The organism is Psychrobacter sp. FME5, assembly GCF_014861375.1.
In the GTDB taxonomy this organism is placed as follows: domain Bacteria; phylum Pseudomonadota; class Gammaproteobacteria; order Pseudomonadales; family Moraxellaceae; genus Psychrobacter.
Map to the genome: position 1 here is coordinate 1 of NZ_RRYX01000010.1, position 52,012 is coordinate 52,012.

The window sequence follows — 52,012 nt, forward strand, 5'->3', positions numbered from 1 at the left end:
CTATAAATTTAATACTATGTTTTGCCCCTTTAAGGGCATAAATCTGGTATCGTTCCCCTAGGCTTAGATGTGTATAGTTCATGGTTGCAATCTCACTTTGGTCGGTGGATAAAAACTTTGATGCTAGCGCATCTAGGTCTTTTTTTCACCTCACATTTGGTATTGCACTTCATGTGTTAATCTAAGATAATATTTGTAGTCAATATAAAGATATTCATCGTCACTAGATACCGGCTCACCTTCTAGTGTTTTTGGATCAGGCTCGATAGGGGTTGCTTGAAATGAGGCAATCTCTTTACGTCCTGGCCATCCTGTGACAAACACTATAACCCAACCGTTAGGAGCAAAAGCCAGTTCAATGGCGTAATAGTTGCTATCAAATCCCACATCATTAAGGCGTTCACTTTCCATATTCTTGTCAGTATTAGTCATCAGCGCATATATCTTATCGGTAGGCAGATTATGCTCGCCTTGATAGTACTGGTTGGCTACATTGTCTAAATAAGTAACACGTACTTTATCAGGTAGTGGCTGTTCAAACCTATTACCGCCCAGTGGAGTACTACCGTAGCCCCAAGAACCAGAGCCGCCAACAAGCGAGCGCAGCCAAGTATCGTCTGCTAAATAAAAGCTGGTACTGTAACTGGGTATTTTATCCGATGCTTGTAAACTAATTTCCGTACCAAAGTTGTCCGATTTATATAGGGTATAGTTGGCTCCTGCTGTACGAGCACTCCATTCGACGACTTTATTCTCTCTCATAACCTTTTCCTCATGTTTTTCATAGGTATTTATAGCAATAAACAAACTTACAATGAATAAACACAAGCCAAGCAGTATCTTTATGTTGAGTGAGCTAAGTTTTGACATAGGGGTTTACTCTATTTGTCTTTGGTAAAATGAGGCTAAGAAGCGTTGTTATTTTAGGATGTAATCAGATTTCATTTTTCAGCCCTACATACTAGGGCGTGTCCTCAATTCATCTGCAACTTGACTGTCGTGAACCTCACCCCAGTGATTTTAAAATCGAGCGGATATCCATCGGCATCACAGGATAGGTGTATCTTTATAGTTGCTCCATTACGGCTTTGTCCAACTGCCCGACAAAACGCAACAGGATAGAAGGTGTTTATCACTAGGGTATTGGTATGAGCGGTAATTTTATGTAAACGATTGGTCTGACCGTCCTAGCTCTAAGAGTGGGGCGGTTTATTTTTTTGGTATTTATCATCAACAGAATAAAAAATATAGTGTAACAGAACAACTGTCCGAAAATTGTGTGTAGGATGCAATATATTTATAGGTATCGGCGCTGCTAAAACAAGGTCAATCAAATATGAGTTTGGCCAGTTCGACCGTGCTGTAGCAGGTGAAGATATAGACCTAAAGGATAACTAATAATGAGCGGATATATTGTAGACATGGAAGGACGGTTTCGACTGACCAAGAAGCCACCATTTTTGACCCCTGGTTATCAGGCAGTTGGGCAAAAGCTTGCAGACGTTAGAGGCATCCATAAAAGAGTGCCGTTGGAAAAAGATAAAACCTATGATGTGCCATTGCACCCTCAACAAACGGTGGTACAGTTTAATTCAACTTATCTTGAGACCACTGGTCGCAATGAAAGAAGACGTGGCGATGCGGTAGGATGGGGATTGCTTATAGGGTTTGTTGGACTTTCTATGACTAGTCTTTATGGGTTTCTTCTAGCCGATTTAATCAATAATTTTGATATTTTTATCTTATCTATAGTGGTTTTTTTCGTTGTCATAATACCAATATTCTTTGGTTTATTAATAAATGTGCTCTCAACCGAGTTATTTACCACATGGCATTCTCCTATCCGCTTTAATCGTAAAACTCGTAAAGTCTATGTCCGTCAATATAACCGTAAAGTAGAAGTATATAACTGGGACGACTTAACCTTTTTTATTGCCTATATCAATGAGGATAGAGACATCAGAGCCGTGACCTTTGATCAGGATGGCGAAACCGTCACAGGTATGTTTGCGCTGGCTTTTCAATGTAATGTCTTTGATACCCACTTAATCAGCTATTTTGAGTTTATCCGTCGTTATATGGAAGGCGACGATCAGCAACTAAAAGAAGTCAAAGAAGCCATACGCTACATCTATCCCATTCATAAGAAACGTGAAACCCCGCTGATGTCATTTAAGCGTTTGATATTGAACGTAGTACACTACTCTCATGAAAATATGGAATACCCTGAACGAACCTTTAGATTTTATCCAGTGACACTAGTTATTCTGCCTTTATTAGCGCTGCGTTATGTTGGCCGTGTGATCTCCATGCTGAGCAGCTACCGTCATCGTTTTAGCAAAGCTATCGAAGCGGAATGTCAGATTGACCCCAATGATCCTTATGATTTGAACAAACATCTACCAGAGGGCAACCTTGAACAGCGTAACCAGCCTATTTGGAAGACGGTGATTTACAGCCTAGGTATTATTATTGCTACTATTGCCATGATATTTGTGGGTGCCTTTATTATAGATATGATGGGCGCGGCGAGACCACATGGTGATTATCCGAGCATGGTCGATAAGCTTTGGCGCTTGTTTAGTTTGGGGTGGTTGTAAATACATTAGCAATCTATTGAGCATGGCTTTTTTATACCAGTTAGATAAGATTTGCATGGCTATGCCAAGCTATTTTGCGGTGGTTGAAATATTACCGCTGTTGTCTGCTATCTTTTTAACGGCTTCGGCTTTAAATTCGTCACTGTAGGTTCTCATTTTCTTGGTCATGGTAAACTCCTGTTATTACGCTTAGTTTACTTGCACGGTTTCTTCAGCATAGCTCAGGAGAGTTTTTTGAAGTTTTTAATATTATTTTCGTCGCTTTTATTATTTAGCTGTTCCAGCCAATCAAACGATAATCAGTTTCTATCTTTGAATGAAGAGTGCGAGTTGTCAGGAAGTGAAGATAGCAAGCAATGTAAAATAATCGCGATGGACGACTTGACTCAAAATGAGAAAGAACACCTAATGGGGTATATCTACTTTTTTGCTGATGAAACTCCTATGGAGGACTGCGAAAAAGCTAGATATTGGTTTGAAAAAGCAGCAGATCAAGAAAACGCACAGGCTATTAATCTTTTGGGCGTTGTACATTTTACAGGATGTGGTGTAGATAAAGACTATAAGAAAGCCGAAGAATATTTTCTTTTAGCTAATGACAAGGGCAGTTTAGAAGCAAAAGTCAATTTAGGCGAGCTTTACCGCGAAGGTGGGTTTGGAGTAGAGCAAAATTATGACAAAGCGCTTTATTGGTATCAATTGGGTATAGCTGATGAACCTGCTCGTGCTTATAATGGGCTATCTTTAGTTTATATTGATCAAGGAAAGTATGAACAAGCTTATGAGTACGTAGTTCAAGCAGCGGATCTAGAATATACTGAAGCTCAATATAACTTAGGATACTACTATGACAGTGGAACATTCGTTGAACAAGACAACGAAAAAGCAAAATACTGGTATGAAAAGGCAGCTGAGAAAGGCTGGGCTGCTGCAAAACGCAATTTAGCTCTCTTGTTTGAAGAAATGAAAGAACAGACTGATTAGAGCTGAATTTATAAATAATTTTTGGTAAAAATCTATGAAGTTGAAAAGCTTAGTCATAGAGAGCTTCTGGAGTATACTGAAGAATGAGTTGGTGTATAACCGAGACTATAAAACAAGACTCGTTTAGTCTACAGTGCGTAGCACTTGCATTCATTTTGCCTGCTACTCTAATTTTTGTGAATGGTATAATAGTAAAACTGGCTGGTTAATAGCAGATTGTTTTAGGGAAGTCTAAATAGAAAGGTTGGTTAAATAAGAGAAGTTATAGAATAAGAAAAAGGCTTCCAATTGCTTGGAAGCCTTTTAATGTATTGGTACCGGTGGTCGGACTTGAACCGACACGCTTTTAAAGGCAACGGATTTTGAATCCGTCATGTCTACCAATTCCATCACACCGGCGTGTTAGGTGATAAGGTTTATACTACTAAACATTATCGAATTGGGCTACAGGGTTATCTCTGTATAGGCTGCGTATTATAGCAGCCTATTTTTGAGCGTCAAGCTTTTTCTAAAGGTTAACCATAATTTATTATATTTTAAATAAAATTTGATTTTTAACCAACGTTGATGTTTAACCTACAAAGGCACGTTCAACGGCATAATCTGCCTGTACACCCATACGCGGCGAGACGGTCAGGCCAAAATCATCCAAAATGGCAGAAATATCCGCATTGAATGGCATACTACCGCAAATAAGCACACGATCATCCTCTTTATTCATCGGTGGCAGACCGATGTCTTCAAAGAACTTACCAGATCTCATCAGGTCGGTAATACGTCCCGTGTTTCTAAAATCTTCACGAGTAACTGTCGGATAGTAGATAAACTTTTCACGGAAGTCTTCACCAAAGATTTCATCGTTTGGCAACTCGTCTTCAAACATTTCACGATACGCTAGGTCTTTTACGTGACGCACACCGTGTACCAAAACAATTTTGTCAAACCGCTCATAGACTTCAGGGTCACGCGCCAAGGCTAAAAATGGTGCAAGTCCAGTACCCGTAGACAGCATATAAAGGTTTTTGCCAGGGAGTAGATCATCTAGTACCAAAGTACCCGTTGGCTTTTTACTCACCAATAGCTCATCACCCACTTTGATATGTTGCAGCCGTGAGGTGAGTGGACCGTCTTGCACTTTGATGGAGAAAAACTCCAGATGTTCTTCATAGTTCGGACTGGCAATCGAGTAAGCGCGTAATAGCGGCCTACCATCGACAACGATACCAATCATCGCAAACTCGCCATTGCGAAAGCGTAAGCCATCGTCGCGAGTGGTTTTGATGCTAAACAGTGAGTCATTCCAATGATGAACCTCTGTAACCGTTTCGGTGCGGAGTTTTGACATAAAGCCCTCGTTAGTAATTAGTAATCTGTATCGGTTAACTTAAATGAGTGTTGAATAAGCATTTTCAATGATAGGCATAAAATGTTTCAAGTTTTTATTAAACTAAAAGGTCTATATAGACGATGATCGCGCTATTTTAACATTATTATTCGGTTTTATAAGGTGCTCGTGCTGTTTATAAACACCCATTTTTAAGTCGTTGTTTTAGGAATGCGAGCTATTCTCAATAAATTTCTTGATCATAATATCAAACTTTAAAATAAAAATCCGCCTAGCAGTGATGGTGAGGCATGATAAAATGGAATATCGTTAGTGAGTAATTTTGTATCATTGGACAAGGTTGTTTAATAAGGTTGTTTAATAAAGCCAGCATAGCTGTAACAAAAATGGTTTGGAGAAATTTTATGTCTGATGGCGATATGACCTTAAATAGTCATCATCACGGCCCAGTTATTCATTATGCACCAGTTATCGGCTATCATCGGGCACCACTTTCCCAAAAATTTGGCGCACCAAGACAGCCGAATCTGGTTGCATTAACTAGCGTGATTGAGATGCTAGCGCCTTATGATACGCCAGCGGCCTTTGTTGGCCTTGGCGAGTTTAGCCATATTTGGATTAGTTGGCAATTTCATCATAACTATTTACATAAAGACAAGCAGGCTACTACCGCCAATAATAATTTTCGCCCGCAAGTTCGACCACCACGCTTAGGCGGTAATCAAAAGATAGGCGTGTTTGCCAGTCGTAGTATGTATCGACCGTCAGCGTTAGGACTGTCTGTGGTCAAGCTTGAACGTGTTGACGTTGTCGAAGGTCGGGTGTTACTTCTCATTAGCGGTGCTGATATGATAGATGGCACGCCAATTATCGATATCAAACCCTATGTGGCTTATAGTGACGCGTTACCTGAGGCACAAAGTGGCTTTGCGCCATCTGCGCCAAGGTTATTAACCGTCACTATCAATGAATCTGCGTATGAGCAGTTTTTGCAAATCGTAGATAACCAACATGCTCATAATATAAAATACGAACATGGTAAAAACCAAAAAAACAGTAAGAAAGATAAGCGCAGCGTAACAGCGGTCATTGATGAAATAAAAAAACAATTACTCCTGTCTGATTTAGATGTTATTAAAGCATTAATCGCCCAAGATCCACGCCCTGCTTATCGTCGTACAGAGCTAAACGCAGCATTTGTTATGCGCTATAAGTCTGTTGATGTGAGCTTTCAGATGTTAGCATTAGATGAGTTGCAAATAACGGCGGTAGTAGAAATATAGTCAATCTACTATAAAAGTATTACCTATACACTCGGTTGCCTTGTACTACTTTTAAATTAAACCGACTATAAAAAACAGCACATGATTTTATAACCGATGAAACCATTTAAACCATAAAAGAAGAAAGATATGTCAGCTCAACAGTACTCGATAGTGATTGATTTGCGTTGGTGCCTAGACGAACTGTTGGCAGATAAAGTCATCGATCAACGTGGCTACAATCTGGTGATTACTAGTCGCCGTGATAAAGCGCAGAACCCGCTACTGACGATTAGTGAGTTTGGTTTGCCAAATGGCCATGCACTGCATAATAGCCCTGACAATAAATTGACGCTGACATGGCTCAATCAATAGCTAGCTGCCAAAGCAGGTATGACACTGGTGCGTATTGATCCGTTAAAAATAGATGTGCCTGCGGTGACGCAGCTGATGTCTTTTGAATACGCGCGCTCACAGCATATTCTGCCGATTGAAGTCACACTCGATGAAGTGATTATTGGCACCGATCAACCGTTTTATACCGATTGGCACGCCAACATTGAAAAACTTATCAAATCCAAAAGCTATCGTACGGTCTACCTCAACCCTGAACAGATTCAGCGCTACCGGCAAGAGTTTTATCAAGTCACGCAAGCAATTGCTGGCGCTAACTCTCTACACAAACGCGCGGCGGCTGACGTCACCAATGTGGAAGCACTATTGCAGCTAGGCGACAATACTAATCCTGATGCCAATGATCAGCATATTGTCAAAGTCGTTGATTGGCTGTTGCAATATGCCTTTGAACAGCGTGCTAGTGACATTCATCTAGAACCACGCCGTGAAACTGGCAAGGTGCGCTTTCGTATCGATGGCGTGCTGCATACCGTTTATGAGATGCCGCTGGCGATTATCGTCGCAGTTACAGCGCGGATTAAAATTTTAGGACGGCTCAATGTGGCAGAAAAACGTAAGCCGCAGGACGGACGCTTAAAAACGCGCACCCCAAAAGGATTGGAAACAGAGTTACGTCTCTCTACTATGCCGACCGCCTTTGGCGAAAAACTGGTGATGCGGGTTTTTGACCCTGAAGTACTGGTGCGCTCGTTTGCTCAGCTGGGCTTATCGGGTAAGCAGTTAGAAACATGGCATGAGCTGACGGCGCATCCAAATGGTATTATTCTGGTGACAGGTCCGACGGGTTCGGGTAAAACCACCACTTTGTATAGTACGCTCAAACAGCTCGCCACCGAGCAAGTCAACGTCTGTACCATTGAAGACCCGATTGAGATGATTGAGCCGGCCTTTAACCAAATGCAGGTCAATCCTGGCGTTGATTTGCACTTCGCTGATGGTATTCGCTCTTTGATGCGTCAAGACCCTGATATCATTATGGTGGGGGAGATTCGTGATGCTGAAACCGCGAATATGGCAGTGCAAGCGTCCTTAACGGGACATTTGGTACTCTCAACGCTGCATACTAATGATGCACCAAGCTCAATCACCCGTCTACATGATTTGGGCATTCAGCCGTTTTTGACGTCAGCGACGATATTGGGCGTGATGGCACAGCGGTTGTTACGGACATTATGCCCGCATTGCAAAAAAGCCGTCGATGTTACGGCAGATAGTGAAATTGCTATTCAGTGGCAGGAATTGGTTCAGCCTTGGCGTGCTGCCGCGCCAGCACAGATTTATACAGCGCAAGGTTGTGAGCACTGTCGCCATACTGGTTATCAGGGTCGCGTTGGACTATATGAAATCATGCCGTTATCCAATGAGCTAAAAAAACTGGTTGCCGCTGACACCAATTTAGATGTGCTGAAACAGCAAGCGTATCGTGAAGGCGTACAACCACTACGTTTATCGGGGGCGAAGCGTATTAGTGAAGGGCTGACGACCATAGAAGAGGTGATGCGAGTGGTGCCTCTTTATTAAAGCGCGCCGTTGCATTGATTTCAAATCGCCAAACTTGTTTTAACAAAGCATCGCTTATAGCTTGAGCCTTTAACGCTCCCAGCGTACATTTTGGCGCATGATTTTGGCTGGCGTGCCCGCAACCATACAGTTTGGTGTTGTAATGGGTTTATTGACAAATGCGCCTGCCGCGATGATACAACCACTAGCAATAGAGACGTTTTTAGAAATGGTCACATTGGCGGCAATCCAAATATGGTCGCCTAAAATAACGTCAGTATGGGCTTTATTTAATCGCACATTAGAGTCTGTGTCGTAAACCTTGTGAACGTCAGTGGCGCGTATTTCAATACCGCGTGATATCATGCAGGCCTTGCCAATAGTGACGCTTTTGTCACGGGCCAAAATATAGCAGTCAATGGCAGTGGTACGCGCGCCGATATGAATGTGTAAATGATTACCGACTATTAATAACTGACCTGAGAATTTGACCTGTTCTGCAATGGTGATTTGATTGTGATTGCCATTGATATCGATTTTTAACTTGTTGAATTTGCCGTGCTCAGCGATAGTAATTTGATTGTCATGGCCTTTACGAATAGTAATCGCCGAATTGCCAATGATATGTACGTCTTTGGCAATCTCGATGTGGTTATTGTGTCCTTTGTCTTGTAATAAAAACCGTTGCTTATATAGCAGTTTTGGCATCCAGTTTTTTATGATAGGGGGAAGGGTTATGGTTTTTTTGTTATTCATGGTAAAAGGCTTATGAAAAGTAAATAAATAGTTGATGAGAATCCTGATAGTGTATCGTTAAATATCACTTGAAAATAGCTTATACCAAACCCAAAAGTACGATTAGCTGTGTCAAACTCGTTTAGTCTACCGTGCGTAGTACTTGCACTCGTTTTCCTTGCTACTCTAGTTTTTGTGAATGGTATAGTTAAAATGCTTTAAAAACGCTACGATACTGCGGGTATGGTTTTTTTGCAGCCTCTGTCTGCGTAGGCACAGCAAGCAAGAAAAAACGGTATCTGCAGTAAGTGATGTAGCGATATTACTTCTCACTGACTATATTACTTTAGAGCAATAAATATAGTTACCCATTTAGAGTATGTCATCAATTAGCACATTTAATCATTTTAAGCCTCACAATCTAAATGATGACGCGACCTACATCTTTAATGCCAAATTTTTTTACTGAACTGATAAAGTTCTACTAACGAGATTATTTATGTTTACTGATAGCCACTGCCACCTTAACCGATTAGATTTAACCAAGTATGATGGTCAATTGTCTGGGGCGATTGCCGCGATGAAAGCAGCCAATGTCACTCGAGCGATGGCCATTATGTGTGATTTTGCTGAATATGATGAGATTGCCAATATTGTCAGTACTTATGGTGATGAGGCGCTCAATCTTGGCATGAGCGTCGGTATCCATCCTTGTGAAGATATCGATATATTGCAGTCAGCAACGGTTGAGCGTTTGGTAGAAACGGCCAATGCCGATCATGTATGGGCGATTGGGGAGACGGGGCTAGATTATTACTGGTCAACGGAGAATAAAAAAGAGCAGCAAGCCAGCCTTGCACGTCATATTCATGCCAGCCAACGTCTAAAAAAACCATTGGTGATACATATGCGTGACGCCAAAGAAGATACAATTGATATTCTAAAAGCGGAAGGTGCTGAGCACGGCATTATTCATTGCTTTACCGAAGACTGGGAAACCGCCAAACGCGCCTTAGACTTAGGGTTTTATATTTCCTTTTCAGGTATTGTCAGCTTTAAGAGTGCGCAAAACATCAAAGATGCGGCAAAAAACATGCCTAGAGAACGCATACTCATTGAGACTGATAGTCCTTATTTAGCGCCTGTTCCCAAGCGTGGTAGATCGAACGAGCCTGCGTATGTACCCTACGTGGCAAGTTGTATTGCCGAGATGTATGGTTGTAGTGCGGAGGAGGTAGGCTCGCTGACAGCAAAAAACTTTGAAAATTTACTGGCACAGTATCACTAAAATGGTTATGCTATGACCACTCAGTCATTTATTAGATAGCCTTAAAGTTTATGCGCTAAGCAATCGAAATACTACGCGTAACGATATGATTATCCATGACTATTTAGCAAATACAAGCATATTTTCTATTGTGGTTCTCGATCAGTCTTTGTACAGCCACCGACTTTTTGCCGAAGCATCGATATAAACGATGGTCATATGCTTCATCTTGTCAGATTTTAGGAGAGATTATGAGTCGTCAGCATCAGTTCAAGGCACGAGAAGAGAATATCTTAGCGATGGCAGAACAACTGCTACTTGAGTCAGGCGATGGTGATATCACTTTAGACAGTTTAGCCGATCAGCTTGATTTGGCTAAAGGCACGCTATACAAGCATTTCTCCAGTAAAGATGAGCTTTATCTGCGTATTATTATTCGTTACGAAGAGCAGCTGTTTGAGATCAATCGTATTGATGACTGTCCATCGGCAGGTGTGGCGCGTATGATTTTTCAGCAGCTGTTTAATCCGCAAAAAGCCATGCTACTTAACCAAATCGAAGAACGCTTGGCGGCATCAGTGACCGGTCTTAACCGCCTGTTTGGTGAGTTGTATGATATTCGCCGTCAGCGTATGAAGCGCTTGATTGTCATTATTAGTGCCTATTTAAAAGATGAGCGCAGTAGTTTGAGTACGCGCGATTATTTGTCTTCTATTTGGGCAATGGGTCAGGGCGGGGCGGGGCTATTAAACTCAAGCTTTTATCAGCGTTATCTGGGTCGCCGTGATACCTTACGTTATGCTTTTGTTCAGCAAATGCTCGAGTTGCCTAGCCACTATCCGGCTGATGATGAGGTGATGGATGAGGATATGCAAGAATTGGTAGAACAAATTGAGACCGAATCAGAAGAGCATCGTAATACCAATTATTAGTGTCTTTATTAGGCTGTTAGTCGTTGAAATAAGTTTTGGTAGGATAGCGTGTTGCCATATATTATATTGCAGCACGGTAAAGGATATTCGCTAGCAGCCTTTAAAAACTCACTGATTTTGTCAGCCAATTATAGCATCACTCTTCATACCACACCCTAATCATAGGCTTATAGGTGCAATATGCCGGTCACTGCCAAGACTCAGTCCAGATCAGCCGCCATTTGCCATTTAGACTTAAGTGTTTTAAATGTAAGCAGCCAAAGTCCATCATATGATCAAGCAGATACCGCGCCAGTATCTTATACGCATTGTCATTCACATTATCATTATTCCTCATTAAAAAATCCTCACGCTTCCTCTTCTAAGTTATCAATAAGTACTAACCGGCAAGCGGGCTTTACCCTTGTCGAAATAATGGTGGTGGTGGTTATTCTATCTATATTTGCTGGCATGATGAGCTTATCGGTTGGCGGTAGTGAATCACGCAAAAACCGTGCTTTTTATGAGCATTTAACGGATTCCCTTAGCTATGTGCGGCTTTTATCTGCCGAACGTATGCAACCGATGGGGTTAAGTTTGCAAGCGGATAAACAAGGTCAAGTTACCCCTGTTATCGTTACCCTGTCCAACCCCTATGTCGCTTATCAAACGGTTCCTGTTACGTCGGCTACTAGGGATAGTACCCCTAAAAATGCCATGGAATTATCTGCAGATTTAACCAATATGTCTGGTGCTGTTGGAGATAAACCACCCACGCCAAGTTGGGACGTTGAGCCAGAAGTGAGTTTGCCCGAACTGCCTACTGGCGTGAGTTTAAGCGTGCAAAGTCTAGATGCGGGTAATGTATCAAATACTGGGCAAGCCCGAGCTATGCAGCCTTGGTTTTCCGATCAAGCCATCCCGCAAGTGCTATGGTTTGGCACCGGTCAAGCAACACCTGTAACGATTGAAGTGCGTCATAACTCACGTTTGGTGGGCGAAGTTATTACCATTATGCCCGATGGCAGTATGTCGATAGGACAAGGGCAATAGCAGATGATTGATAGTTATAAAACCACACCTGTTTATACCAAGCAAAAGCGGCCCCTATCACAGCGTGAAGGTGGATTTACCTTGATTGAGGTAATGGTGGCGCTAGCGATTTTAGCCGTGGTTGCCGTGGCTGCTAGCCGAGCCAGTAGCGCCTATCTGAGCTCGGTTGAGATATTACGCACCCGCACGCTTGCCCATTTTGTCGCCCAAAACGCGGCGGCTGATTTACGGATTCAAGAAACCTGGCTGAAAGCGAATAAAACCCAAAAAATTACTGCCCAAGGTCGCGATTGGCAAATTATAATGACAGTTAGTGATGCCATAACGCCAGCATTAAAGGAAGTGAATATCGCTGTAGCACCTGTTATAGATGGGCAAGCGCGTAACGCAGTGACTGATATCGATGTAATGCTTAGTAATCCAAAGCAAGGTGTGGGTAGTTTAGATTTAAGTCGTTTGGGAAAAGGTGACTTAGATAAAAGTGACTTAGATAAAAATGATTTAGATAAAAATGATTTAGGTAAAAGCGAGCTTGGTCAAATAGGAGGAAATCCATGAAATCAAGTTATGGATTTACCTTACTTGAGCTGATGGTTGCCATGGCAATATTTGCGATGTTGGCAGTGGCGGGCTGGCAGGTGTTTGATGGCGTGAACCGCGCCCGTGAACGTGCGCAGTTTCATGCTGATAATGTGGCGGCATTGCAATATGCTTATTTGCAGCTGCAACAAGACATGGGGCAAATCATCCCTTATCAAGCACCTAATACTCAAAATACAAGTAGTTCTAATAGCAGTATAAATAACACTACAAATGCCAATGTCAATAATAGCACACCAGCAAATGAAGTAGAGCCTGAGCCTTTTATGCGCTTAGATAGCGAGCATGTCAGCTTTGTCCGCTTTGCTGATCCTGACCCACGCTATCAAAGTAGCGCTAGTGTGCAGCATATCGAATATGTTTTTATAGATGAGCGTTTGATTCGCCGTCAATATACTAGTATCGACAGCGGGCGTGATAGCGTCAGCTTAGATAGTGTATTGCTCGAAGGTGTGACCGCGGGGCGTTGGCAAGCTTATTTACCAGAACTGAGTAAAAAATTCCCTGACACGGATAGTACGAATAATGTCAACGGTACAAATAGAACAACAGGGCAAATGGCCAATAAAACCAACGCAACACCTGAGGTTGTACTGATACCCAAAGGTGTCGCTGTCAGTTTTACCTATCAAGATATGCCAATCGTGTGGCAATGGGCACTCGCCCCGCAGCCGCTACCGAATATCAGTCAAGATAATGTTAATAATGCAACTAATAATCCTAGTGGTAGCAATAGCAACAGTAATAATAATGGCACTAGCAATGGCAATGTAGAAAATAATAACTCAGGGAATACTATTGAAAATGTGCCATTTGGTCAATGACAGAGGCGATTTATGCCAATGATAGCTAACTCTCAGCGTGGGGTTGCGCTGCTGACTATTTTATTATTGGTGGTCAGTATTACGGTGGTCGCAGGGGCGATGCTTGCCAGTCAAAAGATTGCGATTAGGCGCAGCAGTTTATTGTTTGACCAAAATCAGTTATTACAAGATATCAATACTGGACAGCAATTAGCGCTGACAATTATCCGCGCTGACGATGAGCTAAATGACACCGATAGCATGCAAGATATTTGGGCGCAGCCATTACCGCCTTATACATTGGACAGGCATAGTATTGGCATCGAAGTGCGCGATGAAGCCGGTCGTTTTAATATCAATAATTTATATCATCATGGCGCAGTGGATACTGCCGCTTTGGCCGTTTTTCAGCAATTGTTAACACAGTTGAATGTAGAGCCTGACATTGCAATTGCCATTCTTGATTATCAAGATACCGACAGCGAAGTTTATCAAGACGGTGGCGATGAAAGTGTGGTTTATAATCAGCAGTCCAGTGGCTCTGTTGATAAAAATTTGGCCAATCAAGCTTTTGTCAGTGTCGATCAGTTAGAAGAGGTTAAGGGCGTCAATGCTGAAGTGTTAGCATTGCTACGACCTTATATCACCGTCGTACCCTATTATTTGCCTATTAATATTAATACGGCAAGTCCGGTGTTGCTTGCGGCGTTGATAGATGGTGCGACCAGTAAGCAGATGCAGGCGGTTATTGATCTACGAGAAAAACAAGCATTTACGTCCGTTGATGATGTGTGGCAATTGCCGATTTTAAGTGGCTTAAATGAAGAGCAAAGAAAGGCCATAACGCCATTATTAGCCGTTGATAGCCAAGCTTTTATGGCGCTTATCACTGCTAGCGATAATGCAACTGTCGGTCAGGCAAGACAGCGTTTTGCAACTATCGTCATTAGCAAAATGGCGACCGATGATGAGAGAGAAAGTAGTAACAACAATAATGGTCGAAATGATAATAATAGCGCGAATAATGCTACCAATGACGACAAAAATAAAACGCCCAAGGATATCAAAGTCGTAACACAGCGACTTTGGGCATTTCGACCTGTCTTCTAACGAATATACAGTCCTTAATCTTTTAAGCGGGTCTCTTCACTAGATTTCCAGTTATAAGCCCCATAAAACAGCATCTGTGCTTGGCGCGTACAGTTGTGTAGCATCAGCTGCTTATTTTCTTCAATCTCGTTTAAATCAATTTCATCATCGTGGTCTTCGGTATAAGTCAGCTCCAACCAATCTATAATCCAAGAAAAGAACATATTAACCCCAGCCTCAGCCAATAGGCGGCGGTCATAGTCATTGATATGAGTAAAGGCAGGCTGTAGTGCTAGGTCATCAGCTAAGCTTTGCGCATGTTTCTTAGTGAGCTCATTGATGGCTTTACGCACGGACTCTGAGCCGCCATAGCGCTCACTGACTAAAAATTGCCAGTAATAGGGCTGATCGCTGACCATATATAAAAACAGCTGGATACTCTTAGCGATTTGACGATCGAAGCTGCGCTTACGACCAATATGTAGACTATCACTTAATATGGCCAGCGTACCGCCCAGCTCCTCAACCACCAATGCTCGTCCAAGCGATTCCATATCATCAAAATGCCGATAAAACGCCGTTGGCACTACACCAACCTCACGCGTTACCTGTCTAAGGCTGATTGAGCTAAAAGATTGCCCGGTCATACACAGATCCAGCACTGCATTAAAAAAGGCATGTCGAGTTTGAAGTTTCTTTTGTTCGCGACTACTCATAATATTTCAAAATTACCTGATAGATGTTTATCATACTCATTTCATTGCAAAAATACGAATGAAATATAGGGTTATCGTTGATGGCTCGGTTTTTAGGTTCGGTTTTTAAGCTTAGTTTTTAGACGATGGTGCCCCAGTGTCCTTGGAGCTCTTGGGCTAACCGATACGCTTCATGGTCGTTCATACCAGTGATAAAGTCTAAGACATTGAGCATATTGTGATAGGTATTGTCTGATAACACACGACGATGCTCCTCAAAATATGGCTGTAGCAATCTTAGTAGCCGCTGTTGCTCAAAGGACAACGGTGTGTTTTTCTCATTAGTCCAAGCCAACGGCATAAAAGCATCGAGCAAGCTCTGCAGACATTGATTGGCCATCAGCTCCATGCGTACTTTACTTGGGTGATTAAATATTTTTTCACGTGCCAACTGCTTAGCTTGGGAGATACCGCTCTGAACGCTCGCATCACAATGGGTAAACAGGCTGCCGTTTAATGTTCCCGCGAGCATAGCATCACTGTTAGTAACAAAAGCATCGGTCACGGCATTGATCAAGCGCATCATGGCTCGTGCCCGTAGAGATGCCAAATGCTGTCTAACTGACATGTTTTTAGGCAAGCTGATACTACTCGGACGCTCGCCAATCAGCTCATAAAAGATTGCCGCGACCTCAGTATAGGTTAGCATATTGAGGTTGATACCATCCTCTAAATCTATCAGCGCATAGCAAATATCATCGGCGGCTTCTAATAAGTAGGCGAGGGGATGACGGGCAAAACCATCGTGTTGTTCTGAGCGCGGCAGACTTAAACACGCTGCCAGTTCTTCTAACTGCGCGGCTTCACTATAAAAACAGCCAAACTTTTGCACGTTGGTAAGACGTTCGCCTTGATAAATGTCGTTGCGATGACTAGCAAGCCAAGGATATTTCATAAACGCGCCCAACGTTGCACAAGTCAAGCGCATGCCGCCTGCGTCAGGGTGATGCTCATTGCGGGTCAATATGCGGAATCCTTGCGCATTGCCCTCATACGCTAGTAAATCCAGCTGCTCGTTACTGCTCAGATTTTGCAACACTGGCTGTCGGTCAGGGTGCATAAACCAGTCGCGAATAGCATACTCTCCAGCATGACCAAAAGGTGGGTTGCCAATATCGTGGGCGAGGCAAGCCGCTTGAACAATCACACCGACATCAGCTGGCGTGACTCCATTAGGTAAACCAGCAGCTAATTTATCATGGAGCTTCTCTGCTGCCATGACACCCAAAGAACGTCCAATACAAGATACCTCAAGCGAATGCGTTAAGCGCGTATGAATACCCAATTGATTGGTTAATGGATGAACTTGGGTCTTTTGATTGAGCTGCCGAAAGGAGTGCGAAAATACCAGTCTGTCATAATCCTTATGAAAGGAGGAGCGCGCGCTGTCTTGAGCGGGGGCTTTTTTATTACTGCCCAGACGTTGTGCATTAAATAGTCGCGCCCAATGCTTAGCAGGACTGCTTGGTTGATCAAATTGAGTACTCATAAATCATAGCTCACTATTGATTATTATTATTTTAAACGATTTTAGGGGCTGTCCTTATCATACTAAAATTACGTGCATAAAAAAGCCAGCACAAAGGCTGACTTTTGATTGTTCTATACTAAAACTGTGCAAACAGGCTATTTAATATTTAACGCTAAAAGTTGAAGTTTTAACCTTAAACGTTAAAACGGAAATGCATCACATCGCCATCTTGTACGATATAGGTTTTACCTTCTAGGCGTGATTTACCAGCAGCAGCTGCGCCTTTTTCACCGTTGTATTCGATAAAGTCGTCATAAGCGATGACTTCAGCACGAATAAATCCGCGCTCAAAATCGGTGTGAATCACGCCGGCGGCTTGAGGGGCGGTAGCACCAATAGCGACAGTCCAAGCGCGAACTTCTTTTACGCCTGCGGTAAAGTAAGTCTGCATGTCTAGCAAATCATAACCACCACGAATGACCTGATCCAAACCGGCTTCTTCCATGTCCATTTCGGCCAAGAAGTCTTTTTTGTCATCTTCATCAAGCTGGGCAATTTCCGCTTCTATTTGGTTGCATAAAGCGATGACGATAGAGTCTTCGCCAGTGGCATAGCTACGTACGGCATCTAGGTATGGGTTATTCTCAAAGCCATCCTCAGAGACGTTGGCGATATACATGGTTGGCTTTAGAGTAATAAGACCATAACTTCTGATCATTTTTTGCTCGTCTTTGTCTAAGTTAGCACCGCGAGCCGCTTTACCTTCTGCTAATAACGGCTCGATTCTTTTGAAGATATCAAGCATGGCGTTAGCGTCCTTATCGCCGCCTTTGGCCTTTTTGGTTAGGTTAAGAATAGCACGCTCAACCGCTTCTAAATCTGCCAATGCCAATTCGGTGTTGATAGTCTCTATGTCATCAATTGGGCTGACGCGACCATCAACGTGTACCACGTTGTCATCATCAAAACAGCGTACCACGTGGGCAATCGCATCGGTCTCACGGATATTGGCTAAGAACTGGTTACCCATGCCTTCGCCTTTTGAGGCGCCAGCGACCAAACCGGCGATATCAACGAACTCCATCGTGGTTGGTAATACGCGCTCAGGCTTAACGATTTCAGCTAGCGCTTTTAGGCGTAAATCTGGTACAGGAACGATGCCTGTATTGGGATCTTTGGTACAAAATGGAAAGTTTTCAGCGGCGATACCCGCTTTGGTCAAGGCGTTGAACAGGGTGGATTTACCCACGTTTGGTAGACCGACGATGCCGCAATTAAAACCCATAACATGCTCTCAATATATTGATAAAATCAGTTGGTATAAGACTTAGCAAAATAGTAAATCAAAATTGGGCGTATTGTAGCAAATTTAACCCAATATGGGTGAGGTTGTTATGCTATGTGATTGGATTTTCATGCCTCATGATCGCTTACGTTTCGCACTTTCATTATTATGCTAAGCTACGTCTTATTTATCTAACTTTATAATAAATGGCGCACCAAAAAATATCAAAATCAAAGGCAGTATCTGACAATGACCACCACAATTTTTGCGACACATCATTATAATTATCCACAAAACTTCATCGAAATGAAGCCCAAACTTAAGCAGCTTGAACAGGCGATTAAAAAGCTTGAAGCCAATTTGATGAATGCTGATGCTAAGGTGCTAGATCAGCGTCTTGCCAGTCATTTGGGTTTGCAAGTCGATTACGCCAGTGAGCTTAATCCCAACCAACTCTTGGCCGCGACGACAATCGACGGTAAGGTATTGGTCATCGCTGGTGCAGGCTCTGGCAAAACCAAAACTCTGACCTATAGAACCAGCTACCTGATAGAAAATGGCGTGTCGCCAAAAGAGATTTTGCTATTAACCTTTACCCGTAAAGCCGCCAATGAGATTAAAGGTCGGGCTAAAACCTTGCTGGCAAGTTCTTTTTCTACCGACAATCTAAGTAACAGCAAAGCGCTAAACGATATCACTAGCGGTACTTTTCATTCTTTTTGCAATATGCTACTGCGCCAATACTCAGGATTGTTGGGCATCAATCCGCGCTTTACTATCTTAGATACGGGCGATAGTGAAGATGCCATCGATTTGATTAATAAAGAAAAAAAGTATCCGACTAAGATAACCAATCAAGCATTTCCGCGTAAAAAAACCTTGCAGAATATCTTTTCAACGTCTAGAAATCGGCGCATTCATATCCGCGAGTTAATCGAAAGTAGCTACCCTGATATCGCTGTGCACATTCCCATTATTGAGCAATTGGCGGTCGATTTTCATGAATATAAACGCGCCAATCATTTATACGATTTTGATGACATTATCAGCCAAGTAGTACGCCATTTAAAGCATAATGATACTTTTCGGCAGCTATTACAAAAGCAATATCGTTACATCATGGTCGATGAATATCAAGACACCAATATCCCGCAAAAAGAGCTAATCGACCTTATATGTGCACCTGCGTCGGTGTCGCTAATGGTCGTCGGTGATGACAACCAAAGTATTTATGCCTTTCGCGGTGCCAATTATGAGAATATCTTATTATTTGGCGAGAGCTATCCTGAAGCAAAGCTCATTAAGCTTGAGCAAAATTATCGCAGTACGCCTGCTGTTTTAGACTATATCAATGCCTTGTCCGCTCAAATCACCTTGGGCTATCAAAAGCAGTTGTACTCTGCGGTATCCGTAGACGGATTAAAGCCGGTATTTCGTCGTTTAAGCGATGAAACTAAAGAAGCGCGATATATCGCTGATAAAATTATAGAATTGAAAGACGACTACGATTACCAAGATTTTGCGGTATTGTGCCGAACGTCTTTTCAATCGAATTATGTACAGCTAGAGTTTATGGAGCGCAATATTCCATTTATCGTGGTAGGCGGCATTCGCTTTATCGAAAGACGGCATATCAAAGATGTCTTAGCCTTTGTCAAAATACTTTATAACCCCAATGATACCATTGCCTGGCATCGTATCTTAACCTTGTTTAAAGGCGTAGGAGCAGTGACGGCTACGCGATTGACTCAAGCGATTAATGTCGACAATAATTCCTTTGAGCCTTTATTAATGCCGTCATTCGCTAAAAAAAGTCCACAGCTTAAATCACTACATACGACTTTGACCAAAGCCAGTCAGGCAGAATCGGTCGGAAAAGTTATTGCGTTAATTTTAGAGTTTTATATTCCTATTTTAAAAACGATTGAAGAGAACTGGCGCGAGCGCAGCGAGGATTTTCGTGTCCTAAAAAACTTAGCCGCAGAGCATGATAGCCTTGATAGTTTTTTAGAAAATCTTGCTCTTGATCCGCCTAATGATTCGGTTGCTACCGTAGGCAAGGCTAAACAAGGTGAAGAAGAAACTGATAAAGTTACTATCTCTACTATTCATAGTGCCAAAGGGCTTGAATGGCCGGTGGTGTTTGTCAATTCATTGGTCGATGGTATGACCCCGCATTACCGCTCGCTGAGTGATTTTGAAGAATTGGAAGAAGAACGTAAGCTGTTTTATGTGGCTTGTAGTCGCGCAAAGAGTAGATTGTTTTTAACAGCGCCAGAGTATTTCTCAAGTTATTCAGGTTATTTCGACAAAGTCTCACGGTTTATTGCAGAGTTACCCGCTGATAAGGTAGTGGTCGAGACCAGCAACCAGACTATAGATGAAAATGATGATCCAGTGTGGTGGTGATTATTTATGGTTAATAATCCTAAATAATCACTACCACAACTAGCTCTATGAAGGTTTTAACTTAAAACTCTTTATCTAAGCATCAGCTTCTATATTAACCATTGGTTCTTCAACGGTATTGACCACTCTAGATTCGACGTATGAGCTGCGGTAAGACTGGTCGGTAGTGACGGGATAAATCTGTAAACGTTCCAGCTCTACCAATAAATCTTGAATGACTTCCTGTTTATGGGTGACAAAAGTAGAGGCAAAACAACGCCAGAATTTCCAGCCAGCACGCTCAAGGATACGCTGGCGTTGCATATCGCTTTCCCATTTATCAGGTCCATGATATTTATCACCATCACATTCGATAGCTAAGCTATTGTCCTCTTCACCTTCTACAACCATATCAATTCGGTAGGCACCTGCTTTAACTTGCGGAATAACTCGATAGCCTCTTTCAATGAGAATATCAAAAACCTCTTTTTCAAAAGGAGATTCACACTTATCACGCAAATCAGCGACTTGCTCTTCATCTTGCATAAACGGCGCTTGAAAGTGTTTGATGAGTTCTGCTCGATAATGGTCAGCTTGGCTAAGCTCGTCCAGCTCAATACTTCGTACCAAGTACATTCTATCGCGCGCTCTTGATGCGGCAACATTCATGCGCTGGGCGAAGGTGTCTCTCGTTTGCGCATGGGCAGCTCCTGGCGCAACGACCAATGACAAAAACATGATGTCGCGCTCTTTACCCTGAAAGGTTCTAGCATCACCGCAGGCAATATTAAAAGCAGTCATGACAGTTTCATCCAATTCTTTATTGAGCAACTCCATAATACTATGCGCCTGCTTATTGCCTAGTAACGAGACGACACCGATGGTTTTACCTTTATAAGCGGGGTCAGAAGCGATAATTTTTATTTCATCGACAATAAATCTGACTTCTGAAGGATTGATATCAGAGCCATTAAGCCGATAGCCATCCGTAACATAGACGTCAATCAATGGTGGATCTAAGCGCTCTGAAGGTTTTGCTTTACGTAAGGGTATTAACTCATGATTATAAAATTCACGTTTTGAGAACTCAATAATAGGCGCAACACTACGAAAGTGTTCTTTTAACATAACGGTGCTATCAGCAAAAACGACTTTAAATAAATCATATATTGAACGATCAGGTGACATTTGTGAACGATATACAGGCACTTGATTGCTCAAATACTGTGCCATCAGATTACGAATTTTTTCGATATCGAGACCAACGCCTTCTGGCGACACTTGCTTATCGTCACCAACGATTAAAACCTTTTTGGCTCTCATGATGGCTGGCAACGCTGTCAAATCAGATTGAGACGCTTCATCGATGATAACTAAGTCAAAGCTCCCGAACTCTGCTGGCAAGGACTCAGAAATACGATAATGCGGCATAATCCAACAGGGGATGGCAGCACTTGCGCCAGCAGAGGCTTCACGCGCTTCTCGGCGATAATAGTGGGCGCCTTTGCCTGTGCCTTTACCAATACGCATAATGGCGGAGCGGTATTTTTCTAAAGAAGCTCTAACGTTTGGCGTTGCATTTTCTGCGACTTTTAGCCACGCTCTTTTGGTGATAGCTCGTTGATAGAGTCTAGCTAAATCTGACTCTAAGCGGCTACGAGTTTTGGTTAGATCAACCAACTCTCTGCGCCCATCTGTGCTGTCTATAAAGCTCTTTAATCTATTAAGACGCCAAATTTGCTGCCAATTATCAGGCAATAAATTATCAGATAACAATGTATCGGGTAACAATTTATCTTCAGATTCAACACAAGGCTGACAACGCAATTGTTCCGCCCAGAGCGGTGCACCATTATTTTCAATAATCTCTGTGATGGCAGCGATAATCTCTAAATCTGTTGAAAGGTTATTTACTCTTTGTAGCTCATTTAGCAGATTTTCCCACGTTGTCTGTAATGCAGCATCAGACAACATCAGACTGCCGACTTGTTGCTTTAAAAAAATAACAAGTTTTTCACTAATGGCACCATTACAGTCTGCAAGCTCGTTAAGTAATGACTCTTTTAGCGTCAGGCTCTCTGCCAGACTATGTTTCTTTAACTGTTGCTCAAGAGTGTTTTTAATTTCAGCTAAAATATCTTTATTGTAATGCACGTTAGATAGAATATCCCAGTCTAAAAATATAGCGTTTAGAGCTTGTTTGATATTGTGCTGTAGGTTTCTGCTATTAATAATGTCTTCATATAAATAAACGGCTGAATTTAAATTAGATAAGCTATCAGGCACGACTTCAAATACAGGCAAAGACAGTTCGTTCGATAATGCATTCCAACGCACGATCAGCGCTTGTGACTTTTTCCTAAACGCTATAAAGCTCGATATATATTGCCAATCCTCTACGCTTGCGGGTGGTGTTGAGACTATCATAATAGCTTCAAGATTTTTCTTTTCGACCGACTTACCAAAAATCCCCGCGAGACCAAATGGTTTTTTGCCTTCAGATAGGTTTTTGACCGCACTAACAAGTTCTGGGTTTTTATCCAAGTCATCAGCCATTGTGATGGGTTTGGTTAAATAAGCCGTTCTTTCATTAAATAGAGATTTAATCTCATCGTTAAGGATGTTTAGATGTTGAATAATATCTTGCTTCGTCTGGTCATCTAAATGCTGCTGAATATTAGTTGTCCATTCCTGTCCAACCGCTTCCGTTTTTTGCAGAAGATCAATCAGATGGGAGGTGTTAGCAGCAGCTTCGTGAGCAATGCTTATAGTGTTAGCACTGTCGTCTACTAAACTTGGAGTCTCGCCTTGCTGCTCAGCTTTTTTTAATTCATTGGTATAAATCAAATCTTGGTGCAGTTGCTTTATCGTATTAATAGGCGGTATGTCGGCAACAGCAGGGATTTTTTTATCAAGATAATCCAAGTCAATGCCGAGCGTTATTCTTGCTCGTTTTAGCTCAGTAATATCGGCAGGAGTAAATCGAGGCGTAAAAGTATTTTCTATGCCTAATGTATCGGGGAAGCTTTCGATCAGTTGCCTGTTTTGAGCAACCTCAATTGCTGCGTCTATTGGTTTAATCGTTTCGCTATCCAGTACGATATCATCAAGATTTAACCGTGCCCAAGCGGTAATATTATTATCAGTGCTGGCCAACTGGGCATGAACGGTATCAACTTGATTATCTAGCATGACGATTTCTTTTTTGTAGACCTCGCGATTGATACTAGAAACTTCACTCGATATTTTCTTAATGGTATATTCGAACTGCTTTAACCCTTCATTTTCACTAGTCAATAGACTAACCGCTAGTGGTCGAATAGATTCAGGCAGTTGCTCTTGCAAGACTTTTAGAGCGGGGTCTTTCATTGAGGTGACCAAAACTCGCTTGCCCAGTGCTAAGTAATGACAAATAACATTGGCAATGGTATGCGTCTTGCCTGTACCAGGAGGGCCTTGAACGACCACACCATCGTGGACATCCAGTTGTTGTATGATTTGCACCTGCTCATTATTGAATGCTTTGGGGAAATACAACTCTGCTGGCGTGCCTACATAGTTATCACTGCCATCCACCATGGATAGACCACGATAAGCAGGTAGTATTATTTCTCTATTTTCTGTAGCAGGTTCTGTCAAGATGGCTGTTAGAGCGCTTGGTAAGTCAATACTATCAATGTTTTCGAGTGTGACCGCGAACTTAGCCAAGTCTTGCAAAAATATATTGTTACTTCTAGGGCGCGCCATAATCACCCATGTATCAGTGACGATAAGGTTATTCTGAGCCTTAGGTATTTTTCGCGCATCAGTACTTGTGTGCTCTGGCCAATATACGCCAGAAGAGTCAAGCAAGGTCACCGCTGATTTTAAGATAGGCTCATAGCTATTGGGCAAAAAAGGATTTAATACAACATCTTCTGACTCATAAAACTGTTTACAGTCTTTTAATAGTTTGGCCAACCCTTGATTCTCCTCCATAGAAAAAGGTTTGGTTTCAAATGTGGGAGGCGTTAGGCTAGGCTTTATGAGTAAAGCCATTGTTTTTTGATCTAATGCTATCTCGATAGTCTGGGTTAATAATGGATACTTTATTTGCTCGCTGTTTTGTTCATTATCAGTATTTTTTCGTACAGCAATACCAACACCCCAAACCAGCTCCAGTGATTCGTCAGCCAAATTGCCTTGCAGCATTTGATTGAGCTTAAATAGCTTTGCATATAAAGCAATATTTTGGCGTACAAGTTTTTCTTCTATCAGCCAAGGTTTCCAGATATTGTCGATATAACTTTTAAATTCATTTTGCAGCATGTCTCTATCAGAAAAATCTTTTAGGTAAATTTCTGTGGTTAATGAGTCATCTTCTAAAGCTAATTGCTCATCCTGATGGTCATCTTTAACCTCAAATGGGGTAAATGCTTCCTCATAATCTCTAATGCCATTATCTGCTAATTGGTGTGCCCTGATTTTTGCTTTCAATAAAGGTTGGTCGCTGAACTTTGTTGGAATATCCAACCAGCTTGCTAATAGCGCGCTGCTAGGTTGTGGGGCAGAGTTTTCACGTAAGCGCTCTAAACGAAGCCAAACATCCTCGGAGGTGTCGTCTGTGACATTGAGACTAATACCTGGCAAACCTATCACTTGCTCCTCAGTACAATTGAAATCGTTGTGTTTAACGAAGTCTTGAGTAGGAGTCTTTTTCATCAAAGCGCACTGCTTAATGAATTCAATCTGAGAGGCCAGTCTTTTTACGTAAATACTCATCTATTAACTCTTCCAAATCATCAAAAAATTAGCCCTGAAATCACTGACACTTCTTAGGTGTTATTTATAAGGTATTACTTATAAGCTGCTTAAATCATAAAGCACTTAGATTACTACTCATCCATAAACTAAAAACAAAGACCAAACTATAGCACAGAAATTAATAGTAATAAGTCGTATCTAGGCTTTTTAAAAATGAGCGCTGATTATCGCTATTCTTAGTATTAATGATTGATGAGTTATTAAATATAGGACTATATTTCAGCTAATTTATCTCACTATTCCTATCAAAAATACCTCTTAGAAAAACACATAACTAAAAGTGTTTAATGACAAAAATAATTATGAGATAAGGGTTTAATGTTTGGCTCAATGCGTTACTATTACCACCTTAGTCGTTATATCCATTTTATTAGACACTCTGTATTAAGACCTTAAAAAAGGACATGTTATGCGCTATGAAGTTATCGTTATCGGTGCAGGGATGGTTGGCACATCAGTTGCTTGGCATCTACAAAAAAACAATGCTCAAGTTTTACTTTTAGATAAGAAACTACCGGGTTCGGAGACTTCATACGGCAACGCGGGTTTGATTCAACGCGAAGCGATACATACGCATCCATTTCCGCGCCAGCTGACTGAAATGATACGGGTATTGCCGAACCAAGGTACCGATATTCGTTATCGAATTCCAGCGATCCTGCGTTATCATCAGGCGCTTTTGCAGTATTGGAAATACTCTACGCCCGCGTCAGTTAAGAAAATAGAAGCCGAATGGCAAACACTGATTGAGCATTGTACCAGCGAGCACCAAACCATGATTACCGCTTCTGGTGCTGACGAGCTGATTACTCGTGATGGTTGGTTGCAGCTACATCGCTCTGAAGAGACGCTTAAAGAAGCAATCGAATTGGCTATCGACGCTCGCAATCAGGGTGTCGAGCATAACGTACTGACGGTGGATGAGTTAAAAGCAATGGAGCCCAGCGCCAATTTTGATGGTTTCGTTGGGGCAATCCACTGGCTTAACTCTTGGCAAGTCTCCAACCCAAGCTCGCTAGTAAAAGCCTATGCGAAAAACTTCCAAGAGATGGAAGGTACTATCAAAGAAAGCAGTGTAAAAGAAATTGTCCAAGAAGAGGGCGGTTGGAAAGTTATTACTGATAACGAAACCTACTATAGTGATAAATTGGTCATCGCAGCTGGGCCTTGGTCCAATGATTTGATCAAACCACTGGGTTATAATCTACCATTGTTCCCGATGCGCGGTTATCATCAGCACTTTAAAGTGACTGAAAAAAATACCATCAATCACAGCATGTTTGATATGGATAAAGGCTTTGTCATGGGGCCGATGCAGCAAGGTATTCGTATTACGACGGGTGCTGAGATGACCACGATGAATGCGCCAAAGAACTTTGGACAATTAAAAACCGTTTTAAAACTTGCTCGCAAAATATTGCCCCTAGAAGATGCAGTTGAGAGTGAGCCGTGGGCAGGATCACGTCCTTGTATGCCTGATATGAAGCCAGTTATTGGTCCTGCACCTAAGCATGAGAACCTATGGTTTGCTTTTGGTCACAGTCATCAGGGCTTCACTTTGGGACCTATGACGGGCCGTGTCGTTGAAGAGATGATTCATGAGAAACCAGTATTGGTCGATATTAAACCATTTAGTGCTGAGCGCTTTTCTCGCTAAGTAGCCGTGAAAACGACCTGTTTGAATGTTTGTATATTCGAGTACTTTAATAAATTAAGGATAATAATCCATGAAAAAACTACACAGCAGTCAACGTATGAGTAAGATCGTTGTGCATAACCAGACCGTTTATTTATCTGGTCAAGTAGGCAACGCGGAGGACGATATCAAAGCCCAAACATTGACTTGTCTAGAGAAGATCGAAAGTCTACTGCAAGAAGTCGGTAGTGATAAGTCAAAACTACTCATGGCGACAGTATGGGTAAAGAGTATGTCAGATTTTGCGGCGATGAACGAAGTGTGGGACAAGTGGTTCGAAGGCGTTCAACCACCAGCTCGCGCTTGTGGTGAATCGGCGCTGGCTCGTCCTGAATTGTTGGTTGAGATTACGGCTATCGCAGCTGAGTAATTGCGCATTGTGATATTGGCATAGAATAAGAAAAGGACATGATAGAGATATCATGTCCTTTTTATTTATCAGTTCGCTCAAATTAAGAATCTATTCTCAACCTTAGTAATATGGGAGGCATCTCTTTTAGCAGATTTATTGATACATGATAATTTGCTATTAATGATTGCAATATGTGGGTTTCCATCACCAAAGTCAAAGTAAATAATAAGGTCGAAAAATAGATCAATAAAACAATCTAATTAATTTTATTGCACATATGTCCGACAATATTATACATTGTGTAGTTCTACTGTTATTATATACCAGCAACAAATTTGATGGTTTACTTTACATAAAGATGTATTCGAGGAGTGTGGTGTGGGAATAATAGGAATTGCTTTATTCTTTATTGCTTTAATCATTTGTCTTATTTACGGTATTAAGCTAATTATTATTGCGTTTCAAGAGTCGACCGCTTGGGGGCTCATGTATTTATTTGTACCTTTTGCTAATTTGTATTTTGTGTTTACCCGATGGGAAAAGACCAAGTCACCATTTTTAAAAACATTAATCGCAATTCCGTTTTTTATTATAGGTGCTATGCTCATGCCAATGCAGTCAGCCGTCGGATATTAGTTGATTCATTAATTGTTAAAAACTAGAGTGGGCGCTACTTGGGACTGATTAGCGTCCATTGATTTGTAGTTAGGAAATTAGTGTTGTATTAATATTCATGGCTATAGTTGCACCATAATTTAGCTGCATTAACCATCAACTATTCTTTCATGTTTTGACCCAAGCGCATGGCAGCGGCAATATTGGCAGCAGTCGTTTCTATATTGTCATAAGCATGACTTAGAACCTGATCGATGCTATCTATCTTTTGGATGCTAGGCACGACGACATCGAACTGGGAAGTCTGAGTAGGTGTTAGACCGTCAACGCTGCCACAAATAGCAATGACTGGCGTATGACTGGCTTTAGCAAGTTCACTGATACCACCTGCAACTTTACCCATCGCGGTTTGAGCATCAAGCTTGCCTTCGCCGGTGATGACCAAGTCCGCGTTGGCAATGTACTGCGCTAAGTTAGTCATTTCGGCAATCGTATTAAAACCTGATTTTAGCTCAGCTTGGCAAAAAGTCATTAACGCATAGCCAAGACCACCTGCAGCACCAGCTACTTGTTGATTGTCCTGATAGCCCTGTTGCTTACATACATTAGCAAAGTGATTTAATGAGGCATCTAATTGCTCGACTTGTTTAGCATCAGCGCCTTTTTGCGGGCCAAATATCAAACTGGCACCTAACAGACCACATAATGGGTTGGTCACATCACACGCCACCTCAAACACCGTATCAAGCACACTTGCATGGAATTTTTGGTCATCTATTCGCTGTAGTTTGATAAGCTCACCGCCACCTTGAGCCAGTGGCTTATCATAAATATCAAAAAACTGCATACCCAATGCCGCTAGCATGCCAAGCCCCGCATCATTGGTGGAACTACCGCCCAACCCGATAATGATACGTGTAGAGCCTTCGTCTAAAGCATCTGCAATCAGTTCACCGACACCATAGCTACTCGTGATGATAGGATTGCGTTCTGCCACATTTAGTAAATGTAAGCCACAGGCCTGAGCGATTTCGATCACTGCTGTGGCATCGGATAATAGTAAATACTTTGCGGTAATGGGTCGCATCAAGGGGTCATGGACGCGCACCTCTTTCCAGCGTCCACCCAATACATAAGACAAAACGGCAGAGGTGCCTTCGCCGCCATCAGCCATAGGCAATAGAGTATAGTTAGCATTTGGAAACACTTGTCTAAATCCAGATTGGATAGCGTGACAAACGTCTAATGCCTCTAAGCTTTCTTTAAACGAGTCGGGAGCGATTAAGATTTTCATTTTATACTCTACAAACCTGCAGGTTGGGGTGGTTCAATTAGCTTAATCTTATCATCATAAATTGGTTAATCTGCTAACATAGACGCCTATTTTTTTATAACGATTAGGATTATTCATTGAACACCTAGATTAACACACCAAGTGCAACGCTAAGTAATAGAATAGAACATCTGGTTTGGCGTTTTAAACCCCAAACGCTTTCTTGGTCTGTTGTTTAACCTGTCTTCAATGTTTTGAACCTCATCATCAGATACTTGTCTAAAGTCACATCCTTTAGGCAAGTACTCTCTAATCAAGCCATTGGTATTTTCGTTTGTTCCTCGTTGCCATGAGGCATAAGCATCAGCAAAGTAGAACCCACTATAGAGTCTTTGCTTAATGGCTTTATGATCCGCAAATTCCTTGCCATTATCGGACGTAATCGTCTTAACGTGTAGTTTCACTGGAGTTAGCATTACCACCATCGCATCCGCGACCAGATGAGCACTCTTTTTAGTCACTCGCTTCATCTTAACCAAACCTGTCTTTCGCTCTACCACTGTCACGATAGCTTGTTTGTGGTTTTTACCAATGATGGTGTCTGCTTCCCAATCACCGATGCGGGATCGCTCTTTTACTACATGAGGGCGCTCATGAATTGAGATCCTGTCATTAATACGCCCACGAGTCTCAGTGGTAAGCCTTTGACGATAGGGTTTGGCTTTGCGTCTTAAATATTGCCATAGCGTGCCGCCTTGCCTCTTATCCGTCCATAAGTAACGATAGATACTCATGTGACTGACTCCACTATGAACGCCTGCTATTTGCTCAGGACTCCACTGCAGTTTAAGCTTAGTCACGACCCAGTCCCAGACGTTTAAAATGATGGTGAAGGCATTATTTGCTCGCCTCGCTTTAGCGGTGTTGTCTGCATGCTTTGCTCGGTAGCCTCGTAGGCTTTTATTGCGTCTAAGCTCTCTTGATATGGTGCTGGGACTTCTGCCTAACGCCCCTGCTATAAATTTAATACTATGTTGTGCCCCTCTAAGGGCATAAATCTGATATCGTTCCTCTAGGCTTAGATGTGTATAGCTCATGGTTGCAATCTCACTTTGGCGGTGGATAGTAGCTTTGATGCTAGCGCATCTAGGCCTCTTTTTCACCTGCTCTTTGATATTGCACTTCATGTGTTAATCTAAGACACATTTATCGCTCCTATTATTCCCAATATAAAAAATAGCGACTTACGTCAACAGCTGCAGCAAATCATAGACCAAAAAACCAAACCGCTTGGTGCATTAGGACGCTTAGAGACATTAGCGTTGCAACTGGGGATGATTCAAGGCACCACCACACCGCATATTGAGCAGCCACAAATTCGAGTATTTGCTGCCGACCATGTCTGACCAAGCATGGCACATCAGCGTTTCCTAGTACTGTTACTGCGCAGATGGTTATTAACTTTTTGCAGGGTGGCGCTGCTATCAATGTACTCGCACGCCAACATGATATTGAATTAAAGGTCGTTGATGCAGGGGTAGATGCCGACTTTGGCAACTCTATTTTTAAAAACCATCCGAAATTGCTTGATTATAAAGTCCGTCGCGGTAGTCGTGACGCGCTAACAGAACCCGCGATGACAGAGGATGAATGCTTAGCTGCGCTTGAAAGTGGTAAGCAAGTGGTGGAGGATATACCCGGCAATTTGTTGATTGTTGGGGAAATGGGCATTGGTAACACCTCAGCGGCCAGTTTATTGTTGGCGAGACTAGGAGGTTTATCCATTGAAGATTGTATCGGGCGCGGTACTGGTCTTGACGATGCAGGGTTACAGCACAAGGCAATTATTTTAACGCAAGTCTTAGAGCGTCATAGTGACGCCAACTCACCATTGCTCGCATTGGCGGCATTAGGCGGGCTAGAGATTGCTATGATGGCAGGTGCGCTGGTGCAGGCAGCCAGTGAACGACGTATTCTTTTAATCGATGGTTTTATTGCCAGCGTCGCGTTATTAGTGGCGGAGCGTTTAGCGCCAGGTGTCGTTCAGTACGCTGTATTTGCACATCATTCTGTCGAGCCGGGGCATGCGCATTTATTAAAACTACTAAATGCTGAGCCGCTACTTAATATGGGTATGCGTTTAGGTGAGGGTAGCGGTGCGGCGTTAGCGTACCCACTATTACAATCAGCTTGTGCCATTATCAATGAAATGGCAAGTTTTAGTGACGCAGGTATTAGCGGAAAAAATAACTGATGACACAATCAAAAAATCACTCAACATCGCCAAATAATCCTTTACCTAAACCATCTATTGTCGAGTTTATAAAATATGAATGGCGCCTAGTATTGGTTGCTATCCAGTTTTTAACGCGATTGCCAGTACCGCAACTTACCCATTATAATCCGCAATGGTTGCACGAAAGTAGTCGCCATTTTCCCGCAGTAGGTTTGCTCGTCGGTTTGCTTTGCGCTGGCGTATTTTGGCTTGGCAGCGTCTTATTTACCCCATTAGTTGCGGCGGTAATAAGCACCGCTTTCGGGATTAAATTAACGGGTGCTTTTCACGAAGATGGGCTTGCTGATAGTTGCGATGGTCTAGGTGGTGGTCTAACTCGCGAGCATACCTTGACTATTATGAAAGACTCGCGCCTAGGCACTTATGGTGTATTAGGTTTGGTGTCCGCGTTATTAATTAAAATTAGTTTATTGGCTTCTATGCCGATATTTGTTGCTATCGTTGCCTTGATTGTTGGACACACTGCTTCACGCTTGTTGTGTATTAGCTTACTTACTTTGCTGCCTTATGGTGGTGAGATTGAGCATGCCAAGGCCAAACCTATGGCGCAGCAGTTAACGCCATTACAAGGGTTATATAGCAGCGGCTGGTTGCTATTAGCACTTGGTCTAGTCACGTTTATGTTTCCCTATACGATGCAGCAGATCGGCTTTGCTCAATGGCTATTGGCATTAGTATTAGCGCTGATAGCGACAGATTATATGCGGCGATTATTACGTAGGCGTTTAGATGGTTATACCGGTGATGGGTTGGGTGCGACGCAGCAAATTAGTGAAATCGCTATTTATGTAGGACTCGCTGCCATTGTGTCATTCATATAAGGTTTAAAGGTTAGAAAAGGATAGGAATAGTTAATGATTGTTCATATTTGGCGTCATCCTAAGCCGATTGCTGCCGAGGGGTTTTGTATCGGACAGACAGATCTCAGCGTTGATAGGCGTAAACTAAAGTGCCTTGCTAATAAAATTCAGCGTTTTGTACGCCTGCATCGATTACCAAAAGTTATTTGGGTCAGCCCATTACAACGTTCACTACGAGTCGGGCAAATATTGGCGCAACATGGTTTTGAATGTCGAATGTCAAAGGAGCTTGCGGAGATTGATTTTGGTATTTGGGATGGGCAGGCTTGGGCGCAGATTGAAAAACAAGAAATTGATGACTGGTGCGATAACTTTGCCCATTTCGCGCCTGATAATGGCGAAAGCTTGCAACAACTGTTTAATCGAGCTGAAAGTTGGTTAAATAAAGTTGCAGCTGAGCAAAATGATATGCCAGTATTGGCTATCGGTCATGCCGGTTGGATAAATGCTGCTAAGATGATCGCCGCTAGCCAAGAGGTACCAAAACTGGCCAATGAGTGGCCACGACCCGTGGGTTATCAATCATGTAGTCGGCTAGAGTTTTAATTCGAAAGACACTATTTTTCCAAAACACTCCTATACAGTTTGTATCTAAAGATAATCACTATCTAAGCAATCTTATCAAACCAAGCCTTACTATCCTCTGCTGTCATAGAGTCAAAGCTCACATAAATGCCTTTGTTATCTAATGTCGCATACCAGTGATCATCATTGCTGCCCGTTAATAGCTGGAAGTATTTATTATTGATGATTCTACCGACGGTATAAGTTTCACCCTCTAGGTAAAAGTCATTGCCCTGAATACATAGTAGCTTATCATCAGTATTTATCATGTCGTCGTACCCTGTCGTTATCAAAAAATAAGAAATCAAAAATAAAAATCTAGAAATTAGAGACAGGGAGGGTAGCAACTCAAACAAGGTTAATAAAGATGACTTTATGGGTAGTATCTTATTGTTTAGTATAGGATTTCTGAAGCATTTATTACAAAGTATTGCTGGAATATATCACTATACAATTTACTGTTAAAATCATTAGTTAAGGAACGGTTTTTGGATATAGCATTCAAACGTTCTATTCCTAAGAGACAGGGTAGAGTATTTGTCAAATTATGGATATAAAAAAACCAGCAACATGACGTTACTGGTTTTTTTAGACTACCTCTAGATATTCAAAAATTACTCTTCTGAATAGTCTTCGTTGTCGTCTTCAACTTCTTCTTCTGCTGAATCTTCGTTATCACCATCTTCTGAAAGAATGGTTACTAAGATGCTAGCGGTAACGTCATGGTGTAGCTGAATATCAACATTGTATTCGCCAATTTGACGTAGAGTGCCTTCAGGTAGCTTGATTTCAGCACGGTCAACTTCTAGACCTGAGTTCGTCAATGCTTCAGCGATATCGCGAGTACCGATAGAGCCGAATAGCTTGCCTTCGTCACCTGATTTAGCGCGCATAATAACATTAACGTCAGTCAATGCATCAGCACGTTCTTGAGCAACGCTTACCTCTTTCGCTTCTTCAGCTTCAAGTTCGGCACGACGTGCTTCGAACTTTTCAATGTTAGCTGCAGTAGCAGGTAGCGCTTTGCCCTGAGGGATAAGAAAGTTACGACCGTAACCTGGTTTCACATCGACAGTTTCACCGAGTTTACCAAGGTTGACGATACGCTGTAACAAAATAATTTGCATGAGTCATTCCTAGTTAACGGTTAAATTACTGATGGTTGTCAGTATACGGAAGTAGCGAAAGGTAACGAGCTTGCTTGATAGCAGTGGCCAGTTGACGCTGATATTTAGTAGATGTACCGGTAATGCGGCTTGGTACGATTTTACCATTATCACTGATGTACTGTTTTAGCAATTCAACATCTTTATAATCGATGTGAGTGATGCCTTCAGCAGTGAAACGGCAGAATTTGCGACGGCGATAGAAACGTGCCATGAGTATTCTCCTTTAATTAGTCTTCACTGTTGTCGTTGTCGTCGTTTTCACGATTGTCTGGACGACGAGTAGTTGCTTTGCGTGCGCGTTTTTCATCGGCATTCTTGGCTAACTGCGACTCTTCAGTGACAGCTTCGTCACGGCGCATAACTAGACTACGAATGATCGCGTCGTTATAACGGAATAATTCTTCAAGTTCAGCTAAAGTTTCACCGTCAGTTTCAATGTTGAAAAGAACGTAATGAGCTTTGTGAATCTTGTTGATTGGGTAAGCCAATTGACGACGGCCCCAATCTTCTAAACGATGGATAACACCGTTGTTGTCTTGAACTAACTTGATGTAGCGCTCAACCATGCCGACCACTTGGTCGCTTTGGTCTGGGTGTACAAGTAACACCAGTTCGTAATGTCGCATTATGACTCCTTACGGATTAGTAGCTATTAACCCTATGTTAATAGCAAGGAGATTTATAAAGTAAACCCAATACTCATTAAATAGGATAAAAATAATGGAGAATAAGCTTAGTTTATAAAGCGCCGTATTATAACAGTACTCATTCATTAACACAAAGGTTAATCACTGAGGCACTGTTAATAAAATATAAAAGCAATAAACTGCTTTCTATCAATAAAAAAGGCAACGTGAATACGCTGCTTTTTTATTACAATTTTAGAAGGTATGATTTATAGTCAGAATGACAGATAAACTATTTTATTTTTGGTTCTTTTACCAGCTGGCTACTATCGGCTTTTACCACTAAGGTTTTAGCCAGTTTATCATGCCAACCAATATTTTCAGGGCTTTTCGATGCCATATAATAATGAATAGCAATAATCACAAAGCCTAAAAAACTGGTAAATGAGAACAGTAAGTTATAAATAATAAACAACAGCAAGGTACGCATGCCGATGAGTTTACCAAAAGAGGGTAAACGATGGGTGGTTTGATCGACTACGCGGATACCCGTAATTAGCTTGCCCAGCGATTGACCACGCAAAGTGATAAATACCAATTGTAGAGCAAACAGGCCAAAGACCATCACTTGTGACATCATCAATACGCTACTAGGAAGACTCTCCATCAGCGTCATTGAGTATTGATACGCTGCGTCCATATTTTGGATATCTTGAAATTTGCTATAGTCGACATCCATTTTGGTTAATGCCATGACTAGCGGAAAGATAGCCAGTAAATACAGTAAACCATTGAGTGCAGTCGCAAGTACTCGCGACATAATTGGGGCAAGCACCATATTACCAACGACTTTATCTTTACTAGAGACCGTTTTGTTGGCATTAGATTTATTCAATGACACATTGTTATGCGGCGTGTGCTGACGATTGGTAACCATATCGACTTTCACATCTTTATCGGTCGCTTTGGGGCGTTCAGGCTTACCATACAATCTGTCTAACGACACTGATTTACCATCTTGGTCATTGCTGATATTATCTTCAGGAAAGACCGTGACGTTATTGATAATAGAGTCATTGACCTCAGGGCTGCTAGTGTTAGTAGGCCTATATACTGTTTGATTGTTGGTCAAGTTACCTACACGCTGCCATTGGTCTAAGCCGTCATGCCAGATCAAATCATCGAGCAATACTTCGCCAGATGCCAACATGATATTGAGCTGCTCCAAATTGTATGGACCAGCCTGTACGTTATTTCGAGCAAGGAAAATCTGCATAATTGCCTGCATAGTTAGTCATATCTCAAGTCACTGTTTTTTAAAAACTGTCTCTTAAAAACTGTCTTTAAGTCATTATTTATAATACATAATATTAGGGCCTATTTAATGTTTTTCAAATAGACCCTGCTATAGTTGTACTTAAATGCCGGTGTGAATTAACGTTGTGACTTAACGTTACGGCTTATTTGGCCTCTTCACCCGCTAAGAAGAACCAAGTATCAAGTACTGAGTCAGGGTTCAAAGACACTGAGTTGATACCTTGCTCCATGAGCCAGTAAGCAAGGTCTGGATGATCTGATGGACCTTGACCACAAATACCGATGTATTTGCCAGCTTTGTTACAAGCCTCAATAGCCATAGACAATAGCTTCTTAACGGCAGGATCACGCTCATCAAATAGATGTGAGATGATACCTGAATCACGGTCAAGACCTAGTGTTAGTTGAGTCAAGTCGTTTGAACCGATTGAGAAACCATCGAAGTGCTCTAGGAACTCTTCTGCTAGTAACGCATTGGTTGGTAGCTCACACATCATTATGACGCGTAGACCGTTCTCGCCACGTTTTAGGCCATTTTTTGCCAACAGTTCGATGACTTCAGCTGCTTCACCAACGGTACGGACGAATGGAATCATAATCTCGACGTTGGTCAAGCCCATTTCATCACGAACACGCTTAAGGGCTTTACACTCAAGCTCAAAGCAGTCACGGAAGTTATCAGAAACATAACGGCTAGCACCACGGAAACCAAGCATTGGGTTTTCTTCTGATGGCTCGTACAGTTTACCACCTAAAAGGTTGGCATACTCGTTTGATTTAAAGTCTGACATACGAACGATAACAGGTTGATCCATAAAGGCTACAGCCAGCGTTGAGATGCCTTCGACCAATTTATCGACATAGAAATCAATCGGTGAAGCATAACCTGCGATGCGCTCATTGATCGCTTGTGAGATTTCACGTGGCAAGCTGTTCATGTTGAGCAAGGCTTTTGGATGCACACCAATCATACGGTTGATGATAAATTCAAGACGTGCAAGACCGATACCTTCGTTTGGCATTTGGGTAAATGAGAAGGCACGATCTGGGTTACCGACGTTCATCATGACTTTAAAGGCAAGCTCTGGCATAGACTCAACAGAGTTAGTCTGTACTTCAAAATCAATCTGACTTTCATAAATGAAGCCAGTATCACCTTCAGCACAAGAAGCAGTTACGTCTTGACCATCAACCAATAACTCAGTGGCATTACCACAACCAACGATGGCTGGTACGCCAAGTTCACGGGCGATAATCGCTGCGTGACACGTACGTCCACCACGGTTGGTGATAATGGCAGAAGCACGTTTCATGACTGGTTCCCAATCAGGATCGGTCATGTCTGATACCAGTACGTCGCCTTCTTCTACTTTGTCCATCTCGTTTAGGTTGCTCACGATACGTACTTTACCTGAGCCGATGCGCTGACCAATTGAGCGACCTTCGCACAATACTTTAGCACCAGTGGTGTCGATGATGTAGCGTTCCATTACGTTGCTGTCTTGACGGCTCTTAACGGTTTCAGGACGGGCTTGAACGATAAAGATTTCACCGCTATCGCCATCTTTTGCCCATTCGATGTCCATCGCTTGACCATAATGCTTTTCAATCGTCATCGCTTGCTTGGCAAGTGAGTTCAGCTCTTCAGTAGATAGAGAGAACTGCATACGCTCTTGTTTTTCGACATCAACGATTGTTACGGATTTAGTGGTGCTGCCTTCATCACCATAAATCATTTTCTTATGTTTGCTACCGAGGTTACGGCGAATGACCGCAGGTTTGCCATTTTCAAGTAATCTTTTGGAGATATAGAATTCGTCAGGGTTTACCGCGCCTTGTACGACCATCTCGCCCAAACCATAGCTTGAAGTGATAAAGACCACTTGGTCAAAACCACTTTCTGTATCTAAGGTGAACATCACACCAGCGGCGCCAGTTTCTGAGCGCACCATACGCTGTACAGCAGCAGATAGGGCAACACCTTCGTGCTCAAAGCCTTTATGTACACGATAAGAGATGGCACGGTCATTATATAAAGAAGCAAAGACTTCTTTAATCGCAAGTAGGACGTTATCAATACCACGAATGTTCAGATAAGTTTCTTGCTGACCGGCAAATGAAGCATCTGGCAAATCTTCAGCAGTCGCAGACGAACGCACGGCAACGGCGATATCTTCGCCGCCGCTCATGGTTTCAAATGACTGACGCACTTCTTGCTCAAGATCTTTTGGCAGCTCTTGTTCAATAATCCACGTACGGATTTTTTTACCCGTAGCAGCCAGCTTGTTAACATCATCAACATCTAATGTTTTTAGCTCGTTGTTGATTTTTTCAAGCAAGCCTGTTTCTGTCAAAAAGCGGTTGAACGCATTTGAAGTGGTGGCAAAGCCGCCTGGAACGCTGACGCCCAAATCAGATAGATGGCTGATCATCTCGCCAAGCGAGGCATTCTTGCCACCGACCATATCAATGTCGTTTTTTCCTAGCTGATCAAGATTGATTACAAGTGCTGTAGATTGCGCTGCCATGATAACTCCAGAAAATAAGGTTATTTAGTAAAGATTATAATGGTGGATTATACCCCTATATTTTGAGAATTTCGAGGGTTAGAACCAAAATATTTGTCAAAAAGATACAAATTGTGGGGTTTGCTACATAATTTATGAAGGATATGCCAGATTATAAATTTTTAAGGGTTGGTTCAATGCTAATAAAAGCGAATATGACGTTGGCTGATAGTGATAAGCCAGATTTATCATAAAACCACTAAATAGTATCAACTTACTATAAAAGAACTATGTTTTACTATAAAAGAGCTATGTTCCAAAATAGTATTCTGTTGGCATAAGTTTTTCTTACTTGCTACTTACTTGCGTGACAAAGGCTGCAAAAAATATAGCCAATAGCCCTGTATGGTTTTTACAATGAATCTACTATAGCTATATATAGCAAATAATATATAGGACAAATTATGCTGAATTAAGATAAACATTAATGATAAAAGCGCAGGAATATTATCGTCAATTGGTATGACCAGACTAAAAACAATATTGGTTTCAATACTGATTGTCATGTTGTCTTTACTAAGTGTACGCCTGTAACATTAATTTCTATTGGGCCGCTATTGTGCGTATAATGTGAGCATGAATAATAGGCGCTTGTCGCTGTATAGATGTCCAATATCAGACTTATATAAAGTGGAAAATGAGTCTAAGATGGATGAATAATAAAAGCTAAATAAAGATTACTATTGTGTTTTTAATCGAGGTGTCAAAGTTATGTACTCAAGCAATCCCACCGAACAAGTGAAACCCACCATTCAAAATCGCCATGCGCTAAACTTAGACAGCTCACAAGCCATCAGAACGGCGTTTTTTATCTCGGATGGGACAGCGATTACCGCTGAGACACTTGGTCGTGCTATTTTGAGTCAGTTTGCCTCGGTGCCTTTTGAGACGCGAGTGCTACCTTATGTCGATAGCTTAGAGCGCGCCGAAGATGCCGTCGAACAAATCAATATGGCCTATCAAAGAGACGGGTTGCTACCTTTGGTATTTGATACGATTGTTAGCCCTGAGATTCGTCAAAAAATCAATTCTGCGCACGGCTGTAACCTAGATATGTATGAAGGGTTGATAGGGCGCGTCGCTGAAGAGACTGGCGTAGAGCCGGATGGACATTCAGGCCATGCACACGATGATGTCGATTCTGAGACTTATAAAGAGCGTATTGATGCGGTACATTTTGCGCTAGACAATGACGATGGTGCGCGCACGCGTCATTATAATGCCGCCGATATCATACTGGTTGGGGTGTCTCGTTCGGGTAAAACACCGACGTCACTATACTTAGCTTTACAGTTTGGAATTCGAGCAGCCAATTACCCGCTGACCGAGGATGATTTGTACGACAATCAGCTACCAAATGCGTTACGCGAGCATAAGGACAAGCTGTTTGGTTTGCTCATCGATACCGATCGCTTAGTGAAAATCCGCCAAGAACGCCGTGCGGGCAGTCGTTATTCGAGTTATCAGCAATGTCAGCAAGAGCAGCGGGCGATACAAGGGATTTATATTACCCATGGTATTCCAAGTTTAGACGTGTCTGAGATGTCTGTGGAGGAGATTGCTACTCGTATCCTACAAATGACAGGTCTCAAACGCCGCATTGGTTGATAAAGTTTGAGTGTAAACATCACCACCATTTAACAAAAAATTATTGATGACCGTTATTCAATACTGTTATTCAAAACCCTCTCATTACCATATAGAGAATATTATGAGTTTATCCTATTCGTCTAGCAAGACACCTTTATTGATGGCCAGTTTACTGAGTGCGGTCGGCTTACTTAGTGCCTGCCAGACGTCACCTTTTTCGCGTGAGCCAGTAGCTGAACCACGTTATATTCCAACTATCGTCTTGGGTGAAGCACAAACATTAACGATTATGCCCAATCGTGTTGCCTGCGCATCGGCATTACCGATGCAGTGCTTGCTTGCCAAATCAAGTAAAAATGGCAGCGTGTTCCAGGTTCCTTATGACTGGGTCGATGATTTCGAACCCAGCCTTGGCACAGAATACATCATTAGTGCCCGCCCGCAGATTGATGAAGGAAAGAAAAGCCTGACCGGGCATTGGACATTGCAAAACATACTATCACAACGTATGGTAGGCACGCCTTAGTACTGTAGTCTTGACTCATGAAAATAGTGTGTCATGTATAGTCTAAATATCAAATAAATAAGTAAATATAAAGAGGACATGATGGGAAGTAAAAAACCAAGCGACGCGACCAATGATATCGGGAAAGATACTCATACCGAAGTATCGAATAAAGAAAGCGGTCACGTGCCCAACCCCGAGCACACCGAAGGCAAAAATAAAAAACAAAATATTGAGCAAACCCACGAACAAATCAAAGACGATGCCCTGTATCATCCTGATCTTATTAATCCACTTGATGATACGCGAATCGATATCAAATCTGGTTTTGCCAAGGACTCGCGCCGTTTAAAAAGCGATGACCATGAATATGAGTATGATGCGGTTGTCCTAGGTGCAGGCCCTGCTGGTGAAGCGGCTGCCATGAAGTTGACCAAATCGGGTAAAAGAGTGGTGGTCATTGATCCGCGAGATCAAGTTGGTGGTAACTCTACTCATGTGGGCACTATCCCGAGTAAAGCACTACGCCAATCGGTATTTAACTTGATTAACTTTCGCCGTGATCCTATGTTTGCCAATGCGATGGAGTATAAGCAAGTTCCTCTAAACAAAGTGCTGGCCAATGCACGAAAAGTCATTCGCAGTCAGGTCGGTACGCATAAACGTTTTTATGAGCGTAACCGTATCGAAGTTATCCAAGGTTGGGCAAGTTTTGTCGATGCGCATACTTTACGTATCGAAACCGATGAAAATGTCTTTGAACAAATTACTTTTAATAAAGCCATTGTCACCGTCGGTAGCCGCCCATACCGCCCTGAAATCTTAGATTTCAATCATCCGCGTGTTTTTGACTCTGATAAAATCCTACAAATGGATTATATCGTCAAAAAGATTATTATTTATGGTGCTGGGGTGATTGGTTGTGAGTATGCCTCTATCTTTACCGGTCTTGGTTATAAAGTTGATCTGATTAACAACCAAAATAAATTGTTGAGTTACCTAGATGGTGAGATTAGCGATGCGTTGGCCCATGACTTTAGACAATTTGGTGTGCTGATTCGTAGTAATGAAGAAATTGATCATCTTGAGACCCATGATGATTATGTTGTTCTGCATTTAAAGAGCGGTAAGCGCATCAAATCTGATGCCATCCTTTGGTCAAATGGTCGCTCAGGTAACACCGAAGGGTTAAACTTAGAAGCCATCGGGCTTGAAGCCAATAGCCGTGGTCAGCTCAAAGTCGATGATACTTATTGTACTGAGATTAAAAATATCTATGCTGCGGGTGACGTTATCGGTTGGCCGTCGCTGGCTTCTGCTGCTTATGATCAAGGTCGCTGTGCTGCCGCCTTTATGGTGGGTGATAGTGATGCCGAGCCAGTATCAAGCGTACCGACTGGTATTTATACGATTCCTGAAATCTCCAGCATTGGTAAGACTGAGCAAGAGCTAACGGATGAAAAGGTCCCTTATGAAGTGGGTCAGGCGTTCTTTAAGCATTTAGCACGGGCGCAGATTATTGGTGAACGCTCGGGCGTTCTAAAAATATTATTCCATCGCGATACATTGGAGATTCTAGGCATTCATTGTTACGGCAACCATGCTTCAGAGATTATTCATATTGGCCAAGCGGTAATGAAGTGTAATGCCACCCTTGAGTATTTTGTGAATACGACCTTTAACTATCCAACGATGGCAGAAGCCTATCGCGTAGCAGCACTGAATGGTCTTAACCGTGTTTTTTAACAAAAACTGCGTAGAAAGCCCCAATCTCTAAGGTAGTGGGTAGTTCACACCGACAAACAGTAAAGATAGAGAAATAAAAAAGCGTCTGCAAATATTGCAGGCGCTTTTTTACTTCAATTATCTTTTGCTATCGGGCAAATAATTGAGTGACTTGCTGTTTTCTACTTTAATAAGCAGTTTTCTTGTGTGAAGCCAGTCTGCGAAACAATAGCAGTAATATAAAGTAAAGTAGCCATAACGCGGCAAGCGCATAAAAACCTGTCGCCACTTGCGTAACACTCGCGCCCATCTGATTAAGTTGCACAGAAGTATTGATGCCAGGCGTTGTTGGTATTAACCAACGTATGACTTGTAAAAACTCTGGTAGCTGATTGGCCGGCCATGGATAACCACTAACAAAAAACATCGGTAGTGAGCTAAAAATTAAGATTTGCATACTGCGCTCACGCTGACGAAACCAAAGCCCCAGTACGCAGCCAAGTGTCGCCACTGTCGGACAAAATAGCAGTAGAAATAATAGACTGCCAAGCATGTTTTGTCCGCGTGGATAATGATGCAGCTCGAACGCCCAGCCATAATAAAAGCAGCCAACCACAAAGCTAAGCATACTCAGCGCAGCAATACGGCCAAGCCAGCCGCGAATACTGGTTCTATGGCGACGTTGCTCATACCACGTGCCAACCAGCATTGCCGTCGACATCAAAAGGGTTTGCTGCAAAATAAGAATAGACACCGCGGGTACGACATAAGCGCCGTAACCTTCCGTCTGATTGTATAAAGGAACAATCTTTAATGGCACCGCTTGAGTGTTGGCTGCTGCGGTCGCTGAATAAGCCCCTTGCGCGACGCTTTTCTTAACTTCGATACCAGCGGATACGGTACTAACGGCCTGTAAAAACCCCAGTTGTACGTTTTTATTTAACAGAAAATAACCACCGTTGCCAAGCACGCTGACGCTAGCAGCTTTTCCAGATTGTACTTGCTGCTCAAGCCCACTAGGGACAATCATGTAGCCAGCGATTTCATCAGCCCACATAGCTTCTTTGGCTTCTTGCTCATTCAAAAAGCGCTGCGTATCCAGCTGCGGGCTTGCGTTGGCATAACGGACAATGGTTTGCGATAAGTTACTATTGTCTTTATCGATAATACCGACAGGCACATGATTCACGACTTCGGTAGAATACGGCCAAGGATAAAAGAAGCCATAGATAATAGGCGCAATCATTAATAGTAGTAATACGCCTTTATCAGAAAATATGTCTTTAATCGTTTGAAAAAAGCTGCCTAAAAACCCTTGAGTTGAAGGGGCCTTTTTTGAATCTGAGGTTGTAGTAGATAACTTATCTTTTGATGATGACATTAGCGTGCTCCCCAGCGTTCAGGATGCGCCAATGCGCGTTTACTCAGTAAGGCGGTAAGGTACATAGTGATAAGCGTCGCTATAGTAAGCCCGTAGACAATTGGTAATGAGATGGCAACAGGTGCTTGCATTTGTAACTGGGCAATATGTAGCTTCAAATAATGGGTGAGCGGTAGGGCGTCCGACCAATGCTTGGCGCTGTCGCTGATAGCGATATAAGGAAAAGTGACCCCAGCAAATGCATAAGAAGGCGCTGAAATAAAACCAGTAGCTGACAGGCCCATACGCAACGAGAATGAGGTCAAGGTAAAGATAGCGCCAAGCCAAAATGACAACATCATCAGTAATACAAGACCGAAATAAGTGGCAATGAGAGAGCTGATAGCCACTACTTGTTGCGGAGCTGCAAGCCACAGTGCCAGTATTGACCATATACTGTAAGCCAATGTTGGCCAAAAATACTTACCCAACAAACCACTTAGTAACACGAGAGTGCTGACTTGTCTAGATTTGACATCTTTAATAGGTATTGGGGGTTTATTATCATTACTTTGGACGTTTCCATCCCCTAGAACAGCTGCTTTATTTTCTTCAATCTGTGCTAAATCAGGGTGGCCAGTATCAATAAAGTCGTACCAACGACCGATTCGCTTATCTCGTAATTCACGCCCAATCGTCGTGGCTCCAATGACCATTGCCAAAATATGTAACAGGGCAGGGATGACGGTCGATGCCAAAAACTGCTGATAATCGGTGGCTGCATTAAACAAACTGATGCGTTGAATGCCGACAGGGGAGTAATTAATCGCCGCTTGGGATGGCGCCATTCCTTGCTTCACCAGACGTTGTATTTCCACACCGGCTGATAGCGTTCCAATAACGGATTGAACACTGGTTTGAATAATGCCTGAGTGGGTGCCGTATTGAGCATTTACCTGCAGCACGATGGGTGCAGGCTTACTTGAAGAGATATTGCGAGAGAAGTCTTCGGGAATAATCATCACGGCATAGATATCACGTTGCAAGATAGCGGATTCTGCAGCAGCTGGCGAGTGATAAAGCTGTTTGACGGTTAGGTTGGGATTGGCTTCCAAATAACGCACAGCGGTATTGGCGACGGGGCCTCTGTCATTATCAATCACCCCAATAGGCAAATCTGTGATTTGTATTTGTGAGAAAATCCACCAAATCAATAACACGGTGAGGAATGGTATCCAAACCACCATGCTAAAATCCCAAGGATTTTTGGCTAAAAAACGACGCTCGTAGGCAGCACTACGTACAAATGCTTCACCTAGTCTAATCAGGCGCATGGCTTACTCTTGGGTCTGATTAACAGGGGTTGAATTGAGACGTACAACCACGCTCATACCCGAGCGAATCCGCCTATCGGGAGAGGTTGGTCGCGCTTTAATCTCAAAAGTGCGAACATCAAAACCATCGTCATTATTGGTCGGGCGCCAAGTGGCAAAGTCAGATAACGTCGAGGTAGCATATACCGTAAACTGCTTGGTATAAGGTTTCTCAGGTGACGATAAAGCAGGGATAGTGCCCATAAATCGTTGACCAATCGCAAATTGATTAAGGTGCGTTTCAGTGACGTTTAACACTACCCATTGTTCATCGGTATTGACCAAAGTAAGCAGAGGGACGCCTTGACCAATCACTTCTCCAGCGCTGACAATCACATTGTCCACGATACCAGCAATAGGGCTTCTTAGGTTGGCTTCTTCTTTCGCGACCAGCGCCTCTTCGAGCTTGGCATCGACTTGGGCTACTTGTGCGGTTGCCGCAGACTTATCTTCACTGCGAGCACCTTCTTTCGCCAAATCATACTGTAACCGAGCGGCTTCAGTCTGGTCCTGTGTGGCTTGATACTGCGCATAGGCTTCATCGCGCTTTTGCCGTGCCATCAGGCCTTCTTCGTAAAGGCGATTGACCCGCTGATAGGTGTTTTCGGCCAAATCAGACGCCGCTTTATTGGCTTGCCACGCCGCTTTTGCTTGGGCAATTTCTTGTGGGCGGGCACCGTTTTCTGCTTTATCGAGCTGGCTTTGTGCCATTTGTTTACCGGCACGTGCTTGATTGATCTTGGCGTTAATCTCAGGCGAGTCCATCTCGATCAGTTGCTGGCCAATTGTCACTGCCTCACCTTCTTTGACCAGAATTTGTGCAATACGCCCTGGAACTTTTGCCCCGATAGACGTTTGCTGCATTTGCATCTGTCCTTGCAAAGTAACTACCTTAGGCTCGCTATGTTGGTTACTTTTATATAAACCATAAGCAATGAAGCCCAAGACGATTAGAGCCACCAGTGCCAAAACTATCTTTTTAATCTTCGCAGGCTTGTCAGTTTTTGCTGGATTGCGCTTATAACTGGGCACTGTTTGCTCTGGCTCAATATCGGTTGTATTGACTACAGGATCAGTAGACAACTGCTCATTATCAGTATTACCCGATTCTAATGATTGGTCTGAGTCGTTTAATTTACGTGCGTCGTCTGATTCGTTGCTAGATTCAGTCATGACAGTGAGATTCCTAAGGCAATAAAATCGGTAATAAGCAAAATAAGTCGTGTGTTGTCTGATTTTTTTAAAATGATAAACGAGCTGTGTTATTTCTCATACAGGGTCGGTAGCTGAATATCAGCAGCATTGAGATAAGTATTGAAGGCGAGCGGTGTGCCGCAGCTTTGCATGAGGGCGGCGAGTGATTGTACATAAGTATTCGCCGCTTGCGCTTGTTCGGTGCGCGCTTTGAGCGACTGCGTTTGTGCTTGGACGACCTCGATTGGTGTATTAACGCCTTCTTGAAGCCCCAAACGACGCAAACGTAATACTTCAGCAGCCAAATCCACGTTACTTTGTAATGCCTGATAACGAGATTGGGCATTGTTTACATCGTGCCAGTTTTTTTCGACCAGTAACAATAAGTTGTCACTGACTTCAATCTCAGACAAATCGGCTTGACGTACCTTGGCATTACTCGATGCTAGCGAGGCCGTTTTATCGAGTCCGCCCCACAGCTTCCAGCTCGCAGATATACCCGCTACCCAGCTGGGGTCTTTTTCAACTTGTCCATAGCCGTATAACATGACAGTAGGTTTGTAACCTGTATCTGATAACGCATGTAACTGCTGAGCCTGAGCACGTTTGGCGGCGACTTTTTGTAGACCGGGATGATTGGTGAGTGCCAAGTCCTGAAAGTAGTTCACATCTGGTAGAGGGCGGCTGGAAACAAATAGCGGTGTTGAGGGCTTGATGCGATACTCAGTACGCAATAGACGCTGTAAAGCTATCATCGCGAGGCGTGCATCGTTATTGGCATTGACCGACTCGCTTTTTGCATCGGCAAGGGCGGATTTTGCTTCTAAGCGATCAACACGGGAGATAAAACCTTCTTCAAAGAGCCGCTGTGCCATATGGTCGGTCTGCTGCAAGGTATCATAAGCATCGTCGCGTAAATAGGCGGCAATGATGGCCAGCTGTGCCTTAAAGTAACGTTCAATCAAGGTGTTATAAAGCTCGTTTTTATCTAAGATACTGTCGGCGACGGCTTCTTGGGTACGGGCATTAGAGGCACCTGTCAAAGCAGTCGTGCGTCCAGCGGTATAAATAGGCCAAACCACGCCAAGTCCTGCGCCAGTTGTTGATCCTGAACGCTTTAAATTATAAGAGTCTGGCAAGCGCTCACCAACCAGTTCACCGAAATTAGGTAACTCTGGGATAGGAGGAATGACGCTATCAACATTATTATTAATGTCGTTGACGATGCCGTTTTTGAGCGTTGATAAATCGATATCTGTGTCTAAGTTGTAGGCATTGGCAGATACTTGAGCGAATACTAGCGGATTGTCTATGGTTTTGAGGGCATCAGTTTCAAACTCACTAGAGGCAATCGCTGCTTGATTGGCGGCGATTTTTGGTGACACTTGCAATAAAACATTTTGCGCTTGTTCAAGACTTAACAAGCTAGACACTTCTAACGGATAACTATTATCAATACTTTTGTGAGTGATGGGATCGATAAGAGTGCTCAAGTCAGGCTGTCGCTCAGCGTTTTCGCTCTCAATAGTTGTAACAGTTGGGCTGTCTTGAGTACCAATTTTTTGACTGTCATTTTGATGGTTTTTTTGATGATTGGCATCGACAATCTGTGTCACATTGTCTGCTGTCAGCGCATTTTGTGATTTAATCGTACTATCGTTAGCACTTGCGAAGGGTGCTATCGTTAAGCTCATGAACGTAATTGTCAGCACAGCAGTAGACAGAGTCGATAAAGCAAATTTCATAAGTCACATAAGCCATTAATTAGAATGCAAAGTATTTAAAGTCAGCACAGTAAAGAAGTGTGGTATCCGTCACGCTGAGTATCAAACAGAATAAGTGCTGAAAATACCCATCGTTGACATAAGAACACGCCCATTAGCATCGGTGGTTGTTATAAGCTGTCATTGATAAAGCGAGCGCTATATTATAAACGATTAACAGACGCTAAAAATGCATTATTGATAACAAAGTATACACTGTAGTGCCACAATGGTGACGGGTCAATGCTCAGTATTTGCTTGTTTTACGTTGTGTCGACATTGTTTTTATGTTAGCTAACTATTCTTATATCAAATAATAACCTCGTTTATAAAACATACAGAAGATCTGAAGATATAAAAATTTGTTTATCGATTTTATTTAGTACTGCCTATATCAAAGGCTCGAGATTGAATTGCTTTTAGGCCTGAGCCTTTCATTACACGATGGTTCATGAGCCATAGATGAGACTGTTGTATGCTATAAAAGTAAATAAAACAAGATAGGATGTGAGTGATGGCAGGATATATTTTGGCTTTAGATCAAGGGACGACGTCGAGTCGAGCGATACTATACGATGACCACGCCCGTCCAATTAAAATAGCGCAGCAACCAACAACGTTAAAAACTCCACAAGCAGGCTTCGTTGAGCAAGATGCCCAGCAAATTTGGCAAACACAAATAAGCTGTGCCCATGATGTGATTAATCAGGCGGGACTGCTTGCGACCGATGTCAGTGGTATTGCGATTACCAATCAGCGTGAGTCTATTGTTATTTGGGATAAGCAAACAGGCAAGCCGCTGGCACCTGCTATTATTTGGCAAGACAGACGTACCGCCAGCTATTGTAAAACGCTCGCTGCTGAAAGTATTACTGGGGCTACCAAAGCCCGCGACAATAATCACGATGATATGGCAAGCGAAGTGCAACGTATCACAGGTCTGCGCCTAGACCCGTACTTTAGTGCCAGTAAAATCGCTTGGTTGTTAGAAAATGATCCCAAACTGAGCGTGCGCGCCAACAAAGGTGAGATAGCGGTTGGCACTATAGACAGTTGGCTTATATATAAGCTAACAGGCGGCGAGCATGTCATCGATGTGACCAATGCTTCTCGTACCTTATTATATGATATACACAAGCTGGCATGGTCAGAGGAGCTGTGCGCTCGTTTTGCGATACCTATGAATATTTTACCTAAGGTGTTGCCCTCTGACGGCGACTTTGGCAAAACCAAAAAAGGACTATTTGCCAAGCAAATCCCCATTCATGCGGTATTGGGTGACCAGCAAGCGGCATTGTTTGGACAAGGCTGCCTCGATGCTGGCATGGCAAAGAATACGTATGGTACAGGTTGCTTCATGCTGATGAATATTGGTCAGACCCCCAAGCTGAGCGAACATAAGTTATTGACGACCATCGCATGGCAACGAAAATCAGCGCCAACGCGCCAAGAAAATCTATCGTTTGAGCAAATTGTACAATCAGGAAAGCGTATGCTACAGCCACCCAAAAAGGAAGTGACTTATGCCTTGGAGGGGAGTGTATTTATGGCAGGCGCCATCGTTCAATGGTTGCGTGATAATCTAGGGATGATTCAACAAAGTAGTGAGATCGAAGAGTTAGCGCGGCAAGTTGATAGCAGTGAAGGTGTGGTCATGCTGCCGGCATTTACAGGGCTGGGTGCGCCTTACTGGCGTTCGGATATCAGCGCCAGTATTACAGGTATGAGCCGTGGTACGACCAAAGCTCACATTGCCCGAGCAGCACTAGAGGCCGTGGCTTACCAAACTTATGATGTGCTTATTGCCATGCAAAAAGACAGTCCGCATCCACTCACCGAGCTCAGAGTGGATGGCGGCGCTGCAAACAATGACTTACTCATGCAGTTTCAAGCAGACCTACTCGATGTGCCGGTGCTGCGCCCTAGAGATACAGAGATTACAGCTAAAGGTGCCGCGTTACTGGCAGGTTTGAAAACCGGCTTATACGATGAAGCAACCATGAAAGCGTCATGGCAAGTTGACCGGATTTTCGAACCTACAATGTCTGCCGAACTCCGTGAGCAACATCTTAATAAGTGGCAACAAGCCATCGATAGAGCGTTGAAAGTGATATAAATGGGTGAGCAATTATATTAAACCAGTGTAACAAAACAATTAAAAATTACTTAAAATGTGGTGCTATCTTACAAAATCGTCATACAGATACAAGCTGTAACGCAAGACAGTCGTAATTTGGACACAGTTTACATAACCGGTCTATCGGCCAGTATCCATAAATTTCTATACTTTAGATGACTTAAACAAGACCACTAATTTTTAACGCTTACTATTTGTAGAACTTGATAACTTGGCGTTAAAAGAATTAGCACTTAATAAATTTAATATATAAAAAATAATTTAAGGATAATATTATGAATAACGATGGCCGCGTTACAGACCCTGAAAATCGTGTCATTACTGATGACTACCTTGAAGCAGGTGATAAAGAGCGAATTATTGATGATAATGAACGTCGAGCAACGGGTAGTGATCATACGATCGACAATAGAGTAATCAGACATGAAGATGACAATATCATAGAAGAGCATGATGCTATTGATCGTAGTGCTGTGAAACACATGACTAAAGAATCGAAAAAAGATTTGAATGCTGACGTGATCACAGGTGAACCAGGTTCACACCCAGTAGGCACAGGTATAGGCGGTGTAGGCGGTGCAGCAGCAGGTGCGGCTATTGGTACCATGGCAGGCCCCTTAGGTACATTAATCGGTGGCGCTATTGGTGCTATTGTTGGCGGCGGCGCAGGTCATGCAGCAGCAGAAGCAATCGATCCGACACGTGAAGAAGCGTACTGGCGTGCAGAGTATGCCAACGCTGATTACTACAAAGAAGGTTACGACTTTGACCGTGATTTACATCCAGCTTATGCAGTAGGGTATGCCAATCGCGCGCGTTATCCTGCAGATGCACGCTTTGAAGACCATGAAGCGGACTTAGAGCGCTCTTGGCATGAAGTGAAAGGTGAGTCACGTATGGAGTGGAATGATGCGCGTAGAGCATCACGTGATGCTTGGAACCGTGTATCATGATTTATATAAAAGGTAGATAACGTTGATGGTAGTGTTATATTAATGATATTTAAGTACAACTAACTGTGCACTTCATTTAAGTAATTAAACACTACCAAAGCTTACTACCGCATTACTAGATTTAGTTCGATTGTAGATATCCTTTTTTAACGGTCGAAACAGGTCGAATTTATGCTATTTTGAAGCCTTCAAAGATTTCTTTGAAGGCTTTTTTGCTGTATATTAGTAAGTATGAATATATCTAGTGAAACGATATCTGATTACTGATTCTAATAACTAATTTAATAATTAAAAATAGCCCAAAATAATAAGAATCAAAAGCAGTGATTGAAAACTTAGATTAACACACCAAGTGCAACGCTAAATTATATTATAGAACACCTGATTGGGCGTTTTAAACCCTAAGCGTTTTCTTGGTCTGTTGTTTAGTTTATTCTCAATAGCTTGTATCTCATTATCAGAGACTTGTCTAAAGTCACAACCCTTAGGCAAGAACTCTCTGATTAAGCCGTTGGTATTCTCGTTGGTCCCCCGCTGCCATGACGCATAAGCATCGGCAAAAAAGAACAGACTAAAGAGCTTTTGTTTCACCTTCTTATGCTGAGCAAACTCTTTACCATTGTCAGAGGTGATTGTCTTAACCTGTAACCTCACAGGCTTTAAGACATCTATCATTGCCTCTGATACTTGCTGTGCCGTTTTATGACCCACACGCTTCATCTTCAGTAGCCCTGTTTTACGTTCAACGAGCGTGACAATCGCTTGCTTGTGATGCTGACCGATAACGGTATCCGCTTCCCAGTCACCAA

The 52,012-nt window shown here is 42.6% G+C and carries 42 protein-coding genes, 1 tRNA gene and 2 pseudogenes; 23 read left to right on the forward strand and 22 right to left on the reverse strand.

Annotated features, from left to right (window positions below):
- Positions 1-150: 150 nt before the first annotated feature.
- A complete protein-coding gene (locus EI161_RS02825) occupies positions 151-762 on the reverse strand; it encodes a DUF2931 family protein (protein WP_192528941.1) in 612 nt (203 codons plus the stop codon).
- Between the two features lie 638 nt (positions 763-1,400).
- Between EI161_RS02825 and EI161_RS02830 the strand changes: the two genes are divergently transcribed.
- A complete protein-coding gene (locus EI161_RS02830; RefSeq protein WP_192528942.1) occupies positions 1,401-2,600 on the forward strand; it encodes a DUF6708 domain-containing protein in 1,200 nt (399 codons plus the stop codon).
- 9 nt (positions 2,601-2,609) lie between these two features.
- On the opposite strand, the pseudogene EI161_RS15070 reads toward EI161_RS02830, so the two are convergent.
- Positions 2,610-2,768, reverse strand: a pseudogene (locus EI161_RS15070) (transposase); the annotation flags it as partial.
- A gap of 66 nt (positions 2,769-2,834) precedes the next feature.
- On the opposite strand from EI161_RS15070, the gene EI161_RS02840 reads away from it, so the two are divergent.
- A complete protein-coding gene (locus EI161_RS02840) occupies positions 2,835-3,584 on the forward strand; it encodes a tetratricopeptide repeat protein (RefSeq protein WP_225735197.1) in 750 nt (249 codons plus the stop codon).
- Between the two features lie 312 nt (positions 3,585-3,896).
- Here the strand turns inward: EI161_RS02840 and EI161_RS02845 are convergent.
- Positions 3,897-3,983 (reverse strand) — tRNA-Leu (locus EI161_RS02845).
- 172 nt (positions 3,984-4,155) lie between these two features.
- Positions 4,156-4,929: a ferredoxin--NADP reductase gene (locus tag EI161_RS02850; RefSeq protein ID WP_192528943.1), complete on the reverse strand. Its 774-nt coding sequence runs from the start codon at positions 4,927-4,929 to the stop codon at positions 4,156-4,158.
- A 404-nt stretch (positions 4,930-5,333) separates the two neighbouring features.
- Between EI161_RS02850 and tsaA the strand changes: the two genes are divergently transcribed.
- Both tsaA and EI161_RS02860 read left to right on the forward strand, forming a co-directional pair.
- The gene (gene tsaA / locus EI161_RS02855) at positions 5,334-6,212 is read left to right on the forward strand and encodes a tRNA (N6-threonylcarbamoyladenosine(37)-N6)-methyltransferase TrmO (RefSeq protein WP_192528944.1); all 879 of its coding nucleotides are present in this window, start codon (positions 5,334-5,336) and stop codon (positions 6,210-6,212) included.
- Between the two features lie 129 nt (positions 6,213-6,341).
- Positions 6,342-8,129: pseudogene (locus EI161_RS02860) on the forward strand (GspE/PulE family protein).
- A gap of 69 nt (positions 8,130-8,198) precedes the next feature.
- Here the strand turns inward: EI161_RS02860 and EI161_RS02865 are convergent.
- Positions 8,199-8,864 carry an acyltransferase gene (locus EI161_RS02865; protein WP_192528945.1) on the reverse strand — a complete coding sequence of 222 codons (666 nt, stop codon included), beginning with the start codon at positions 8,862-8,864 and terminating at the stop codon, positions 8,199-8,201.
- Between the two features lie 478 nt (positions 8,865-9,342).
- Between EI161_RS02865 and EI161_RS02870 the strand changes: the two genes are divergently transcribed.
- The 6 genes from EI161_RS02870 to gspK all read left to right on the forward strand — a co-directional run bounded on the left by EI161_RS02870 (position 9,343) and on the right by gspK (position 14,587).
- Complete coding sequence (locus tag EI161_RS02870) at positions 9,343-10,131, forward strand: TatD family hydrolase (protein ID WP_192528946.1); 789 nt, start codon at positions 9,343-9,345, stop codon at positions 10,129-10,131.
- 230 nt (positions 10,132-10,361) lie between these two features.
- On the forward strand, positions 10,362-11,042 hold the full coding sequence (locus EI161_RS02875) for a TetR/AcrR family transcriptional regulator (RefSeq protein WP_192522922.1): 681 nt from the start codon (positions 10,362-10,364) through the stop codon (positions 11,040-11,042).
- A 180-nt stretch (positions 11,043-11,222) separates the two neighbouring features.
- Entirely contained in the window at positions 11,223-12,074 is an 852-nt protein-coding gene (locus EI161_RS02880) for a prepilin-type N-terminal cleavage/methylation domain-containing protein (RefSeq protein WP_192528947.1), read from the forward strand.
- A 3-nt stretch (positions 12,075-12,077) separates the two neighbouring features.
- Positions 12,078-12,632, forward strand: coding sequence for a type II secretion system minor pseudopilin GspI (gene gspI, locus EI161_RS02885; protein ID WP_192528948.1), 555 nt, complete (start codon positions 12,078-12,080; stop codon positions 12,630-12,632).
- Complete coding sequence (gene gspJ, locus EI161_RS02890) at positions 12,629-13,498, forward strand: type II secretion system minor pseudopilin GspJ (protein WP_192528949.1); 870 nt, start codon at positions 12,629-12,631, stop codon at positions 13,496-13,498. The genes gspI and gspJ overlap by 4 nt, the downstream gene beginning before the upstream one ends.
- A gap of 18 nt (positions 13,499-13,516) precedes the next feature.
- Positions 13,517-14,587, forward strand: coding sequence for a type II secretion system minor pseudopilin GspK (gene gspK, locus EI161_RS02895; protein ID WP_192528950.1), 1,071 nt, complete (start codon positions 13,517-13,519; stop codon positions 14,585-14,587).
- Between the two features lie 14 nt (positions 14,588-14,601).
- Here the strand turns inward: gspK and EI161_RS02900 are convergent, their stop codons facing one another.
- The 3 genes from EI161_RS02900 to ychF form a co-directional block, all read right to left on the reverse strand.
- Positions 14,602-15,282 carry a TetR family transcriptional regulator gene (locus tag EI161_RS02900; RefSeq protein WP_192522925.1) on the reverse strand — a complete coding sequence of 227 codons (681 nt, stop codon included), beginning with the start codon at positions 15,280-15,282 and terminating at the stop codon, positions 14,602-14,604.
- A gap of 118 nt (positions 15,283-15,400) precedes the next feature.
- Entirely contained in the window at positions 15,401-16,810 is a 1,410-nt protein-coding gene (locus EI161_RS02905; protein WP_192522926.1) for a deoxyguanosinetriphosphate triphosphohydrolase, read from the reverse strand.
- A 175-nt stretch (positions 16,811-16,985) separates the two neighbouring features.
- Positions 16,986-18,077, reverse strand: coding sequence for a redox-regulated ATPase YchF (ychF, locus tag EI161_RS02910; protein WP_192522927.1), 1,092 nt, complete (start codon positions 18,075-18,077; stop codon positions 16,986-16,988).
- A 249-nt stretch (positions 18,078-18,326) separates the two neighbouring features.
- Between ychF and EI161_RS02915 the strand changes: the two genes are divergently transcribed.
- Positions 18,327-20,486, forward strand: a complete 2,160-nt coding sequence (locus tag EI161_RS02915; protein WP_192528951.1) for an ATP-dependent helicase — start codon at positions 18,327-18,329, stop codon at positions 20,484-20,486.
- A gap of 75 nt (positions 20,487-20,561) precedes the next feature.
- Here the strand turns inward: EI161_RS02915 and EI161_RS02920 are convergent, their stop codons facing one another.
- Complete coding sequence (locus EI161_RS02920) at positions 20,562-25,166, reverse strand: AAA domain-containing protein (RefSeq protein ID WP_225735198.1); 4,605 nt, start codon at positions 25,164-25,166, stop codon at positions 20,562-20,564.
- A gap of 511 nt (positions 25,167-25,677) precedes the next feature.
- Here EI161_RS02920 and EI161_RS02925 point away from each other — a divergent pair.
- From EI161_RS02925 to EI161_RS02935, 3 genes are all read left to right on the forward strand, one after another.
- Positions 25,678-26,925 carry an NAD(P)/FAD-dependent oxidoreductase gene (locus EI161_RS02925; protein ID WP_192528953.1) on the forward strand — a complete coding sequence of 416 codons (1,248 nt, stop codon included), beginning with the start codon at positions 25,678-25,680 and terminating at the stop codon, positions 26,923-26,925.
- 70 nt (positions 26,926-26,995) lie between these two features.
- On the forward strand, positions 26,996-27,334 hold the full coding sequence (locus tag EI161_RS02930) for a RidA family protein (protein WP_192528954.1): 339 nt from the start codon (positions 26,996-26,998) through the stop codon (positions 27,332-27,334).
- Positions 27,335-27,694: 360 nt separating this feature from the next.
- On the forward strand, positions 27,695-27,952 hold the full coding sequence (locus EI161_RS02935) for a hypothetical protein (RefSeq protein ID WP_192528955.1): 258 nt from the start codon (positions 27,695-27,697) through the stop codon (positions 27,950-27,952).
- A 139-nt stretch (positions 27,953-28,091) separates the two neighbouring features.
- On the opposite strand, the gene EI161_RS02940 is transcribed toward EI161_RS02935, so the two are convergent.
- Positions 28,092-29,225 carry a glycerate kinase gene (locus EI161_RS02940; protein WP_192528956.1) on the reverse strand — a complete coding sequence of 378 codons (1,134 nt, stop codon included), beginning with the start codon at positions 29,223-29,225 and terminating at the stop codon, positions 28,092-28,094.
- A 149-nt stretch (positions 29,226-29,374) separates the two neighbouring features.
- The gene (locus tag EI161_RS02945; protein WP_192528957.1) at positions 29,375-30,301 is read right to left on the reverse strand and encodes an IS30 family transposase; all 927 of its coding nucleotides are present in this window, start codon (positions 30,299-30,301) and stop codon (positions 29,375-29,377) included.
- 171 nt (positions 30,302-30,472) lie between these two features.
- On the opposite strand from EI161_RS02945, the gene EI161_RS14935 reads away from it, so the two are divergent.
- From EI161_RS14935 to EI161_RS02960, 4 genes are read left to right on the forward strand one after another with little or no spacing between them, the layout of a single operon-like run.
- Positions 30,473-30,610, forward strand: coding sequence for a nicotinate-nucleotide--dimethylbenzimidazole phosphoribosyltransferase (locus EI161_RS14935; RefSeq protein ID WP_318779359.1), 138 nt, complete (start codon positions 30,473-30,475; stop codon positions 30,608-30,610).
- A 44-nt stretch (positions 30,611-30,654) separates the two neighbouring features.
- A complete protein-coding gene (gene cobT / locus EI161_RS02950; protein WP_263973703.1) occupies positions 30,655-31,458 on the forward strand; it encodes a nicotinate-nucleotide--dimethylbenzimidazole phosphoribosyltransferase in 804 nt (267 codons plus the stop codon).
- Entirely contained in the window at positions 31,458-32,321 is an 864-nt protein-coding gene (locus EI161_RS02955; protein ID WP_192528958.1) for an adenosylcobinamide-GDP ribazoletransferase, read from the forward strand. Before cobT ends, EI161_RS02955 begins: the two co-directional genes overlap by 1 nt.
- Before the next feature lie 33 nt (positions 32,322-32,354).
- Positions 32,355-32,906: a histidine phosphatase family protein gene (locus tag EI161_RS02960; RefSeq protein ID WP_192528959.1), complete on the forward strand. Its 552-nt coding sequence runs from the start codon at positions 32,355-32,357 to the stop codon at positions 32,904-32,906.
- A gap of 62 nt (positions 32,907-32,968) precedes the next feature.
- Here EI161_RS02960 and EI161_RS02965 read toward each other — a convergent pair whose 3' ends face one another.
- From EI161_RS02965 to ppsA, 6 genes are all read right to left on the reverse strand, one after another.
- Positions 32,969-33,193: a hypothetical protein gene (locus EI161_RS02965; protein ID WP_192528960.1), complete on the reverse strand. Its 225-nt coding sequence runs from the start codon at positions 33,191-33,193 to the stop codon at positions 32,969-32,971.
- A gap of 345 nt (positions 33,194-33,538) precedes the next feature.
- The gene (gene rplI, locus EI161_RS02970; protein WP_192522939.1) at positions 33,539-34,051 is read right to left on the reverse strand and encodes a 50S ribosomal protein L9; all 513 of its coding nucleotides are present in this window, start codon (positions 34,049-34,051) and stop codon (positions 33,539-33,541) included.
- 25 nt (positions 34,052-34,076) lie between these two features.
- Positions 34,077-34,304 carry a 30S ribosomal protein S18 gene (rpsR, locus tag EI161_RS02975; protein WP_058368567.1) on the reverse strand — a complete coding sequence of 76 codons (228 nt, stop codon included), beginning with the start codon at positions 34,302-34,304 and terminating at the stop codon, positions 34,077-34,079.
- Positions 34,305-34,320: 16 nt separating this feature from the next.
- Entirely contained in the window at positions 34,321-34,719 is a 399-nt protein-coding gene (rpsF, locus tag EI161_RS02980) for a 30S ribosomal protein S6 (RefSeq protein WP_192522940.1), read from the reverse strand.
- A gap of 292 nt (positions 34,720-35,011) precedes the next feature.
- Positions 35,012-36,007, reverse strand: coding sequence for an RDD family protein (locus EI161_RS02985; protein WP_192528961.1), 996 nt, complete (start codon positions 36,005-36,007; stop codon positions 35,012-35,014).
- A 172-nt stretch (positions 36,008-36,179) separates the two neighbouring features.
- A complete protein-coding gene (gene ppsA, locus EI161_RS02990) occupies positions 36,180-38,564 on the reverse strand; it encodes a phosphoenolpyruvate synthase (RefSeq protein WP_192528962.1) in 2,385 nt (794 codons plus the stop codon).
- Positions 38,565-39,314: 750 nt separating this feature from the next.
- Here ppsA and EI161_RS02995 point away from each other — a divergent pair.
- From EI161_RS02995 to sthA, 3 genes are all read left to right on the forward strand, one after another.
- Positions 39,315-40,211: a pyruvate, water dikinase regulatory protein gene (locus tag EI161_RS02995; protein ID WP_225735199.1), complete on the forward strand. Its 897-nt coding sequence runs from the start codon at positions 39,315-39,317 to the stop codon at positions 40,209-40,211.
- A 103-nt stretch (positions 40,212-40,314) separates the two neighbouring features.
- A complete protein-coding gene (locus EI161_RS03000) occupies positions 40,315-40,719 on the forward strand; it encodes a hypothetical protein (protein WP_192528963.1) in 405 nt (134 codons plus the stop codon).
- An 81-nt stretch (positions 40,720-40,800) separates the two neighbouring features.
- Positions 40,801-42,444: a Si-specific NAD(P)(+) transhydrogenase gene (gene sthA / locus EI161_RS03005; protein ID WP_192528964.1), complete on the forward strand. Its 1,644-nt coding sequence runs from the start codon at positions 40,801-40,803 to the stop codon at positions 42,442-42,444.
- 166 nt (positions 42,445-42,610) lie between these two features.
- On the opposite strand, the gene EI161_RS03010 is transcribed toward sthA, so the two are convergent.
- The 4 genes from EI161_RS03010 to EI161_RS03025 all read right to left on the reverse strand — a co-directional run bounded on the left by EI161_RS03010 (position 42,611) and on the right by EI161_RS03025 (position 48,044).
- Positions 42,611-43,804 carry an ABC transporter permease gene (locus tag EI161_RS03010; protein ID WP_192528965.1) on the reverse strand — a complete coding sequence of 398 codons (1,194 nt, stop codon included), beginning with the start codon at positions 43,802-43,804 and terminating at the stop codon, positions 42,611-42,613.
- Positions 43,804-45,117, reverse strand: a complete 1,314-nt coding sequence (locus tag EI161_RS03015) for an ABC transporter permease (protein WP_192528966.1) — start codon at positions 45,115-45,117, stop codon at positions 43,804-43,806. The genes EI161_RS03010 and EI161_RS03015 overlap by 1 nt, the downstream gene beginning before the upstream one ends.
- A gap of 3 nt (positions 45,118-45,120) precedes the next feature.
- On the reverse strand, positions 45,121-46,329 hold the full coding sequence (locus tag EI161_RS03020; RefSeq protein WP_192528967.1) for an HlyD family secretion protein: 1,209 nt from the start codon (positions 46,327-46,329) through the stop codon (positions 45,121-45,123).
- 89 nt (positions 46,330-46,418) lie between these two features.
- Positions 46,419-48,044: a TolC family protein gene (locus EI161_RS03025; protein WP_225735200.1), complete on the reverse strand. Its 1,626-nt coding sequence runs from the start codon at positions 48,042-48,044 to the stop codon at positions 46,419-46,421.
- Between the two features lie 583 nt (positions 48,045-48,627).
- On the opposite strand from EI161_RS03025, the gene glpK reads away from it, so the two are divergent.
- Both glpK and EI161_RS03035 read left to right on the forward strand, forming a co-directional pair.
- Positions 48,628-50,229 carry a glycerol kinase GlpK gene (glpK, locus tag EI161_RS03030; protein WP_192528969.1) on the forward strand — a complete coding sequence of 534 codons (1,602 nt, stop codon included), beginning with the start codon at positions 48,628-48,630 and terminating at the stop codon, positions 50,227-50,229.
- A gap of 503 nt (positions 50,230-50,732) precedes the next feature.
- Positions 50,733-51,203, forward strand: a complete 471-nt coding sequence (locus tag EI161_RS03035; protein ID WP_225735201.1) for a hypothetical protein — start codon at positions 50,733-50,735, stop codon at positions 51,201-51,203.
- A 360-nt stretch (positions 51,204-51,563) separates the two neighbouring features.
- On the opposite strand, the gene EI161_RS03040 is transcribed toward EI161_RS03035, so the two are convergent.
- Positions 51,564-52,012, reverse strand: a 449-nt coding sequence (locus tag EI161_RS03040; protein ID WP_192528971.1) for an IS30 family transposase, incomplete at its 5' end; no start/stop codon positions are given.

What these genes read in the sequence shown, in the direction of transcription:
- EI161_RS02875 (WP_192522922.1), top strand. Translation starts at nt 10,362, where the DNA reads ATGAGTCGTCAGCATCAGTTCAAGGCACGAGAAGAGAATATCTTAGCG.
- EI161_RS03015 (WP_192528966.1), bottom strand. Translation starts at nt 45,117, where the DNA reads ATGCGCCTGATTAGACTAGGTGAAGCATTTGTACGTAGTGCTGCCTAC.
- EI161_RS02945 (WP_192528957.1), bottom strand. Translation starts at nt 30,301, where the DNA reads ATGAGCTATACACATCTAAGCCTAGAGGAACGATATCAGATTTATGCC.
- ppsA (WP_192528962.1), bottom strand. Translation starts at nt 38,564, where the DNA reads ATGGCAGCGCAATCTACAGCACTTGTAATCAATCTTGATCAGCTAGGA.
- EI161_RS03020 (WP_192528967.1), bottom strand. Translation starts at nt 46,329, where the DNA reads ATGACTGAATCTAGCAACGAATCAGACGACGCACGTAAATTAAACGAC.
- EI161_RS02830 (WP_192528942.1), top strand. Translation starts at nt 1,401, where the DNA reads ATGAGCGGATATATTGTAGACATGGAAGGACGGTTTCGACTGACCAAG.
- gspJ (WP_192528949.1), top strand. Translation starts at nt 12,629, where the DNA reads ATGAAATCAAGTTATGGATTTACCTTACTTGAGCTGATGGTTGCCATG.
- EI161_RS02880 (WP_192528947.1), top strand. Translation starts at nt 11,223, where the DNA reads ATGCCGGTCACTGCCAAGACTCAGTCCAGATCAGCCGCCATTTGCCAT.
- tsaA (WP_192528944.1), top strand. Translation starts at nt 5,334, where the DNA reads ATGTCTGATGGCGATATGACCTTAAATAGTCATCATCACGGCCCAGTT.
- EI161_RS02825 (WP_192528941.1), bottom strand. Translation starts at nt 762, where the DNA reads ATGAGAGAGAATAAAGTCGTCGAATGGAGTGCTCGTACAGCAGGAGCC.
- EI161_RS02960 (WP_192528959.1), top strand. Translation starts at nt 32,355, where the DNA reads ATGATTGTTCATATTTGGCGTCATCCTAAGCCGATTGCTGCCGAGGGG.
- glpK (WP_192528969.1), top strand. Translation starts at nt 48,628, where the DNA reads ATGGCAGGATATATTTTGGCTTTAGATCAAGGGACGACGTCGAGTCGA.
- EI161_RS02925 (WP_192528953.1), top strand. Translation starts at nt 25,678, where the DNA reads ATGCGCTATGAAGTTATCGTTATCGGTGCAGGGATGGTTGGCACATCA.
- EI161_RS03010 (WP_192528965.1), bottom strand. Translation starts at nt 43,804, where the DNA reads ATGTCATCATCAAAAGATAAGTTATCTACTACAACCTCAGATTCAAAA.
- gspK (WP_192528950.1), top strand. Translation starts at nt 13,517, where the DNA reads ATGATAGCTAACTCTCAGCGTGGGGTTGCGCTGCTGACTATTTTATTA.
- sthA (WP_192528964.1), top strand. Translation starts at nt 40,801, where the DNA reads ATGGGAAGTAAAAAACCAAGCGACGCGACCAATGATATCGGGAAAGAT.
- EI161_RS02915 (WP_192528951.1), top strand. Translation starts at nt 18,327, where the DNA reads ATGACCACCACAATTTTTGCGACACATCATTATAATTATCCACAAAAC.
- EI161_RS03000 (WP_192528963.1), top strand. Translation starts at nt 40,315, where the DNA reads ATGAGTTTATCCTATTCGTCTAGCAAGACACCTTTATTGATGGCCAGT.
- EI161_RS02905 (WP_192522926.1), bottom strand. Translation starts at nt 16,810, where the DNA reads ATGAGTACTCAATTTGATCAACCAAGCAGTCCTGCTAAGCATTGGGCG.
- EI161_RS02940 (WP_192528956.1), bottom strand. Translation starts at nt 29,225, where the DNA reads ATGAAAATCTTAATCGCTCCCGACTCGTTTAAAGAAAGCTTAGAGGCA.
- gspI (WP_192528948.1), top strand. Translation starts at nt 12,078, where the DNA reads ATGATTGATAGTTATAAAACCACACCTGTTTATACCAAGCAAAAGCGG.
- EI161_RS03025 (WP_225735200.1), bottom strand. Translation starts at nt 48,044, where the DNA reads ATGAGCTTAACGATAGCACCCTTCGCAAGTGCTAACGATAGTACGATT.
- rplI (WP_192522939.1), bottom strand. Translation starts at nt 34,051, where the DNA reads ATGCAAATTATTTTGTTACAGCGTATCGTCAACCTTGGTAAACTCGGT.
- EI161_RS02955 (WP_192528958.1), top strand. Translation starts at nt 31,458, where the DNA reads ATGACACAATCAAAAAATCACTCAACATCGCCAAATAATCCTTTACCT.
- EI161_RS02985 (WP_192528961.1), bottom strand. Translation starts at nt 36,007, where the DNA reads ATGCAGGCAATTATGCAGATTTTCCTTGCTCGAAATAACGTACAGGCT.
- EI161_RS02870 (WP_192528946.1), top strand. Translation starts at nt 9,343, where the DNA reads ATGTTTACTGATAGCCACTGCCACCTTAACCGATTAGATTTAACCAAG.
- EI161_RS02965 (WP_192528960.1), bottom strand. Translation starts at nt 33,193, where the DNA reads ATGATAAATACTGATGATAAGCTACTATGTATTCAGGGCAATGACTTT.
- EI161_RS02930 (WP_192528954.1), top strand. Translation starts at nt 26,996, where the DNA reads ATGAAAAAACTACACAGCAGTCAACGTATGAGTAAGATCGTTGTGCAT.
- EI161_RS02850 (WP_192528943.1), bottom strand. Translation starts at nt 4,929, where the DNA reads ATGTCAAAACTCCGCACCGAAACGGTTACAGAGGTTCATCATTGGAAT.
- rpsF (WP_192522940.1), bottom strand. Translation starts at nt 34,719, where the DNA reads ATGCGACATTACGAACTGGTGTTACTTGTACACCCAGACCAAAGCGAC.
- ychF (WP_192522927.1), bottom strand. Translation starts at nt 18,077, where the DNA reads ATGGGTTTTAATTGCGGCATCGTCGGTCTACCAAACGTGGGTAAATCC.
- cobT (WP_263973703.1), top strand. Translation starts at nt 30,655, where the DNA reads ATGGTTATTAACTTTTTGCAGGGTGGCGCTGCTATCAATGTACTCGCA.
- rpsR (WP_058368567.1), bottom strand. Translation starts at nt 34,304, where the DNA reads ATGGCACGTTTCTATCGCCGTCGCAAATTCTGCCGTTTCACTGCTGAA.
- EI161_RS03035 (WP_225735201.1), top strand. Translation starts at nt 50,733, where the DNA reads ATGACTAAAGAATCGAAAAAAGATTTGAATGCTGACGTGATCACAGGT.
- EI161_RS02995 (WP_225735199.1), top strand. Translation starts at nt 39,315, where the DNA reads ATGTACTCAAGCAATCCCACCGAACAAGTGAAACCCACCATTCAAAAT.
- EI161_RS02900 (WP_192522925.1), bottom strand. Translation starts at nt 15,282, where the DNA reads ATGAGTAGTCGCGAACAAAAGAAACTTCAAACTCGACATGCCTTTTTT.
- EI161_RS02865 (WP_192528945.1), bottom strand. Translation starts at nt 8,864, where the DNA reads ATGAATAACAAAAAAACCATAACCCTTCCCCCTATCATAAAAAACTGG.
- EI161_RS02920 (WP_225735198.1), bottom strand. Translation starts at nt 25,166, where the DNA reads ATGAAAAAGACTCCTACTCAAGACTTCGTTAAACACAACGATTTCAAT.